Raw genomic sequence first — 55,134 nt, 5'->3', positions numbered from 1 at the left:
GGCCGAGTAGCCGGCGATGAATTCGGCGTCGCCGGGCACGCGCGGGTCGCCGTACTCGCCGATCCAGGAGGCCCCCGCCGGCAGCAGGTGGTAGCGCAGCATGTCCACCAGCGGGCTCTCGATCACGACCGCGTCGAACAGGTCCGGCCGCTGGGTCATCGACACGCTGGTCAGCACCCCGCCGTTGGAGCGGCCATAGATGCCGAGGTGATCCGGGCTGGTGATGCCCCGGGCGATCAGGTCCTCGGCCACGGCGATGAAGTCGTCGAACGAGCGCTGGCGGTTGCCGCGCAGCGCCGCCTGGTGCCAGTCCGGCCCGAACTCGCCGCCGCCGCGGATGTTGGCCTGGACGAACACCCCGCCGTTCTCCAGCCACAGCTTGCCCATCTCGGCGCGATAGGCCGGCGGGAAGCTGACCTGGAAGCCGCCATAGCCGAACAGCACGGTCGGGGCCTGGCCGTCCCGCGCCAGGTCGCGCGGCATGACCACGAAATAGGGCACCCGCGTTCCGTCGGCCGAGGTCGCCTCGTACTGCTCGACCACATGGGTCGAGGCGTCGAACTTGGCGCTCGCCGCCTTCAACGGCTGCGGCGCGGTCGCTTCGGCCTCGAGCAGGCCCAGCGACGGCGGCGTCAGGAAGCCCTGCGAGGTGACGAACACCCGCCCGCTCGACCGGGCGGTGTCGCCCAGCCCCACGGCGGCGTTGGCCGGGGCCTCCAGCATCTGGCCCGTCCAGGCCCCGCCCGCCGGCGTGAACCGCCGCAGGGTCCCGACCACATTGTCGTTGACCACCGCCAGCACATGGTCCCGCATCACCGCCACATCCTCGACCGACTGGCGCGGACCCGGATCGAACACCACTTGCGCCGTCGCCGACGCCGCGCCGGCGCGCAGACCGGCCAGATCCACGGCCATCAGCGTGCCGGCCTCGGCCGCCGCGCCGCCCACCGACCAGGCCTGCTCCGGCGTCACCACCAGCGCCCCGTCCAGCACGCCGTGAATGCCGACGCGCGCCGGCAGGTCCAGCTTCACCGCGCGCCCGTCCAGCCACTGCCAGGTCTCGGCGCGGAAGGTGTCGAGCGGCCGCCGGAACAGCACCGCCTCGACCGCACCGGCGGGGTCGCGCAGCACCACCGCACTAACGCCATAGCCGCCGTCGGCGGCGTCGCCGCGATAGACCTCGGTCGCCTCGGCCAGGGTCTGGCCGCGGCCCAGCGTCTTGACGATGTAGGGATAGCCCGACTCCGTCAGCGTGCCCGGCCCGAAGTCGGTGGCCACCAGCAGGGTGTCGGCGTCCAGCCAGCTGATCCTGTGCTTGCCTTCCGGCAGGCTGAAGCCGCCCTCGACGAAGGTCTTCGACACGGTGTCGAACTCGCGCACCACCACCGCGTCCTTGCCGCCCTCGGACAGGGAGATCAGGCAGCGCCGGTCATCGGGGGCCAGGCAGTTGGCGCCCTTGAACACCCAGTCCACGCCTTCCGCGCGGGCGAGGGCGTCGATGTCCAGCAGCACCTCCCACGCCGGCGCCTCGGTGGCGTAGCTGTCCAGCGTCGTGCGCCGCCAGACGCCCTTGGGATTGGTCGCGTCCTGCCAGAAGTTGCCGACCCCGTCGCCGAGGAAGCTCGGGTAGGGCAGCCGGTCCTGCGAGGTCAGGATGGCCTCGGCCTGGGCCCGGAAGGTCTCGTAGCGCGGGTCCGTGGTCAGGGCCGCCAGCGCCTGCTCGTTCGAGGCCCGCACGAAGGCCATGGCCTCGGCGCCCTCCACCTCCTCCAGCGCCAGATGGTCGTCGGCCGCGGCGATGCCCTCGGGCGTCAGGGCCGCCGGAAAGTGCGGCATCGCCTGCTGGGCGACGGCCGGAGCCGCAAGAGCAAGGGCGGAGGCGGTGAGCAGCAGCAGACGCATGGGAAAACTCCGAAAGCTGGAAAGTCCTCCCCCTCGCAGAGGGGGAGGGGGACCGCGAAGCGGTGGAGGGGGCGAGAGGCAGGGCGCGGCGCGAGCGGTCGCCCCCACCACCCTGCTGCGCAGGGTCCCCCTCCCCCGCGACGCGGGGGAGGAGAAGGACTATTCCGCCATCAGACGGCGCGACAGATAGGTGTACTCCAGCGCCAGCCGGCGGGCGGTCTCGCGCAGGTTGGCCCCGGCGGCGTGGCCGCCGTCGGTGTTCTCGTAGAACAGCACCGGATAGCCCAGCTCCTCCAGCCGCGCCGCGGCCTTGCGGGCGTGGCCCGGGTGCACCCGGTCATCCTTGGTCGAGGTGTGGATGAACACCTCCGGATAGGGCTGGCCGGCGCGCAGGTTCTGGTAGGGCGAATAGGCCTCGATCCAGGCGCGCTCCTCCGGGATGTCCGGGTTGCCGTACTCGGCGATCCACGAGGCCCCCGCCAGCAGGCGGTGGTAGCGCAGCATGTCGAACAGCGGCACCTGGATGACCGCGGCGTTGATCAGGTCCGGCCGCTGGGTCAGCATCGCCCCCATGAACAGGCCGCCCTGGCTGCCGCCCATGATGCCGAGGTGCGGCTGGCTGGTGATGCCGCGGGCGATCAGGTCCAGCGCCACGGCCTGGAAGTCCTCGTGCGCCCGCTGGCGGTTTTCCTGCAGCGCCGCCTGGTGCCAGCGCGGCCCGAACTCGCCGCCGCCGCGGGTGTTGGCCACCACATAGACGCCGCCGCGCTCGAGCCAGAGCTTGCCGACCGTGGCCGAATAGCCGGGCAGCATCGACACCTGGAAGCCGCCGTAGCCGTACAGCAGCGTCGGGGCCGAGCCGTCGGTCGGCAGGTCGGACCGGCCGACCACGAAATAGGGGACCATCGTTCCGTCGGCCGAGCGGGCCTCGAACTGGCGCACCTCCAGCCCGGTGGCGTCGAACTTGGCCGGCAGCGACTTGACCGCCTCGGCCTGCAGCGTGCCGGCGTCGGCCAGGTACAGCGTCGAGGGCGTCAGATAGCCGTTGACCGAGACGAACACCCGGTCATCCGCGTCGCTGGCCGAGCCCAGCCCGACCGAGACGTTCTGCGGCAGGTCCATGCGCTGGCGCGACCAGCCGTCGGGGGTCGGCGCATAGACATAGACCCCGCCGCGGACGTTCTCGTACAGCGCCACCACCAGCCGGTTGCGGGTGATCTGCACCCCCTCGATGGCCTCGCGCGGGCCGGGGCGCAGGATCAGCTGCATCGGCGTCGCCGGGTCGGCCAGCCAGGCGTCGAGGTCGACGCTGAACAGGTCGCCGGTCTGGAAACTCTGGCCCGAGCCGGCGGTGAAGTCCTCGTCCGTGGTCAGGATCAGCCGGTCGCCCAGCAGGCCGGTGATCGCGGCCTTCTCCGGCAGGTCCAGCTTGCGGGTCGAGCCGTCGGCCTGAACCAGATGATACTCGCGCGTATAGAAGGTCATGGCCCGCGAGATCAGGGTGGCGCGCAGCCGCCCGTCGGGATCGCGCAGGGTGAAGGCGTTGACGAACACATCGTCGACCTCGCCGCGGAACAGTTCCTGCGCCTGGTCCAGCGCCTGGCCGCGCGCCAGCCGCTTCAGCACCCGCGGATAGCCGCTTTCGGTCAGGCTGCCCTCGCCGAAGTCGCGCGCCACGATCAGGGTGTCGGCGTCGATCCAGGTGGCCGAGCCCTTGGACTCCGGCAGCACGAAGCCGCCGTCGACGAACGTCCGGCTGACCCGGTCGAACTCGCGCAGGGTCGAGGCGTCCTTGCCGCCGTCCGACAGCTCCACCAGGCACAGCCGCCCGGCCGGCTCGAGGCACGAGGCCCCCCGCCACACCCAGTTGGCGTCCTCGGCCCGGGCCAGGGCGTCGAGGTCCAGCACCGTCTCCCACGCCGGCGCGGCGGTGGCGTAGCTCTCCGGCGTCGTCGTGCGCCAGACGCCGCGGATGCTGTTGGCGTCCTGCCAGAAGTTGTCGATGCCCTCGACGCCCTCGACGCGGCGGAAGGCCGGGCTGGGGATGCGGTCTCGCGACTCCACCAGCGCCAGCGCCTCGGCGTGCAGCTGGTCATAGAGCGGGTCGCCCTGCAGCCGGCCCAGCGAGCGGGTGTTCTGCTCCGCCACCCAGGCCAGGGCCCGCTCGCCCTCGACCTCCTCCAGCCAGATGTAAGGGTCCTCCTCCGTCACCTGCACCGGGGCGGCGACAGGGGTGGGCAGCCGCGCCTGCGGCTCCTGGACGGTCTCGGACATGCGGATCTCGGCCAAATTCGTCTCGGCAAGGGCGGGGCTGGCCAGCAGAGCGGCGAGCACGGCGAGGGAAGCGACGCGGGTCATCAGGGGGTCCCCAGGCGACAGACAGGGCGCGCACACTACCCGGGTCAGGTCGGGGATCAATCGGACAAATGGGCGAAGGATCCTCTCCTCCCCCGCGTGCGGGGGAGGGGGACCCTGCGAAGCCGTCAGGCGAAGCAGGGTGGAGGGGGCGAGGGACAGAGCGCAGCGCCTGCGGTCGCCCCCTCCACCATGCTGCGCATGGTCCCCCTCCCCCATACGCTCCGCTATGGGGGAGGAGAGCTGCATCCATCGCCTCTCCTCCCCATGCCAATGGGGAGGTGGCGCGGCGCGCAGCGCCGTGACGGAGGGGCCGCCCCCGCCCCTACGCCACCATCTGCATGCCGAGCCATTCGGCGATCAGGGCCGGCTTGTCGCCGCCCTCGATCTCGACGGTCAGCTCGTGTTTCAGCAGCCAGCGGCCGCCGCCCTTGTCCTCGGCGGACAGCAGCCGGAACCGCCCGCGCACGCGCGACCCGGCCGGCACGGGGGCGAGGAAGCGCAGCTTGTCGAAGCCGTAGTTGACCCCCATCACCACCCGCTCCAGCGGCGGCACGGCGTCGTAGCTCATGGCCGAGGCGAGGCTGAGGGTCAGGAACCCGTGCGCGATCGTGCCGCCGAACGGCGTGGCCTTCGCCGCCTCGGGGTCGATGTGGATGAACTGCCGGTCCTCGGTGATGTCGGCGAAGGCGTCGATGCGGGCCTGGTCGACCGTGATCCAGCGCGACACGCCGACCTCCTGGCCGATCAGCTCGGGAAGGCGGGCGACAGGGGTCGGGGTCATGCGGGCGCTCCGGTGAAACGGTCCTCGATGATGGCCGAAAACAGCCCCGGATCAACATTGCCGCCGGACAGGATGACCGCCGTGGTGCGGCCGCGCGTCTCGATCTTGCCGGCCAGCACGGCGGCCAGCGCCGCCGCCCCGCCGGGCTCGACCACCAGCTTGAGGGTGCGGAAGGCGTAGCGCACCGCCTCGGCGGCCTCGAGGTCGCTGATCGCCAGCGCCCCCTTCAGCACCCTCTGATTGATGGGGAAGGTCAGCTCGCCCGGCACCGGAGTCTGCAGGGCGTCGCAGATCGACGGCGCGGCCGGCGGATGGCCGACCCGTTCGCCGGCGGCCAGCGAGCGGGCGGTGTCGTCGAAGGCCTCCGGCTCGACCGCCCAGCTGTCGGTCGCGGGGCTGCGCGCCTCCAGCACCAGGTTGATCCCGGCCATCAGCCCGCCGCCGGAGCAGCAGCAGACCAGCTGGTCGACCGGCCCGTCGGCCTGGTCCAGCAGCTCCAGCGCGGTGGTCCCCTGACCCTCGATGATGAAGGGGTCGTCGAAGGGCGGCACCAGCACCGCGTTGCGCTCCTGCGCCAGCTGCGCCCCGATGGCCTCGCGGCTCTCGGTCCAGCGGTCGTACAGCCGCACCTCGCCGCCGAAGTGACGGACCCCGGCGATCTTGATGGCCGGACTGTCGGCCGGCATGACGATGGTCGCCCGCGTGCCCACCAGCGCTGCCGCCGCGGCAACCCCCTGGGCATGATTGCCGGACGAGAAGGCCACCACCCCGCGCGCCCTCTCCTCGTCCGTCAGCCGGCTGATGCGGTTGTAGGCGCCGCGGAACTTGAAGGCTCCGGCGACCTGGAAGGTTTCGCACTTGAGCAGGACGCGGCCGCCGAGGCGATCATTGAGCGCCGGATGCTCGATCAGCGGCGTGCGGACGGCGGCGGGACGGATCTGGCGGGCGGCGTCGAGGACGCCGTCGAAGGAGGCGGTGCGCATGCGTTCACTTAACCCGATCCGTCGCCTTGTCGAGCAGATCGGCCCGGCGCAGGATCGCGAGATGAACCCCTTTGCGGCCATAGATGATCAGTTGGCGCAACGGGCAAAGGCGGAAGGCTGGGAGCTCTGCACGGAGTGGGCCGAAGCCCCTGCCCGGTACTTCCACATCCATGGCGATCGCCCCTGGGACTGCTTCCAGGTCAACATCGCTGCGCCGTCGGGCGACCAGATGAACGTGACCGCCCGGTCGATCGACACCAACGACGGAATCGAGTTCGAGGCCACCTTCTCGGGCGCTGTCGCGGATTTCGGCAATCTGCTGGCCGCCGCCGTGAAGACGATTGAAGTTTGGAGAGGGCGTTCGGCATGGACCCGCTGATCCTCAGCCTCGACCAGGGCACCACCTCGACCCGGGCGGTGGCCTTCGCCCTGTCGCCGGACGGGGCCCTGACCCCGGTGGCGACGCGCCAGCTGGAGCTGACCCAGCACTATCCGCAGCCGGGCCAGGTCGAGCACGACGCGGCCGAGATCTGGTCGGCGGCGCTGCAGACCTGCCGTGAGGTGGTCGACGCCGCCGGCGGGATCACCCGGTTCGCGGCGCTGGGGATCACCAACCAGCGCGAGACGGCGGTGATCTGGGACGCCGCCACCGGCGCGCCGCTGCACCGCGCCGTCGTCTGGCAGGACCGACGCACGGCCGAGATCACGCGGCGGCTGGCGGCCGAGGGGCACGAGCCCGCGGTGCAGGCGGCCACCGGCCTGATCCTCGATCCCTACTTCTCCGCCACCAAGTTCGCCTGGCTGCTGGACGCCGTGCCCGACGGCCGGGCCCGGGCGGCGCGCGGCGAGGTGCGGCTGGGCACCGTCGACGCCTGGCTGATCGACCGGCTGAGCGGCGGGCGCGCCCATGTCACCGACGCCACCAACGCCGCGCGCACCAGCCTGATGGACCTGCGCAGCCTGACCTGGCGGCCGGATCTGGCGCACCTGTTCAACGTCCCTGTCGCCGCCCTGCCGGCGATTCGCCCCTGCGCCGGACTGCTGGCGGAGACGGCCCCCGAGGTGTTCGGCCGGCCCCTGCCGATCACCGGGGCGGCGGGCGACCAGCAGGCGGCGTTGGTGGGCCACGGGGCGCTGGCGGCGGGCGACGCCAAGATCACCTACGGCACCGGGGCCTTCCTCGTGGCCAATGTCGGCGCGGAGCCGGTGGCCTCCAGCGCCCGCCTGCTCTCGACCCTCGGCTACGCCGTCGACGGAACGCAGGCGTTTGCGCTGGAGGGCTCCATCTTCTCGGCCGGCTCGGCCATCCAGTGGCTGCGCGACGGCCTCGGGGTGATCGACGAGAGCCGCCAGTCCGAAGCGCTGGCCCGCGGCCTGCCGGACAACGGCGGGGTCTATCTGGTCCCCGGCTTCACCGGCCTCGGCGCGCCCTGGTGGGCCCCGGAGGCCCGCGGCGCGGTGATCGGCCTGACCCGCGACTCAGGCCCGGCCCATTTCGTGCGCGCGGCGCTGGAAAGCCTCGCCTACCAGACCCGCGACCTGCTGGACGCCCTCGCCCGCGACGGGGCCCCGCCGCTGAAAGTGCTCAAGGTCGACGGCGGGGTCACCGCCAACGCCTGGGCCATGCAGTTCGTCGCCGACATCTGCGAGGTGACAGTCGAACGGCCCGCTTATCAGGAGATGACGGCGCTCGGCGCGGCGCGGCTGGCGGCCTTCGGGGCAGGCCTCGTCGACAGCCTGGCGGCGCGCGAGACCGCCGCCCCGGCCTGCTGGCGGCCGCAGATGGACACGGCGACCCGCGAACGGCTGCTGGGGGGCTGGCGCGCGGCGGTGCGCGCCGCCATGATCGCCGCCGCATGACCCAGGACGCCGCGCTCGACCCCCAGACCGCCTTTTCCGGAACGCGCGAGGTGGACCCCCGCCACGCCCTCGACGTCGGGGCGCTCGACGCCTGGCTGAAGGCGCATGTGGAGGGCTACGCCGGCCCCCTGACCCTGCGCCAGTTCAAGGGCGGCCAGTCCAACCCGACCTATGAGCTGACCACGCCGGGCGGCGCCTATGTGCTGCGCCGCAAGCCGCCGGGGACCCTGCTGGCCAGCGCCCACGCGGTCGACCGCGAGTTCCGCGTCATCTCCGCCCTGCACGCCCGGGGCTTTCCGGTCGCCCGCCCCCACGCCCTGTGCGAGGACGAGGGGGTCATCGGCTCGATGTTCTACGTCATGGACAAGGTCGAGGGCCGGGTCCTGTGGGACCTCAAGCTGCCCGGCCTCGCCCCCGCCGAGCGCGGCGCCATCTATGACGCCCAGGTGCGCACCCTGGCGGCCCTGCACCGCTTCGACCCGGAGGCCATCGGCCTGGGCGACTACGGCAAGCCGGGCAACTATTTCGCGCGGCAGGTCGGCCGCTGGTCGAAACAGTACCGGGCCTCGGAGACGCAACCGATCCCGGCCATGGACCGGCTGATCGAATGGCTGCCCGAGACCCTGCCGCCCGAGGGGCCGGCGCGGGTGGTGCACGGCGACTTCCGCCTCGACAACCTGATCCTCGCCCCGGACGCCGCCGAGGTGCGGGCGGTGCTGGACTGGGAGCTGTCGACGCTGGGCGATCCGATGGCCGACTTCTCCTATTTCCTGATCGGCTGGGCCATTCCGGCGACCCTGCGCAACGGCCTGGCGGGGGCCGATCTGGAGGCGCTGGGCATCCCCGGCGTCGAGCAGATGGTCGAGACCTATGCGGCGCTGACGGGCCTGCGCCCGGCCAACCTCGACTGGCTGTTCGCCTACAACCTGTTCCGGCTGGCGGCCATCTGCCAGGGCATCGGCGGCCGGGTGCGCGACGGCACGGCGGCCTCCGACCACGCCCGCCAGATGGCGGCCCAGGCTCCCCTGCTGGCCGAAGGCGCCCTGGCCTTCGCCCGCAAGGCCGGCGCCTGACGCCCCAATCCATAACGTCAGGCCATGACGTCAGGCGCGTGACAGCTGCTCAGCTGCCGGACAGATTGACACGCAGGCGCCACCCGCGCGTCGCTGAAACATGATTGGCCCCGCCCCCAGCGTGACCATTAGAGGCGAGTCCCGAGCGGTGGAACGTGGGCGAAACCCGCGCGCCGTGTCGGGGAACAGTCATGAAAACCAATCTGTGGATGAGCGCCGCGCTGGCGCCGCTCCTCATCGGTCTCGCCGTCCAGCCCGCCGTGGCGCAGGACGCCGATGACCAGCCGACCCGGGTGTCGGAGATCATCATCACCGGCCAGCCGGTGTTCCGGAACCGCACCGAAGAGACCGCGCCGGTCCTGTCCTACGACCTGGAATACTTCCAGCGCTTCGAGCCGCTGACCGTCGGCGACGCCCTGAAGCGTGTCCCGTCGGTGGCCTTCCTCTCGGACGTGCTGGAATCGGACGGCGTGCGCCTGCGCGGCCTGAACCCGGCCTACACCCAGATCCTGATCAACGGCGAACGCGTCCCGGGCGCCGGCGATGACCGTTCCTTCTTCGTCGACCGCATCCCCGCCGAGCTGATCGAGCGGGTCGAGGTCGTCCGCTCGGCCTCGGCCAACCGCTCCGGTGACGCCCTCGCCGGCGCCATCAACATCGTGCTGCGCGACGCCTACACCCTCGACGGCGGCTATATCCGCGCGGGCGTGCTGAGCTGGGAAGACAGCGAGTACGGTCAGTTCGGCGGCGCCTTCGGGGCCGGCTGGGGCGGCGAGGTCGGCCCGGGCCGCCTGCTCGTCGGCCTGAACGTCCAGGACCGCCGCAATCCGAAGAACAAGTTCAGCGCGCGCTTTGACGAGCCGGGCGGCACGCTCGACAATACCGAGGTGCAGACCGACGTGCGCGACGGCACCGACTACGCCTTCAACGCGGCCTATGAGGTCGAGGTCGGCGGTGGCGATCTGGAGCTGGGCGCGGCCTTCGTGCGCACCGACCGGGTCCAGGACGAGGACTCCATCGAGTACGACGGCGGCGTCGAGACCCCGGCCAACATCCTGACCGTCAACGACAATGACGTTGACATCCAGACCGACAACCTGGCCCTGCGCGCCCGCTACGAGCGCGACATGTTCGGGGGCGAGACCACCTTCAAGCTCGGCTGGGCCTATATCGACGACCAGCAATCCGAGTTCGAATCCGAGTCGGAGTACCTGCGCGACGCCATCGCCTTCCCCGACGAGGACCGCTTCACCCTCGACTCCACCGACGTGAACATCCGCGACGAGGAGCTGTCGGCGGCGATCGAGCACGAGATCGACCTGTCGGAAGACCTCGAGCTGGAGTTCGGCGTCCAGTACACCGGCAAGGATCGCGAGAGCCTGATCCAGGAAACGCCGCGCATCCGCTTTAACGTGCCGAATGCCCCGGCGGCCCGCCCGGCCGTGCCGGCCTTCGGTCCGTTCGCCCCCATCACCGGCGGCGACCTGACCATCGAGGAAACCCGGATCGACCCCTATGTCATGCTCTCGGGCGAGCGCGGCATCTTCTCGTGGGAAGCCGGCCTGCGCTACGAGACCACCGACACGACCATCACCGATCGCACCGCGCCGGCCGCGGACCAGGTCAATGACAGCGACTACGCCTTCCTGCTGCCGTCGGTCAGCCTGCGCTGGGCCGTCACCGAGACTGACCGCGTCTATGTCTCGGCCGCCCGCACCGTGCGCCGCCCGAGCTTCAACCTGCTGAGCCCGGCCCTCCTCGAGGAAGAGTTCGGCGACAGCGACTTCGTCGGCAACCCCAACCTCGACCCGGAATCGGCCATCGGCTTCGACGCCGGCTGGGAGCGTCGTCTGGGCGCCCGCGGCGTGGTCGGCCTGAACGTCTTCTACCGTGACGTCTCCGACCTGATCGAAGAGACCAACACGGGCCTCGAAGGCTCGGCCGGCGCGGGGACCTTTATCTACACCGTCGACAACGTCGGCGACGGCGAGGTGTACGGCGTCGAGTTCGACCTCTCGACCCCGCTGAGCTTCGTCGGGATGGAGAACACCGGCGTCTATCTGAACTACTCGTGGCTCGACAGCTCGATCGAGGACTTCATCGGCGAGCGCCGCTTCAACAGCCAGTCGGACTATGTGTTCAACGCCGGCTTCACCCACGACATCCCGACCTGGGGCGCGGCCTTCGGCGCCAGCTACCGCAAGCAGGGCGACGCCTGGGAGCGGGTGCTGACCGAGGAGGTCTCGACCACCTACGGCGCCGACCTCGAGGTCTTCATCGAAAAGACCTTCGGCGACAACGTCGTGGTGCGCCTCACCGGCTCGAACCTGCTCAACGCCTCCAAGGACGAGGTGTTCGACAAGTTCGAGACCGTGGCCGACCAGATCGCCCGCGACTACGACGAGTACGAGCTGGAGACCGAGGACGCGGGTCCGTGGTTCCAGCTGATCGCCCGGGTGGCGTTCTGATCGTCACCGCTGGAGCGTAAGTGACGCGGGCCGGTCCCTCCGGGGGCCGGCCCGTTTTCTTTGCGGGCGACGTCCGGTCCCGGTCGCATCGCGGCGCGGCCTCGGTTAAGCCCTCATTAGGCCTGTCCCTTGCACGGCGGAGGGGCGAGGACAGCGGGCGCGTACGAAAGCGGGACACTCCATGTTTCTGGAAGGCGAGATCGACTGGGTCGTGCTGCTGGCGGTGGTGGCGGCCGTCAGCCTGGCCGTCGCCCTGATCGCCGGCTTCTACGCCATCACCCGCGGGGCCCGGCACGAGGACGTGTCCGGCGAGCTGGCCGCCGCGCGCGAGGCCGCCGGCGCCGCCCAGCGCCGCCTGCTGGAGGTGCTCAACGCCGTGCCCGTGGCCCTGGTCGAGACCGACGCCCAGGGCAAGTTCGTCTTCGCCAACCGCGCCGCGCACCAGCTGCTGGGCCGTCGCGACGCCGAGCTGCTGGGCCTGCGCTTCCACTCGGCCACCTGGGGCATCACCTATCCCGACGGCCGGCCGATCCCGCCGGACCTGCTGCCCAACGCCCGGGCCCTGCGCGGCCAGACGGTCAAGGGCTTCCAGCACATCCTCGCCAACCCGGCCAACCGCAAGCGCATGCTCGTCTCGGTCACGGCCATGCCGATGGAAGACGCCCGCGGCCAGATCATCGGCTCCATCGCCGCCATCGTCGAGACCGAGGGCCTGACCACGCCGGAGCCGGTGATGGTCGAGGCGCCGCCGCCCGCCGCCCCCGCCCCGGCTGCGGCGGCGGAATCCGACCTGCTGCGTCAGGTGTTCGAGGCGGCCACGGCGGCGCTCGTCGTCATCGGCCCGGACGGCCGCGTGCGCGAGACCAACCGCCAGACCCGCGCCCTGATGCCCGGCCAGCCGCTGGACGGCGGCGACTTCACCGAGCTGTTCCTCAACGAGACAGACCGGGCCCCGGCGCGGCAGGCGCTGCGCGCCGCCCTGCAGGGCGAGCCCGAGGACGAGACGGCGCTGGCCGCCCTGCGCTCGCCGCACCTGGGCGAGGGCGTGGTCTGGCGCGTGCTGCCGCTGGGCGAGGCCGGCGGCCGGCCCGGGGCCCTGCTGCTGGCCGGCGAACGCGCGACCGACCCGGCGGAGGCCGCGCCCCCGACACAGGACGGCGCGGCTGACGCCCCCGCCCCGGAAACGCCCGCCGCCGACACTGCCGCGGCCGAGGCCCGCGTCGCCGAACTGTCCGCCGCCCTCGACGCCGCGCGGGCCGAGCTGGCCGCGGCCGAGCGCCTGTCCGCCGCCGAGCGCGAACAGGGCCGCCGGCTGGAAACCGTCGGCCGCCTGACCGGCGGCGTGGCCCAGGACTTCGCCGCCCTGCTCTCGGTCATGACCAGCGCGCTGGACCTGCTGGCGCAGCAGGCCGAGGACCCGGCCCGCGTACGCCGCCTCGCCCAGGCCGCCCTGACCGCGGGCCAGAAGGGCGAGGTGCTGACCCGCCGCCTGTCCGCCTTCTCGCAGGGCGAGGAGGCCCCGGCGGCGCAACGGCTCGACGCCGGGGTGCTGCTGCGCGGGCTGGAGCCGCGCCTGCGCCGCGCCGCGGGCGAGGGTGTGGACCTGCTGATCGAAGGCCCCGCCGCGCCGCTGGAGCTGGCGCTCGACCCGGTCGGCCTCGAAGCCGCCCTCGTGGCCCTGGTGCGCAACGCCGTCGAGGCGCGCGGCTCGGGCCCGGCCTCGGTCGCCGTGCGGCTGGCCGAGACTGTCGAAGCGGCCGAGTTCAGCGTCATCGACATGGGCCACGGCATGGACGCCGAGACCCGCGCCCGCGCCGTCGAGCCCTTCTTCACCACCCGGCCCGGCCAGGCCGGTCTGGGCCTGAGCGAGGCCCACGCCTTCGCCCGGCAGTCGGGCGGCCGGCTGGAGCTGGAGAGCGCGCCGGGCGAGGGGACCACGGTGCGGCTGGTGCTGCCGCGGGGCTGACCCCGCCCGTCAAGTCGTCGCCCGTGTCAGTCCGCCATTGAGTACGCGGCGGATTCGCGCCATGTGCGGAGCACACCCGACGCGCCTCCCTGCGCGGCCAGACTTCCGAGGATCCCATGGCCGAAGCCGCCGCCCCCTACGACGTCATCATCATCGGCGGAGGCCCCGGCGGCTACAACGCCGCCATCCGCGCCGGCCAGCTGGGCCTGAAGGCCGCCTGCGTCGAGATGCGCGACACCCTGGGCGGCACCTGCCTGAACGTCGGCTGCATGCCGTCCAAGGCCATGTTGCACGCCTCGGAGATGTTCGAGGCGGCCGGGAAACACTTCGCCGGTCTGGGCATCGAGGTGGGCTCGCCCAAGCTCAACCTCGGCCAGATGATGAAGCAGAAGGACGAGAGCGTCACCGCCCTGACCAAGGGCATCGAGTTCCTGTTCAAGAAGAACAAGGTCGACTGGCTGAAGGGCCGCGGCCGCCTCGACGGCCGGGCTGACGGCCTGACGAAGGTGGTGGTCGAGGGCGCCGGCGGCGCCGTGACCCATCACGCCCGCCACGTCATCATCGCCACCGGCTCCGAGCCGACCCCGCTGCCGGGCGTCGACTTCGTCCCGGGCAAGGTGGTCGACTCCACCGGCGCCCTGTCGCTGCCCGCCGTGCCGAAGCACCTGGTGGTGGTCGGGGCCGGCATCATCGGTCTCGAGCTCGGCTCAGTGTGGCGTCGCCTCGGGGCCGAGGTGACGGTGATCGAGTTCCTCGACCGCATCACCCCGGGCATGGACAGCGATCTGGCCACCGCCTTCCAGCGCGTCCTGACCAGGCAGGGCATGACGTTCCGCCTCGGCCAGAAGGTCACCGCCGCCAAGGCCGGCAAGGACGGGGTCGAGCTGACCGTCGAGCCCTCGGCCGGCGGCGCCGCCGAGACGGTCAAGGGCGATGTGGTGCTGGTGGCCATCGGCCGCCGCCCCTACACGCAAGGGCTGGGGCTGGAGACGGTCGGCATCGAGACCGACAGGCGCGGCTTCATCGCCAACGACCACTTCCGCACCGGCCAGGACGGCCTGTGGGTGATCGGCGACGTGACCCACGGCCCGATGCTGGCGCACAAGGCCGAGGAGGACGCGGTGGCGGCGGTCGAGCTGATCGCCGGCAAGGCCGGACACGTCGACTACAACCTGGTCCCCAGCGTGGTCTACACCGCCCCGGAAGTGGCCTGGGTCGGCAAGACCGAGGACGAACTGAAGGCCGCGGGCGTGGCCTACAAGACCGGCAAGTTCCCCTTCACCGCCAACAGCCGGGCCAAGATCAACCACGAGACCGACGGCTTCGCCAAGGTGCTGGCCGACGCGACGACCGACCGCATCCTCGGCGTGCACATCATGGGCCCGCAGGCCGGCGAGCTGATCGGCGAGGCCTGCATGGCCATGGCCTTCAGCGGCGCCTCGGAAGACATCGCCCGCACCTGCCACCCGCACCCGACCCGCTCCGAGGCCGTCCGTCAGGCGGCCATGGGCGTCGAGGGCTGGACCATGCAGGCCTGACGGTTCCCGCCCGGCCGCATTTGAGGTAGCATCGGCTCGCGTCCCGAGGGAGGAAGCCGATGCTGCTCGCCGCCGCCGCCCTGCTGGCCCAGGAGGCCGCGCCCCAACCGCCGGTGGTCCGTCCGCCGGACGTCGGCGCGGTGCGTACGCTTGAGCTTGCCCCCGCCGTCGCCGCCCGCCTGGGGATCAGCTGCAACGTCCTGCTGCACCGGGCCGACGGCAGCGCCGTGATCGTGACCCCGCCGGCGCAGGCCGGGGAACAGGTGCAGCTCCACCTTCTGCTCGATCGCTATGTCGACGGCTGCCCCACGCCGCTGATCGCCGCCGAGCGAATGCCCGCCGCGGACGCCGCCATCGGCCGCAACCTTCTCGCCCCCGCCGTCAACAGCCCGCGCTGAGGCTTCCGGCTACGCCCGCGGGTGCGCCGCGGCATAGGCGGCGAGCAGGCGCTCGGCGTCCACCGCCGTGTACTTCTGGGTGGTCGACAGGCTGGCGTGGCCGAGCAGCTCCTGCAGGCTGCGCAGGTCGGCCCCCGCCCCCAGCAGATGGGTGGCGAAGCTGTGCCGCAGGGCGTGCGGCGTGGCGGTGTCGGGCAGACCCAGCCGCCCGCGCAGCCGCTGCACCGTGGCCTGGACGTGGCGCGGGCTTAAGGGCCCGCCGCGCCGGGCCCGGAACAGGGCGTCGGCAGGCGCTAGAACGAACGGCAGCCGGGCGCGATAGGCCGCCACCGCCTCGCCGATCTGCGGCAGCACCGGCACGATCCGCGTCTTGGCCCCCTTGCCGGTGATGCGCAGGGTGGCGCCCAGCGGCGCGTCGGCCGCCGTCAGCGACAGGGCCTCGGACACGCGCAGCCCCGCCCCGTACATCAGCGCCAGCACGGCGGCGTCGCGCGCCGCCTCCCAGGGCTCGCCGTCCGGGTCCGCCTCCGGCTCGGCCAGCAGCCCCAGCGCCTGGTCGGGGCTGACCGGCCTTGGCAGAGACGGCTTGACCCGCGGCCCGCGCACCAGGGCGAGGCGCGGGTTGGGCAGGTCCAGCCGCCGGTCGAGAAAGCCGTGAAAGCCGCGGATCGCCGCCAGGGTCTGGGCCAGGGACCGCGCCGACAGGGCGCTGTCGCCGCCGCGCCGCTCGGCCAGATGGGCGCGCAGCTCGGCCGGGGTGACGCTCGCCAGATCGGCCGCGCGCAGGACCTCCCCGCCCCGGTGCCGCTGCAGGAAGGCCAGATACAGCCGGCCGATGTGGCCATAGGCTTCCAGCGTCCGCGGGGACAGCCGCCGCTCATGCGCCAGATGGTCCAGCCAGGCGCGCAAGGCGCCGTCGGCGTCGAGGGCCGCTGTGGTCAGTCGAGGATCGGCCATCGCTCGGCCGTGCGCTCGACCACCCGGGCCACGAAGGCGACCAGCTCGCAGCCCATGTCGCGGGTGAAGCCCTCGGCCTCGCCCGAGCCGAAGGCGGCCAGGGCGGTGCGGTGCGGGGTGAAGGGGGCCATGCGGATCAGGGCCACGCTCTGCACCTCGGCCCCGGCGGCCCCGAACAGGTTCAGCCCCTCGAAGTTCGGCCCCAGCCAGTGCAGCCCGTCCTCGCCCAGCAGCTGGTCGACGCGGCCGGGCTCCAGCGCCCGCCAGCCGAACGGCACCCCCCCGGGCTTCTCCAGCGCCACCGCCGCAGCCACCAGGCCGAAGCGCGCCTGCACCGCCGCGTCCAGCCGCCGGGCCAGGTCGGCGTGGTTGCGCGATTCCATCAGATCGAGCGCGGTGACATGGGTCTGGGTCTGGGCGGCAAAGTTGGCGCGGGCCACCGCCTCGATGCGCTGCCGGGCGCCGGTCTCGCGCTCGATCGCCGCCTCCAGCCGGGTCAGGGCGGCCTTGCCGAACTCCACGACATTGCGGCCGGTGGCCTTGAGGCCCAGCTCCTCCAGCAGGGCGCGGTCCTCGACCAGCGCCTCGGGGTGAGCCTTCAGCCAGTCGCGCACGCGCGGCCAGTGCAGGCCATCATCGGCATCCGCGTCAGCCTTCGAAAAGAGGTCAGGCGAGCCGTTGGACAAGGACCTCTCCGGCAGGGTCGTTACAGGATCGACTGGCCCGTCTTGCCCCAGTCGGCGAGGAAGGCATCAAGCCCCTTGTCGGTTAACGGGTGCTTGACCAGCGCCCTGAACACGTCCGCCGGCAGGGTCGCCGCATCGGCGCCGGCAAGGGCCGCGGCCGAAACATGCGCCGGGTTGCGCAGCGAGGCGGCCAGCACCTGGGTCTCGAAGCCGTGGATGTCGTAGAGGGTGCGGATCTCTTCCAGCAGCCCCACGCCGTCGGCCCCATGGTCCTCCAGCCGCCCGACGAAGGGCGAGATGAAGGTGGCCCCGGCCTTGGCCGCCAGCATGGCCTGGGCGGCGGAGAAGCACAGGGTGACGTTGGTGCGGATGCCCTTGTCCGTGAAGGCGCGGCAGGCGCGCAGCCCGTCCCAGGTCAGGGGCAGCTTGACCACCACGTTCGGGGCGATGGCGGCGAGCTTGTCGCCCTCCTTGACCATGGTCTCGAAATCGGTGGCCACCGCCTCGGCGGAGATCGGCCCCTCGACGAGGGCGCAAATCTCGGCGATGACCTCGGCGATGTTGCGGCCCGACTTCGCGATCAGGGACGGGTTGGTGGTCACGCCGTCCACCATGCCGGTGGGAACCATGTCCTTGATGACGGCGACGTCGGCGGTGTCGAGGAAGAGCTTCATGGCGAGGGGGTTTAGCGGGCGCGCGCCGCTTCGTCGATTCCCGCGCGTGACGCTCTCCTCCCCACGCAGTGCGGAGGGGGACCGCATTTCCTCCCCACAGAGTGGGGAGGGGGACCGCGAAGCGGTGGAGGGGCCCGGTCGCCAAGGCGACCGGAGGACGGTGGAGGGGCGACGTCGCGCCCCGCTGGACAGCCCCTCCGTCTCGACGCTCCGCGTCGATCCACCTCCCCATTTCATGGGGAGGAGAACGCCGGCGCCACGCTCCCCCATACGCTTCGCTATGGGGGAGGAGAGCCTGTCATGAGGGTCGCGTCCGTGCTGGTGCCGCTGCCGGTGCCCGAGGCGTTCGACTACGAACTGCCGGACGGCATGACGGTCGCGCGCGGGACCCAGGTGGCCGTGCCGCTCGGCCCGCGGCGGCTGCGCGGGGTGGTCACCGAGGTGCGCGAGACCACCGGCTCGAACCGGCGGCTCAAGGCGGTCGAGGCGGTGCTGGATGATCCGCCCCTGCCGGAGCGCACCGTCGACTTCATCGAATGGGCCGCACGCTGGACCCTGTCGCCGCCGGGCGAGATGGCCCAGACGGCGCTGAAAGGGCTGCGCAACCCCGCCCCCCGGCCCGAGCGGCGGGTGCAGCGCGTCCCCGGCCGCGCCCCGGCCCGGCCGACCCCCGCGCGCACGGCGGCGCTGGCGGCCCTGGGCGACCGGGCCCTGCCCCCCGCCGACCTGGCCCGCGCGGCCGGCGTCTCGTCCGGGGTGATCAAGGGGCTGGTCGACGAGGGGGTGCTGGAGGTCGTCGAGGTCGCCGCCGTGGCCGCCTTCGACCCGCCCCGGCCGGACCATGCCCCGGCGCAGCTCAGTCCCGACCAGGCCGCCGCCGCCGCCGCCATGGCCGAGGGCGTGGCCGGCCGCGCCTTCGCCCCCTTCCTGCTCGACGGCGTCACCGGCTCGGGCAAGACCGAGGCCTATCTCGAGGCGGTGGCGCGCACCCTCGCCACCGAGCCCGACGCCCAGATCCTCATCCTGCTGCCCGAGATCGCCCTGACCCAGGCGCTGATCGAGCGGCTGGCCGCCCGCTTCGGCGCGACGCCGGCGGAGTGGCACTCCGGCGTCTCGCCCCCCGCCCGCCGCAAGGTGTGGGAGGCGGTCATCGCCGGGCGCTGCAACCTCGTGGTCGGGGCCCGCTCGGCCCTGTTCCTGCCCTTCGCCAACCTGCGGCTGATCATCGTCGACGAGGAGCACGACGCCTCGTTCAAGCAGGACGAGGGGCTGGTCTATCACGGCCGCGACCTGGCCGTGGTGCGGGCCCGGATCGAGGGGGCGGCGGTGGTGCTGGCCTCGGCCACCCCGTCGCTGGAGACCCTGTGGAACGCGCGGCAGGGCCGCTATCGCTGGCTGCGGCTGGGGGCGCGGCACGGCACGGCGGTGCTGCCGGACGTGGCGCTGGTCGATCTGCGCGAGACTCCGCCCGAGCGCGACCAGTGGCTGTCGCCGCCGCTGCGCACAGCCATGGCCGAGACCCTGGCGCGCGGCGAGCAGGTGCTGCTGTTCCTCAACCGGCGCGGCTACGCCCCGGTCGTCCTGTGCCGCGCCTGCGGCCACCGGCTGACGGCGCCCGACACCGACTCCTGGCTGGTCGAGCACCGCTACACCGGCCGGCTGGTCTGCCACCTGACCGGCTTCTCCATGCCGAAGCCCCGCGGCTGTCCCGCCTGCGGGGCCGAGGACAGCCTTGTCCCGGTCGGCCCCGGCGTCGAGCGGGTCGAGGAGGAGGCGAAGAGCCTGTTCCCCGAGGCGCGCACCGCCATCTTCAGCTCCGACACGGCCCCCGACGGGCGCAGCGCCCGGGCCCTGATCGAGACCATGGCCGCCGGCGGGATCGACATCCTCGTGGCCACCCAGGCGGCGGCCAAGGGGCACAACTTTCCGGGCCTGACGCTGGTGGGGGTGGTCGACGCCGACCTCGGCCTGCGCGGCGGCGACCTGCGCGCCGCCGAGCGCACCTTCCAGCTGCTGACCCAGGCGACGGGCCGCGCCGGGCGGGCCGACCGCCCCGGCCGGGCCCTGCTGCAGACCTGGACGCCCGAGCACCCGGTGCTGCAGGCGCTGGCGGCGGGCGACCGCGACGCCTTCGTCGAGGCCGAGCTGGCCGAGCGCGAACTCGCCAGCCTGCCGCCGTTCGGCCGACTGGCGGCGCTGGTCCTGTCCAGCGAGAATGTCCCGGCGCTGGAACGGACGGCGGCGGAGCTGGCCAAGGCCATTCCCAATGCCGAACGGCTGGAGGTCTATGGCCCGGCCGACGCGCCGCTGGCCCTGGTGCGCGGCCGCCGACGGAAACGTTTGCTGGTGCGGGCCGACCGCGACGTCGACCTGCAGGGCTTCCTGCGCGCCTGGCTGGCCCGGGTGAAGGTGCCGGGGTCGGTGCGCCTGGGCGTCGACGTCGACCCCTACAGCTTCCTCTAGGGCCGGCGCGACCGGGCGCGCGCATCCGGCGCCTTGAATCCGCCCCCCGGGCGCGCCTAGCGTGGGGATGCGATGCGGGCCCCTCTGGTCCGACGCCCCCCGGGGTGTCGGGCGATGTCGGATCGCCACCCCCTGCGAGAGAGGATCCCGATGCCCCTGCTGATGTGCCCCAACGACAATGCCCCGATGACCACGGTCGACCGGTCCGGCGTGCAGTTCGACATGTGCCCGACCTGCCGCGGCGTCTGGCTGGATCGCGGCGAGCTGGAAAAGCTGATGCAGGCCGCCGTCGACGAGAGCGTCGCCGCCCGCCCGGCCCCGGCTCCCGCCGCCGCGCCGCCGCCCCAGCAACCGCAGCCCCAGCCCCAGCCCCAACCCCAGCCCTGGGGCGCCACACCCCCGCCGCCGCAGCCCCGTCCGCAGCCCTGGGGCTACGGCGAGCGCGGCGAATGGGGCGAACGCGGCGAGTATGGCGAGCGCGGCGAATACGGCGAGCGGGGCTACGGCTACCGCAAGAAGCGCCCCTCGATCTTCGACATCTTCGACTAGGTTCCCGTCCGGGAGACCTGCGCGGGTCTGTACGCTTTTCTTTCCGGCGCGCCTTGCTATGAGGCGCGCATGGCGAAGATCACCTACATCGAGCACAGCGGGACCGAGCACGTCGTCGAGGTCAAGACCGGCCTGACGGTGATGGAGGGGGCGATCCGCAACAACGTCCCCGGCATCGACGCCGACTGCGGCGGGGCCTGCGCCTGCGCCACCTGCCACGTCTATGTCGACGAGGCCTTCCAGAGCGCCACCGGCCGGCCCTCGGCGATGGAGGAGTCGATGCTCGACTTCGCCGAGAACGTCCAGCCGAACAGCCGCCTGTCCTGCCAGATCCGCGTCAGCGACGACCTCGACGGCCTCATCGTCCGCCTCCCCGAAAGCCAGCACTGACGGCCCGGCTCTCCTCCCCACACAGTGGGGAGGGGGACCCTGCGAAGCCGCAGGCGAAGCAGGGTGGAGGGGCTTTCCAGATAGCATCAACGGGCCGCTTCAGCGCCGTCATCCTCGGGCTTGACCCGAGGATCGAGCCGTCCGTCGCAGATCGCCGGCCGCCCGGGGCGCCTGACCTGACCCCCGATCCTCGGGTCAAGCCCGAGGATGACGACAGTGAAGGAGCTGGCGTCGAGTCCGCTGGCCCGCCCCTCCGTCACGGCGCTGCGCGCCGCGCCACCTCCCCATTGCATGGGGAGGAGACCGCCTTTCCTCCCCATGCAATGGGGAGGGGGACCGCGAAGCGGTGGAGGGGCCCGGTCGCCAGGGCGACCGGAGGGCGGTGGAGGGGCCGACGCCCCGCCCCCTAAACCGCCTCGCCGCGCAGCAGGCGGGGCAGCTCGCCGGAGGCGCCGCCGGCCTCCTGCATGAAGGCGCGGCGCAGGGGGGCGACGCGGTTGACCACCGCCATGCCCAGGTCGCGCGCCAGCCGCACCGGCGGCAGGTCGTTGGAGAACAGCCGCACGAAGCCGTCGAACCCGGCCGCCAGCGCCACATTGTCGAAGCGCCGCCAGCGGGCGTAGCGGTCCAGCACCGCCGAGGAGCCAAGATCCTCACCGCGCCGCGCCGCCTCGACCAGCACCTCGGTCAGGGCGGCGACGTCCTTCAGCCCCATGTTCAGCCCCTGCCCGGCCACCGGGTGCACCCCGTGGGCGGCGTCCCCGACCAGCGCCGCCCGCGGCCCGGTCAGGGTCTCGGCCAGCTCCAGCGACAACGGATAGACGAAGCGCGGCCCCTCCACCGTGACCTGCCCCAGGAACTCGCCGAAGCGCCGCCGCAGGTGGGACAGGAAGGCCGCATCCGACGCCGTCTGCAGCGCCTCGGCCCGGCGCGTGCTCTCGGTCCACACCAGGCTGGCGCGGCGGTCGGTCAGGGGCAGGATGGCGAACGGCCCGTCCGGCAGGAAGTATTCGTGGGCGACATGGCCGTGGTCGTGCTCCAGCCGCACCGTGGCCACCACCCCGCTCTGGCCATAGCCCCAGCCGACCGTATTGATCCCGGCGGCGGCCCGCACCGTCGAGCCGCGCCCGTCGGCGGCCACCACCAGCGGGGCCCGCACCGCCGTCCCGTCGTCCAGCCGCGCCGCGACCCCGTCGCGCTCCAGATTGAGCTCGACCAGCCGCGCCGGGGCGCGCACGTCGACCCCGTCGCGCGCCAGGGCCTCGGCCTGGGCCAGGCGGATGCGGCGGTTCTCGATCAGATAGCCCAGCGGCTCGCCGTCGGTACGGTCGGCGATCTCGTCGGCGTCGAAGCGCAGGAAGGCCGGCGAGGGCGGGGCCGAGGCCGCGCCGGGCCGTCGGCCGTCGGTGACGAGGATGCGGTCCATGCGGCAGGCGTGCGGCGTCAGGGCCTCGCCCATGCCCAGCGCCTTCAGCATGCGGAAGGTGGAGAAGGCCACCGCCGTCGAGCGCCCGTCATAGGTCGGGGCCAGGGTCTCGGCCGGGGGCTGCGGATCGACCACCAGCGGCGTCAGGCCATGCTGCTTCAGCGCCAGCGCCAGGGTCGCCCCGGCCAGCCCCCCGCCGGCGATCAGCACATCGGGGGCCAGAACCCTGGAATTGGGCACGGCGGGGTCAGCGGCGGGCGAGGTCATGCCGCTACATCGCGCCGGAGGCCGCCGAGGTCCAGTGTCGCGTGGTCGCTGCGGCGCCTATCCGGTCACCCGGGCGCGCAGGCCCTCGACCGCCGCCACCAGCCGGTCCAGCTCGGCCGGCGCCGACAGGCGATGGTCGCCGCCGGCGATCCGCTCGAGGGTCACATCGCCGCCCTGCAGCTGCTCCAGCAGCGCCACCTGGTGCCGCCACGGCACCACATCGTCCTCGGCCCCCTGCAGGATGTGCAGCGGCGCCGCCAGGTTCAGCGGCCGGTCCAGCAGCGCCCAGTCGCGCGCCTCCTCGAAGAAGCGGGCGGTCAGCACATAGTCGCCGAGGCCCGGGTCGGCGATCAGCGCCTCGCCGTCGCGCAGGATGGCCTGGCGCTCATGGTCCGCCAGCGACGGCCACATCAGCCGGTCGGTGAAGTCCTGGGCCGGATTGACCAGCACCACCCCCGCAACCGCCTGCGGCCGCGCCTGCGCCGCCAGCAGCGCCACCCAGCCGCCCATCGAGGAGCCCACCGGGATCACCGGCCCGCCCAGATGGTCGATCAGGGCGATCGCGTCCTCGCGCCAGCGCCCGATCGTGGCCTGCCGCCAGTCGCCGGAGCTCTGGCCGTGAGCGAAGTGGTCGTAGCGGACATAGGCCCACCCCCGCGCCCGCGCCGCCGCCTCCAGCGCCAGCGCCTTGGTCCCCTCCATGTCCGAGCGGAACCCGCCGATCCACAGCACGGTCGGGCCAGCGCCCGCGACCCGCTTGAAGGCGAGGGTCTCGCCGTCCGGTCGTTGCAGATGTTCGATCATGGCCCGCGTCATAGTCTGCTCCCGGCGCGCCGCAGAGGGGCGAGCCTCTCCTCCCCCATAGCGCAGCGTATGGGGGAGGGGGACCGTCCGGAGCCCGCAGGGCGAAGGAGGGTGGAGGGGGCGAGGGCCAAAGCGCAAGGTTTGCGGGGCGGGGGCGCGGGCGGTCGCCCCCTCCACCGCCTTCGGCGGTCCCCCTCCCCCGCACGCGGGGGAGGAGAGTCGACCCCCTCCCCACGCCGTCCGGCGCAGGCTATGAGCGCGGCATGGCGCCCCAGGTCCTGTTCGTCACCTCCAACCGCATCGGCGACTGCGTCATCTCCTCCGGGGTGATCCGCGAGATCGCGCGCCAGGTCCCGGGGGCGGAGATCACCGTCGCCTGCGGCCGGCCGCCGGCGCCCTTCTTCCGGTCCGCGCCCGGGGTCGTCCGGGTCATCCCGCTCGACAAGACAAAGCTCGCCGGCCACTGGCTCGACCTGTGGCGCGCGGCGCGCACGACGCGCTGGGAGATGGTCGTCGACATCCGCGGCTCGGCCCTGGCCTGGCTGCTGCCGGCGCGCCGCCGGGTGGTCTATTCGCGCCGCTGGGAGACCGGCCAGCGCAAGGTCGAGATGGTCTCGGCCCTGATGGGCGCGCCCGCGCCGCTCGACCCGGAGATCTTCCTCGACGACCGCGCCCGGGCCGAGGCGGCGGCGGTGATCGACCCGCAGCTGGCCGCCGGTCCGGGCCCCGGGCCGATCCTCGCCCTGGCCCCCATCGCCCACCAGCCCGGCAAGAGCTGGCCGGCGGATCGCTGGGGCCAGCTGGTGGCGCGGCTGCAGGCCGAGCCGCGCTTCGCCGGCTGGCGCTTCATGCCCGTCGGCGGCCCCGGCGACCGCCCGCCCGCCACCCCGGCGCTGGAGACGGCCGGGGCGCAGGGGATCGATTTCGTCGGCAAGGGCGACATCCTCGCCTCGGCGGCGGCGATCGACCGCGCCGCCCTGTTCGTCGGCAACGATTCCGGCCTGATGCATGTGGCCGCGGCGCTGGGCCGGCCGACGCTCGGCCTGTTCGGCCCGACCGAGTGGTGGCTCTACGGCCCGTGGGGTCCGCGCACCGCCACCGTCGCCTCCAACGAGACCCGCGGCCAGTTCGCCCCGATCGAGGACCTGAGCGTGGATCATGTCCTGGCCGCGGTGCTGCGGCTGCACGACGCGCACTTTCAGGCCTGATCGGCCCGCCGCGCCTTGAAAAGACGGCCCCCGGCGGGCATATCTGCCGCCGTGGGAGGATTGGCGCACAGGCGTGCGCTTTCGCTCGCCACAACGCCGGCCACCCGCCTTTCGACCACATAAGGAAACGACGCCCATTCGCCGTCCCATGCAAGCGCCGCCCGTCAAGGATGGTCCGCGCACCAACCAGGAAATCCGCGCCCCCCGGGTCCTTCTGATCGATCAGAACGGCGAGAAGCAGGGCGTCATGCCGCTCTCCGCCGCGCTGGAAGCCGCCGAGGAAGCCGGCATGGACCTGGTCGAGATCGTCGCCACCGCCGATCCGCCCGTCTGCAAGATCCTGGACTACGGCAAGTTCCGCTTCCAGGAGCAGAAGAAGAAGGCCGAGGCGCGCAAGCGGCAGAAGGTGGTCGAGCTCAAGGAGATCAAGCTCCGCCCGAACATCGACACCCACGACTATGAGGTGAAGGCCAAGGCCATGCACCGGTTCTTCGAGGAGGGCGACAAGGTCAAGGTGACCCTGCGCTTCCGCGGCCGGGAAATGGCCCACCCCGAGCTGGGCATGAAGCTGCTCAACAAGGTGCAGGCCGACTTCGAGGAAGTCGCCAAGGTCGAGTACGCCCCCCGCATGGAAGGGCGCCAGATGATCATGATCCTCGCGCCGAAGTAGGCCGCGGAGCCCGCAAGACCCGAACGCCCCGGTCGCCCGCGACCGGGGCGTTTTCGCGTTCGGACGTCAGGCGGCGGCGACGGCGGCCGCGGTTTCGCCCGGCCCGAGCGCGCGGCGGATGGCGTCCAGCAGGGCCTGCGGCCGGATCGGCTTCTCCACCACCCCGTCCATGCCGGCGAGGCGATAACCGACGGCGTCGTGCGGATCGGCGTTGGCGGTCAGGGCGAGGATCGGCAGGCGGCCGCACGGGGCCGGAAGCTCGCGGATGGCGCGGGTCGCCGCCACCCCGTCCATGCCGGGCATCTTGATGTCCATCAGCACCAGATCGAACGGCCGCGCGCGCACCGCCGCCACCGCCGCCGCCCCGTCCTCGACGCTCTCATGGGTGCAGCCGAAGGTCTCCAGCAGCTTGCCCGCCACGAACCGGTTGGTGGCGTTGTCGTCGGCGATCAGCACATGCAGCGTCTCGTGCGGCGTCGGCGGAACCGGCTCCGGCACGGCTGCCGCCGCCCCGGCGTCGCAGACCGGCAGGGACGTCTCTAGCCAGAAGCGGGCCCCGCCCCCGTCCGGGCGCTCCAGCCCGATACGCCCGCCCATGGCCTCGACGATCTGGCGACAAATGGCCAGGCCCAGCCCGGCCCCGGCGCCCTCGCGGCCCGCCTGACCGGTGTTGAACGGCCGGAAGATCTGCTCCACCGCCGCCTCGGGCACGCCGGGCCCCGTGTCGCTGACCTCCGCGCGCAGACGCAGCCGGCCCGGCGTGTCCTCCGGCGCACCCGACAGCCGGACGCGCACCGCGCCCGCCTCCGGGGTGAACTTCAGGGCGTTGCCGATCAGATTGTTCAGCACCTGCTTCAGCCGCGCGCCGTCCGCCTCGATCCAGACGTCGCCCAGCCCGGCCGTCTCGACCCTGAAGTCGAGGTGCTTCTCCTCGGCCCTTGGCCGCCACAGGGTCTCGACGTCGCGCGCCAGGGCGTCCGGCGACACCGGCGCCGGGTCCAGCGTCAGGGCCCCGGCCTCGGCCCGCGACATGTCCAGCGCATCGGTCAGCAGCCGCAGCAGCGACTGGCCGGAATCGAGGATGGTCGCCACATAGGGCTTGAGCTCAGGCTGGATCAGCTTGCGGTCGATCAGCTCGGCCACCCCCAGCACGCCGTTCAGCGGCGTGCGGATCTCGTGACTCATGACGGCCAGAAACTCCGACTTGGCCCGGCTGGAGGCGCGGGCCTCGGCCTCCGCCCGCGTCAGCTCCTGGGCCAGGGCGGTCATCTGGTCGGCGCGCTGGCGGTACAGGGCCGAGCCGGCCTGCATCAGGTGCAGCGCCGTGCCCACCCCGACGTAGCGTCCGTGCTCGACGACGATGAACCCGCGCAGCAGGGCGCCCAGGCTGGCCGCGTCGGCCGAATGCAGCAGAGCGTCGGCGGGCGTCGAGGCCTCGGCCCGGGGGGCCCCGGCGTCCATCAGGCTCAGCACCGGCCGGCGGGCGTACAGCGCCCGGCCGAACTCCGCCGCCATGCGCAGGAAAAAGGCGTGGCGCTCGATCAGCCCCAGCGGCGCGCCGTCCTCGTCGACCACGGCGAAGGCGAGCGCGTCCGGCTCGGCCTGGAAACGGTCGAACACCTCCGCCCCGAGCGCGCTGGGGGCGACAGGGGCCAGGCGCTCGACGAAATCTCCGATGACGGCCATGGACCACCCGCACTGAACTGACGCCAGCTTGACCGCGGGCGCTTAAGAAGGACTTGCCCCAACATTAAGTTTTTGCGACGCTTTTTGGGATTTTCGTCCGCCTGCCGAGCAGGCGCATCGGTCGCGCCGGCCGCCGCTTCCGCCCGTCGCCGCATCAGCCTACAAGGGCGCCATGACCGCGCCCCGTCCCGCCGCCGCGCCGTCGGGCGCCGGCGCGCTCGGCGTCCTGTTCACCGTCGTCTTTCTGAACCTCGTCGGCTTCGGCCTGGTCATCCCGCTGCTGCCCTTCTTCGGCGAGAGCCTCGGGGCCCCGACCTGGCAGGTGACGCTGATGTTCTCGGCCTATTCGCTGGGCCAGTTCTTCGGCGAGCCGCTGCTGGGTCGCCTGTCCGACCGCATCGGCCGCAAGCCGGTGCTGATCCTGACCCTCGCCGCCAACGCCATCGGCTACCTGGCCCTGGCCTTCGCCCCCAACATCTGGGCCGCCATCGCCATCCGCCTGTTCACCGGCTTCGGCGCCGGCAATGTCTCGACGGTCCAGGGCTATGTCGCCGACGTCACCCCGCCCGAGCGCCGCGCCGGGCGCATGGGCCTGATCGGCGCCGCCTTCGGGGCCGGCTTCATCTTCGGTCCCGGCCTTGGCAGCGTCCTGACCCGGCCCGAGCTCGGCCAGCTCGGCTACCAGATCCCCCTGTTCGCGGCGGCGGGCCTCGCCACCCTCGCCCTGATCGGCGTCGCCGTCCTGCTGCGCGAGAGCCGGGCGAAGGCCGCGCCCGGCGCGCCGCGCCCGCCCTTCCTCGCCGGCCTGCGCCGCGCCCGCGCCAACCCGGTGGTGTCGCGGGTGCTGCTGGTCACCCTGATCTACATGGCCGGCTTCTCCGGCATGGAGTCGACCTTCGCCTTCTGGACCGCCGCCCGCTACGACTGGGGCGCGCGCGAGGTCGGCCTCGCCTTCATGGTCGTGGGCGTCGTCTCGGTGGTGACGCAGGGGTTACTGGCCGGCCGTCTCGCCCGTCGCTTCGGCGAGAGCCGGGTGCTGGCCGCCGGCTGTCTGCTGTTCGGGACCGGGCTGGTGGCCCAGGTGATGTCCCCGGCGGAGTCCCTGGTGGTCGTCTTCATGGGCCTCGGCGCCTTCGGCATGGCCATGACCATGCCGAACATCTCGGCCATGATCAGCCGCGCCGTCGCCCCGGACGAGCAGGGCGCCATGCTGGGACTGAACATGGCCGCCAGCTCCTCGGCGCGCATCCTCGGGCCCGTCGCCGCCGGAGCCATCTTCTCCGCGGTCGGCCACGACTGGCCCTTCCTGATCGGGGCGCTGTTCACCGTTCCGGCGGCGATCATGGCGATCAACGCCGGTCGCGCCGCCCGCCGTCTGGCCGAGGCGGAGAGCGCCGCGGGGGCCCCCGCCGCCACGCCCGACTTGCCTTCACGGGCCTGATCGCCTAGACACCGCGCCTTCGCGTCACCGGACCGCCGGGCGAACAGGCATGCCTGGGCGGTCCTCTACCCCGGCGACGGGCTCGTCCCGTCGACTGAAAAGGAACGGAAAAATGCCGAAACTGAAGACGAAGTCGGGCGCCAAGAAGCGCTTCAAACTGACGGCGACCGGAAAGGTGAAGGCGGGCGTGGCGGGCAAGCGCCACCGTCTGATCAGCCACAATTCCAAGTACATCCGCCAGAACCGCGGCACCTCGGTGATGAGCGACGCGGACGCCAAGAAGATCAAGTCCTACATGCCCTACGCCTGATCGGCGCGAGGCAGGATCGAACTTCAACCGCTCACTCAGTTTGAATTGATCCCCTCAAGCAGCGAGGCCCCGCGGGCCGAGCGGTAGGGGACTTCCGAAGGAAAAACATCATGGCTCGCGTCAAACGGGGGGTTACCTCCCACGCCAAGCACAAGAAGGTTCTGGAGCAGGCCAAGGGCTTCCACGGCCGTCGCAAGAACACCATCCGCGCCGCCAAGGCCGCGGTCGACAAGGCCGGCCAGTACGCCTACCGCGACCGCCGCAACAAGAAGCGCTCGTTCCGCGCCCTGTGGATCCAGCGCATCAACGCCGCCGCGCGCGTCGAGGGCTTCACCTACAGCCAGTTCATCAACGGCCTGACCAAGGCCGGCGTGACCCTGGACCGCAAGGTGCTGGCCGCCCTGGCCGCCGACCCGACCGGCTTCAAGGCCATCGCCGACAAGGTCCGCGCCGCCCTCGCCTGAGGCCAGGCCCCACGGACTGAAGATTTTCCCCGCACGGGAACGCCAGAAGCCCCCCGGCCCGCGCCGGGGGGCTTTTTGCTGGGCCCCGCACGCTCTAAACGACGCCCCATGACCGATCTCGCTGCGCTTGAACTCGATCTGATGACCGCCCTCGGCGGCGCGACCACCTCGGCCGAGGTGGAGGCGATCCGCGTCGCCGCCCTGGGCAAGACCGGCACGGTGTCCGGCCTGCTCAAGGGCATGGGGGCGATGAGCCCGGACGAGCGGCGCGAGCAGGGCCCGCGCATCAACGGCCTGCGCGACCGCCTGACCGCGGCGCTCACCGCCCGCAAGGCCGAGCTGGAGGCCGCCGAGCTGGACGCGAAGCTGCTGGCCGAGCGGGTCGATCTGACCCTGCCGCCGGCCCCGCGCCGCCGCGGCGCGGTGCACCCGACCATGCAGGTGATGGACGAGATCACCGCCCTGTTCGCCGAGCTGGGCTTCGCCGTGGCGGAAGGTCCCGACATCGAGGACGACTTCCACAACTTCACCGCCCTCAACTTCCCGCCCAAGCACCCGGCGCGGGAGATGCACGACACCTTCTTCCTGACGCCCGACCCGGAGACCGGCGAGCGCAAGGTCCTGCGCACCCACACCAGCCCGGTGCAGGTTCGCACCATGCGCGTCACCCCGGACAAGCCCCCGGCCAGCTGGATCGCCGCCGGCCGCGAGCCGCCGATCCGCATCATCGCCCCGGGCCGCACCTTCCGGAAGGACAGCGACGCCACCCACACGCCGATGTTCCACCAGGTCGAGGGCCTGGTGATCGACAAGGGCGTGCACATGGGCCACCTCAAGTGGACGCTGGAGACCTTCGTCGCCCGCTTCTTCGAGATGGACGCCATCGAGGCCCGCTTCCGCCCGCACCACTTCCCCTTCACCGAGCCCTCGGCGGAGATGGACATCCGCTGCGACCGTTCCGGCGGGGAGCTGAAGTTGAACCAGGGCGACAGCTGGATGGAGATCCTCGGCTGCGGCATGGTCCATCCCAATGTCCTGCGCGCCTGCGGGCTGGCCCCGGAGGAATGGCAGGGCTTCGCCTTCGGCATGGGCGTGGATCGCCTCGCCATGCTCAAGTACGGCATCCCCGACCTGCGCCCCATGTTCGAGGCCGACACCCGCTGGCTGAGCCACTACGGCTTCTCGCCCTTCGCCGCGCCCAACCTCGCCACCGGCCTGAGCTGATCATGATCACCCCCATCACCCGGCCGGTCACCCCGGCCCAGGACCTGTCCGCGACCGTGTTCGAGGACGTCGACCTCAGCCTGCCGGAGCTGCTGCTGTTCAGCGCCGCCCGCGGCGTGGCGATGATCCACGGCCGCACCTTCCGCCGCTGCCGCCTGCAGGGGCCGGCCATCCTGCTGGTGGGCGAGGACGTGACCTTCGACGGCACCAACTTCGGCGATCCGCGCGGCGACATCCGCAACCTGCTGCTGCGCCCCGAGGGGACCAAGGCCATCGGCACGGTGCCGCTGCGCGCCTGCGTCTTCGAGGGCTGCGAGTTCCACGGCGTCGGCTTCACCGGCTCGGACGCCTTCCTCGCCGAGGTGCGGGCCCTCGGCGGCCCGGGCGAGAGTCTGCCCGGCCCGGAGGGTGTGCAATGAAGTTCACCCTCTCCTGGCTGCGCGAGCATCTCGACACGTCCGCCGACGCCCACGCCGTGGCCGAGGCCATGACCCGGGCCGGGCTCGAGGTCGAGGAGGTCCATGACCCGGTTGCGGCCCTGGCCCCCTTCACCGTCGCCCGCATCGTCTCGGCCGCGCGCCACCCCAACGCCGACCGGCTGCAGGTCTGCCAGGTCGAGACCGTCGACGGCCTCAAGGAGATCGTCTGCGGCGCGCCCAACGCCCGCGCCGGCCTCGTCACCATCTACGCCCCGATCGGGGCGTACGTGCCCGGCCTCGGCGTCACCCTGGTCGAGAAGCCGGTGCGCGGCGTCGTCTCCAACGGCATGCTGTGCTCGGCCGCCGAGCTGGAGCTGGCCGACGAGTCCGACGGCATCCTCGAACTGGCCGACGACCTGGCGGTGGGCGCGCCCGCCGCTGACGTGTTCGGCGTCGAGCCGGTGATCGACTTCGAGGTCACCCCCAACCGGCCCGACTGGCTGGGCGTCGCCGGCATCGCCCGCGACCTGGCCGCCGCCGGCCTCGGCCCGCTGACCACCCCGGCGATCGCCCCGGTCCCGGGCGCCTTCCCCTGCCCGGTGTCGATCCGGCTGGACGCGCCCGAGCTGTGCCCCGTCTTCGCCGGCCGGGTCATCCGCGGCGTGCGCAACGGCCCGTCCCCGGCCTGGCTGCAGCGCAAGCTGACCGCCATCGGCCTGCGCTCGATCAACGCCCTGGTCGATGTCACCAACCTGATCTCCTATGACCGCGCCCGGCCGCTGCACGTCTATGACCTGAACAAGCTGGCGGGGACGACCCTCGTCGCCCGCGGCGGACAGGCCAGCGAAGACGGCCCCGAGCACCTGATCGCCCTCGACGGCAAGACCTATCCGCTGCACCCGCACATGTGCGTCATCGCCGACGCCGGCGGCGAGCGCCCGGTCGGGCTGGGCGGCGTCATGGGCGGCGAGTCCACCGGCTGCGACGAGGCCACCACCGACGTCTTCCTCGAGAGCGCCTGGTTCGATCCCCTGGCCACGGCCCAGACCGGCCGCGACCTGGCCCTGCACTCGGACGCCCAGTACCGCTTCGCCCGCGGCGTGGACCCGGCCTCGGTGGTCCCGGGGCTGGAGCTGGCCACGAAGCTGATCCTCGAGCTGTGCGGCGGCGAGCCCTCGGACATCACCGTCGCCGGTCAGGCCCCGGCCGACCCGGCCGGCTTCGCCTTCGACCCGGCCGTGGTCGAGCGCCTGTCGGGCCTCGCCCTGCCGCACGACCGCATCGCCGCCATCCTCGGCGACCTCGGCTTCATGGTGCAGACCGGGACGCCCTGGCGCGTCACCCCCCCGTCGTTCCGCCGCGACGTCGAGGGCCCGGCCGATCTGGTCGAGGAAGTGGCCCGCATCGCCGGCTACGACGCCCTGCCGGCCACGCCCCTGCCCGAGGTCGCGCGCCCGCCGCGCGGCGTGCTGAGCCCCCGTCAGGGCCGCATCCGCACCGCCCGCCGCGCCCTGGCCGCCCAGGGCTTCCACGAGGCCGTCACCTGGTCCTTCACCGCCCGGGCCACCGCCGTCCTGTTCGGCGGCGGCGATCAGCGTCTGGTGCTGGAGAATCCGATCGCCGCCGAGCTGGACTGCATGCGGCCGTCGATCCTGCCGAACCTGATCCAGGCGGCGGCGCGCAACGCCGCCCGCGGCCACCCGGACGTGGCCCTGTTCGAGATCGGCCCGGTCTATGCCGGCGACCGGCCCGGCGACCAGCGCACCGCCATCACCGCCCTGATCGCCCCCCACGCGCCGCGCCACTGGGCCGGTCAGGGCGAGGCGGCCCTGTTCGCCCTCAAGGCCGAGCTCTACGCCCTGCTGGAAACCCTCGGCGCCCCGGTCGCCTCGCTGCAGCTGGTCGAGGGGCAAAACCGGGAGTGGTGGCGTCCGGGCCAGTCGGCCCGCCTGCAGCTGGGCCCCAAGACCGTCGTCGCCGAGTTCGGCGCCCTGCACCCGCGCACCCTCAAGGCGCTGGACGCCTCGGGCCCCATGCTGGCCTTCGAGATCGACCTCGACGCCATCCCCGAACCCCGCGCCGGGAAGGCCGGGGGTGGAGGCAAGGCCCGCGGCCCGGCCGACCTGCCCAACCTGATGCCCCTGACCCGCGACTTCGCCTTCCTGATCGACGCCGGCAAGCCGGCCGCCGAGCTGGTCCGCGCCGTCGCCGGCGCCGACAAGACCCTGATCGCCGCCGTCCGCGTGTTCGACGTCTACCGCGGTCCGGGCGTCCCCGACGGCCAGGTCTCCCTCGCCCTCGAGGTCGTCCTCCAGCCCCGCGAGGCCACCCTGACCGAGGCCGAGATCGAGGCCCTGACCGGAAAGATCACCGCCGCCGCGGCGAAGCTGGGCGCGACGCTGAGGGGGTAGGGGGGCAGGCCTAGCGCTCACGCCTTCAGGGGCGTCACCCCGGGTTTTTCGCGGGGGGCCATGGCTGACGTTAGCCAGCCAGCGTGAAGTTGACCCGCAGATGCGGCAGCCACACGGCTTCGACCTCGGCCTCGAAGTCAGCGGCCTCCAGCTGGCGCTCGATTTCCGCCTTATCTCCCTCTCCGCCAATGACGGCCGGCGCACCGCCACGCTTCAGCGGAACGACGCCGCACCACGCACCCGCAGCGGGGATAGGGCGGCCGAGGGGGCCGTCCCAGCGGTGCCGGACAATCCAGAGCTCCCAGCCGAGCACGCCGAGACCGTCGGACCGACACGCAGTCAGAAAGGCCGGGACGTCTCGCGGATGAACGCCCAATTCCCCGTTGCCGGCGACGAACGCCCGCGCCTTTACGTGGACGGGGAGTGAAGGCGGGGATGTCATCCGGGCAGAGTGGGCGCGAGCGTCCCTGTCCGCAATGCCCAACAGGCCCCGCCTTACCCCCTCACCCTTTCGCGCGGCCGGTCGCCCTTGCGGGCTCCCGGGCGCTCAAGCCCTCTCCCCATGGGAGAGGGGGCGCACCGTGTCGTGCGCCGCGCCCCCGCCTCTCGCCACTCGCCACTCGCCACTCGCCACCAATCACGCCCCGCCCGCCCCGCCCCCCGGCAACCCCCCGTTAACCTTGCCGCCGCAAGGCTGACTCAAAGGCCAGCGACGGTGAGCGTCTGCGCCCGCGCGAGTCGGGCGGACCGTCCCTCGCCTCCGGAGCCGTCGCCATGCACCGTCGCCAGCTGATCCTCACCGGGCTCGCCGCCGCCCCGGCCCTCGCCATGGGGGCCTGCGCCACCCGTCCGGCCGCCAACCCCAACTATCCGGTCGGGTCGGACCGCACCGCCCGCGCCTATTCGGCCGAGGAGCTGATCGCCGCCGGCTCGCGCGAGCTGGGCATCGCCGCCGAGGCCGTGGGCGGGGCCATCGAGCGCATCTTCGCCGACCAGGGCGACAGCCCGACCGCCTACATCGCCGGCGAGGAGGCCTCGGGCGCCGCCGTGATCGGGGCCCGCTACGGCCGCGGGGCCCTGCACATGAAGGACCTCAGCGCCTCGCAGGAGGTGTTCTGGCAGGGCGCCTCGGTCGGCTGGGACGTGGGCGGCAACGCCAGCCGCGTCTTCACCCTGGTCTACGGCCTCTACCACCCCGACATGCTCTACCGCCGCTATCCCGGCGTGGAGGGCTCGGCCTATCTCGTCGCCGGCCTCGGCGTGAACTACCAGCAGGCCGACGGCATCATCCTGGCCCCCATCCGCACCGGGGTGGGCCTCAGGCTCGGCGCCAACGTCGGCACCATGAGCTACAGCCGCCAGCGGAACATCCTGCCGTTCTGAGGGGGTAGTCAGTAGGGGTAGGCGTTAGGGCGCCTTCCCTACCCCTACCAACTACCGCCTACCCTCTCCCACAGGGAGAGGGCTTGAGCGCCTGAGCGCGCAGCGCTCAGCCTTGCGCGAAAGGGTGAGGGGTTACAGGGTCTGCCGGGAGGGCGTGACATGGCCCATCGCGAGGTTCGCACCGGCCGGGCGAGAGCGTTGCGCCAGAGCGCGACGTTCGCCGAGGACAGGCTGTGGCAGGCGCTGCGCGGCGGCCGCCTCGCAGGTCACAAGTTCCGCCGCCAGTTCGGCATCGGCCGCTACTTCGCCGACTTCGCCTGCGAGAAGCTCCGGCTCGTCATCGAGCTCGACGGCGGGGTGCACGATGACGAGGCGCAGGCGCTGAAGGACTACGGGCGCCAGCAGGAGATCGAGGCGCTCGGCTGGACCGTGCTGCGCTTCCGCAATGAGGAGGTGACCGGCGATCTGGCGGGGGTGCTGGCCCGAATCGCCGGTTTCGCGAACCTGGCGAGGTCGTAACCCCTCACCCTTTCGGCTTCACGCATCGCTGCGCTCTGCGAGCCTCAAGCCCTCTCCCTGTGGGAGAGGGTAGGGGTAGGCGTTAGGCGGTAGGGGAGCGCCCCTACCCCTACCGACTACCGCCTACCCCTCCGCCCGGATCACCGCCTCCACCCCCTCGCGCCAGGTCGGGTGCGCCGGGCGCCAGCCCAGTTCGGCCTTGGCGCGGGCGTTGGAGACGCGCTTGGAGTCCAGATAGAAGCGCCGCATGGCCTCGGACACCGACGGGTCGGTCCAGTCGACCTCGGGCGGCAGGGGCAGGCCCAGCCGGCGCGCGGTCCATTCCAGCACCACATCGGCCGGGGCCGGGGCGTCGTCGACCAGATTCCAGGCGCGACCGGGGTTGGGCCGGGCCATGGAGGCGAACAGGCCGTCGACGGCGTCGTCCACGTAGATGCGGTTGAAGATCTGCCCCGGCTTCCTCACCAGCCGCGCCGTCCCCTCGCGCAGCCGCTCCACCGGCGAGCGGCCGGGACCATAGATGGCCGGCAGGCGGAACAGCTGCACCGTCAGCCCCATGCCGCGGCCGGCGTCCAGCCAGCCGCGCTCGGCCTCGACCCGCCGCGCCCCCTCCAGCGCCGCGGCGTTGAGCGGATCGTCCTCGAAGGCCCAGCCGCCGTCGCGGTCGCCATAGACCCCGGTGCTGGAGATGTAGCCGATCCAGTCGGGATAGGCGCCCGCCTGCGCCAGGGCCGGGACCAGCGCCCTGAGGCCGGGACAGCCGTCAGCGTCCGGCGCCGCCGTGATCAGGATGGCCGAGGCCCCGGCGACCGCCGCCTGCAGCGCCGCCGGATCGGCCGGGTCGACCGCCGCGTGCCCGGCGGCCTCGAGGCTCGCCCGCGTCTGCGGATCGCGCGAGGTGCCGGCCGCAGCCCGGCCGCGGGCGCGCGCGGCGTCCAGCGCCCGCCGGCCCAGATAGCCGGCGCCGAAGACCAGCAGCGGCCCGGCTGAGGCCACTCAGCCCGCCTTGCGCGCCGCCGGGGTCACCGCCACCGGGTCGGTCGCCGCGGCCGCGCGGGCGGCGTTCCAGTGCGACACGCACGGCACCTTGGTCAGGTCGGCCCGGTGGGCGTAGCGGCGGGCGATCTCGGTCACATCGGCCATCAGCCCCTCGGCCAGGGTGATCGGCTTCAGGCCCAGGTCGCGGAACTGGTCGTTGGCTACCACCAGCTCGTTCTCGTCGGCTTCCTGACGCGGGTTGGGGACGTTGTGGACCTCCGCCCCGGTCATGTCGGCGACCATCTGCGCCAGGTCGCGCACGCGCCGGCTCTCGGTCATCTGGTTGAGGATCTTGACCCGTTCGCCGCGCCTCGGCGGGTTCTTCAGCGCCAGCTCGACGCAGCGCACCGTGTCCTGGATGTGGATGAAGGCCCGCGTCTGGCCGCCCGAGCCGTGCACGGTCAGCGGATAGCCGACCGCCGCCTGCATCAGGAAGCGGTTCAGCACCGTGCCGTAGTCGCCGTCATAGTCGAAGCGGTTGATCAGCCGCTCGTCCTTGCGGGTCTCCTCGGTCTGCGCCCCCCAGACGATGCCCTGGTGCAGGTCGGTGATCCGGAGGCCGTCGTTCTTGGCGTAGAACTGGAACAGCAGGGCGTCCTGGGTCTTGGTCATGTGGTAGATCGAGCCCGGGTTCGGCGGGAACAGGATCTCCTGCTCGGCCGGGCCGAAGTCGGTGTCGACCGTGACCTTCAGATAGCCCTCGGGAATGCGCAGGCCGGCGGTGGTGTAGCCGTAGACGCCCATGGTCCCGAGGTGGGCCAGGTGCACGTCCAGCCCGCTCTCGACGATCGCCGCCAGCAGGTGGTTGGTGGCGTTCAGATTGTTGTCGACGGTGTAGAGCTTGTGCCGGGCCGACTTCATCGAATAGGGCGCGGCGCGCTGCTCGGCGAAGTGGACCACGCTGTCGGGGCGCTCGGTGCGGATCAGCTCGACCAAGCGGTCGAACTCCTTGCCCACCGTCATGTTGACGAAGCCGATGTCCCGGCCGGACACCTCTTTCCAGGCGGCGATGCGCTCGCCCATCGGCCGGATCGGCGTCAGGGACTGAACCTCCAGCTCGTTGTCGATGTTCCGGCGGCTGAGGTTGTCGACGATCGTCACGTCCCAGCCGCGGGCCGACAGGTGCAGGGCCGTGGGCCAGCCGCAGAAGCCGTCGCCGCCCAGGATCAACACGCGCATGTCTTCAGTTTCCTCGCCTTGTCGTTCCCCTGTGCCTAGCCGAAGGCGGAGACCGGCGAAACCCGGTCTCCTCCGGTCATGGCCGCGTCACAGCAGCGCCGCCACCGCCTCGCGCGCCGCCGCGCCGAGGTCCGGGCGCTTCAGGGCCAGAGCCACATTGGCCCGCAGCAGGCCGATCTTGTCGCCGCAGTCGTGGGTCACGCCGGCGTATTCCACCGCGGTGAAGGGCTGGGTCGCCATCAGCCGGGCCATGGCGTCGGTCAGCTGGATCTCCCCGCCGGCGCCCGGGTCCTGGTCGGCCAGCAGGTCGAAGATCTCCGGCTGCAGCACATAGCGGCCGGCGATCGACAGGTTCGACGGGGCCGTGCCCGGCGCCGGCTTCTCGACCATGCCCTTCATGCGGATGCGGGCGCCGTCGCGGCTCTCCGGGTCGACGATGCCGTACTTGTGGGTCTGGTCCTGCGGCACCGCCTCGACGCCGATGACATTGCCGCCGGTCTCGCCATAGGCGTCCAGCAGCTGCTTCAGCGCGCCCGGCTCACCGTCGACGATCACGTCCGGCAGCAGCACGGCGAAGGGCTCGCGCCCGACGATGTCGCGGGCGCACCACACGGCGTGGCCCAGCCCCTGCGGCGACATCTGGCGGGTGAAGCTCATCTCGCCCGGGACCGGCAGCTCGCCGGTCAGCTGGTCGAGGATGTCGGTCTTGCCCTTGGCCTTGAGCTGGGCCTCCAGCTCGACCTGGTGGTCGAAATAGTCCTCGATCGCCTGTTTGAAGCGGCCCGTGACGAAGACGATGTGCTCGATGCCCGCCTCGCGCGCCTCGGCCACGATGTAGCTGAGGATCGGCCGGTCGACGACGTTGAGCAGTTCCTTCGGCGTGGTCTTGGTGCCGGGCAGCACGCGGGTGCCGAGGCCGGCGACCGGCAGCACGGCCTTGCGGACGCGGGGGGGCGACTGGGTCATGACAATCCTGAACAGCGGGGAGACGCGTAACCTAACGCAAGCGCTGCGGTTCCGTCGCCCCCCGCCTTCAGGAAATCAGCGACCCGGGATCAGCCGTGCGGCCAGACGCCGAACGGGTCGCTCCAGTCCAGCCCCAGCGCCTGGGCCACCGCCGGATAGGTGATCTGGCCCTTCAGGACGTTCAGGCCGCGCGCCAGGTGCGGGTCGCGCTTCAGGGCGTCCAGCCCGTGATCCGCCAGCGCCAGGCCGAACGGCAGGGTCGCGTTGTTCAGCGCCTCCGAGCTGGTGCGCGGCGCGGCGCCGGGCATGTTGGCGACGCAGTAGTGCACCACCCCGTCGACCACATAGGTCGGGTCCTCGTGGGTCGTGGCCCGGCTGGTCTCGAAACAGCCGCCCTGGTCGATGGCCACATCGACCAGCACCGAGCCGGGCTTCATCGCCTTCAGGTGCTCGCGCTTGACCAGCTTGGGCGCCTCGGCCCCCGGCACCAGCACCGCGCCGATCACCACATCGGCCTTGAGCAGCTCCTCCTCGATCGCGCCGATCGAGGAATAGCGGGTGATGACCCGGCCGCCGGTCAGCTCGTCAATCTCGCGCATGCGCGGGATCGAGCGCTCCAGCACCACCACCTCGGCGCCCAGCCCCATGGCCATGCGCGCCGAGTTCATGCCGACCACGCCGCCGCCCAGCACCAGCACCCGGGCCGGCGCCACGCCCGGCACGCCGCAGAACAGCAGGCCCATGCCGCCGTTGTGCTTCAGCAGCGTCTCGGCCGCCGAGAACACGGCGATGCGCCCGGCCACCTCGGACATGGGCGCCAGCAGCGGCAGGCCGCCGCGCGCATCGGTCACCGTCTCATAGGCCACGGCGGCGCAGCCCGAGGCCATCAGCCCCTTCGTCTGCTCCGGATCGGGCGCGAGATGCAGATAGGTGAACAGGATCTGGTCCTCGCGCAGCCGCACCCACTCGCTCGGCTGCGGCTCCTTCACCTTGACGATCATCTGGGCCCCGGCGAACACCGTGGCGGCGTCGGGGGCGAGGCTCGCGCCCGCCTTGACGAAGGCCTCGTCGGTGAAGCCGGCGCCGAGGCCGGCCCCGGTCTCGACCGTCACCTCGTGGCCGCGCGCCACATATTCGCGCACGGCCGTCGGGGTCAGGCCGACGCGGTGCTCGTTGGTCTTGATTTCCTTCGGTACGCCGACGCGCATGGCGTCCTCCCTGGCTGTTCTGTTTGGGCGCAGGATACGCCCGCAGCGAACGCAGGTTCGTGCTTCTTTCAGCGGCCGCTCGCCGCTATCTTCGCAGAATCTGCGAACGGAGCGCCCGATGAAGACCGTTTCCGCCGTCGAGCTGGACGCCGTCGACCGCCGCATCCTGCGCCTGCTGCAGGCCGACGGGCGCATGACCAACGCCGACCTGGCCCGTCAGGTCGCCCTGTCCGAGAGCGCCTGCCTGCGCCGGCTCAAGGCGCTGGAGGCCTCCGGCGTCATCGCCCGCTACGCCGCGGTGATCGCCGAGCGCGCGGTCGGCCTGCCGATCAGCGTCTTCGTCACCGTCACCCTCGCCTCCCAGGCCGAGGCCGCCCTGACCGCCTTCGAACAGGCCGTCGCCGCCGTGCCGGAAGTCATGGAGTGCTATCTGATGACCGGCGGCTCGGACTATCTGCTGCGGCTGGTGGTGCGCGACGTCGACGACCTCGAGCGCCTGCACGCCAAGGCCCTGACCCGCCTGCCCGGCGTCAACCGCGTCTCCTCCTCCGTGGCCATGCGCACCGTGGTCAAGCGCGCGGCGCTGCCGGTGTAGGGGCGTCCTGATTTCAGATGATCGTCACCCCCGGGCTTGTCCCGGGGGCCCACCGTTCCGCCGGGCGCGATCCGGGGCTGTCTGTGGTAGAATGGCGGGCCATGAGCGTTCACGAGACCGCCGTCCGGACCGACCGCGCGCCCACGCTCGACGAGGAGCTGCGCGCGCTGGGGGAGGAGGACGTCTTCGAGATGGCCAACCTCGACGAGGCCATGACCGGCGTTCCCGGGGTCATCACCATCACCACCGCCATGGGCGATCGGGGACCACGGGTGAAGGTCTATCTGAAGAAGGGCCGTGATCAGCCCGGCGCCTCCCTCTCCATCGGACCGAACCCGAGCGTTCTGGCCAGCAGCCTCGACGAGCGCGATCTGGCCCGGATCGCCCCGCAGGCCCTCGCCTGGGTGGCGCTCAACCACGAGGCCCTGACGACGTTCTGGTTCGAGGGCGAGAGCCTCTGCGTCGATGAGCTCCTCGCATTCTGCCGCAGCCTGAAGAAGGCCTGAGGCCAGGCGGGCCCTACCCCAGCGCCAGCGTCAGCGTCCGGATCTCCACATACTCGTCGATGCCGTGGATCGAGCCCTCGCGGCCGTAGCCGGACGACTTGACCCCGCCGAAGGGAGCGACCGGCGTCGACATCAGGCCGGTGTTGATCCCGCACATGCCCGCCTCGATGGCCCGGCCGACGCGCAGGGCGCGGTCGAGGTCGCGGGTGAACAGGTAGGACGCCAGCCCGAACTCCGAGCCGTTGGCCAGCCGGATCGCCTCGGCCTCGTCGGCGAAGGCGAAGACCGGGATCAGCGGGCCGAAGGTCTCCTCCTCGCGGAACAGGGCCTCGTCCCCGCCGAAGGTCACCGTCGGCTGGAAGAAGCGCTCGCCGGCGGCGTGCCGGGCCCCGCCGGTCAGCACGCGCCCGCCGGTGGCCTGGACGTGCGCCAGATGCCGCTCGACCTTGTCCAGCCCCTTCGCCTCGATCAGCGGCCCGACCCTGACCCCGTCGTCGAAGGCCGGCCCGACCTTCAGCTGCGCCACCTTGCCGGCGAGGATGCGGGCGAAGTCGTCGGCGACCGACGCCTCGACATAGACCCGGTTGGGGCAGACGCAGGTCTGGCCGGCGTTCCTGAACTTGCCCTTCAGCGTCTCCTCCGCCGCGTGATCGAGGTCCGCATCGGCGAAGACGATCAGCGGCGCGGCGCCGCCCAGCTCCATCGACAGCCGCTTCAGGGTCGGGGCGCACTGTTCCATCAGCTTGCGGCCGACCGGGGTCGAGCCGGTGAAGCTGAGCTTGCGGATCTCCGGCGCGTCGGTCAGCACGCCGCCGATGGTGGCCGCATCGCCGGTGACGACGCTCAGGGCCCCGGACGGCACGCCGGCCCTGTACGCCAGCTCGGCCAGGGCGAGGGCGGTGAAGGGCGTCTGGCTCGCCGGTTTGACCACCGCCGTGCAGCCCGCCGCGAAGGCCGGCCCCAGCTTGCGCGTCAGCATGGCCGCCGGGAAGTTCCAGGGGGTGATCAGGGCGCAGGGCCCGACCGCCTGACGGAAGGTCAGCAGGGTGTGGCCCAGCGGGCTGGCCTGGGTCTCGCCGATCAGCCGCTCGGCCTCGCCGGCGAACCACTTGAGGAAGCCGTTGGCGTAGGCCACCTCGCCCTTGGCCTCCTCGAACGGCTTGCCGTTCTCGATGGCCATCAGGGCGCCCAGCGCCTCGGTCTGCTCGTCCACCAGCCGGGCCCAGTCGCGCAGGATGGCGGCGCGGCGGTGCGGGCTCTCCGCCGCCCAGGCCGGGAAGTCGCGCACGGCGGCGTCAATGGCCCGCCGGGTCTCGGCCTCGCCCAGATCCGGCACGCGCCCGACGATCTCGCCGGTCGCCGGATCATCGACGTCGATCCAGCGGTCGCCGGTCACCGCCGCCCCGTCGATCAGGGCGTGCTCGCGGATCAGCTTCAGGCCGGCGTCGCGGGGCGAGGTCATGGGCGCTCCTTGGGAAGGGGGGACGTCGAGACCAACGCCTCAGGTCTGGATGTTGTTCAGATCCCGGCCGCGCGTCTCCGGCAGCCAGATCAGACTGACGATCAGGGCCACGGCGGTGAAGCCGACCGCGTACCACAGGCCGAAGTAGATGTTCCCCGACGCCGCCACGAGGGCGAAACTGGCGGCGGGCAGCAGCCCCCCGACCCAGCCGGTACCGACGTTGTACGGCAGGCTCATCGCCGTGTAGCGGATGCGCGTCGGGAACAGCTCCACCAGCGCCGCCGCCTGCGGGCCATACAGCGCCGTGGCGGCGACGATGAACACCATCAGGATCAGGAACACCTGCACCAGATCGACCTCGGCCGGGTCGGCCCGGTCCGGATAGCCGGCCGCCGCCAGCGCCGTCTGGATGCGCCCCTGCACCTGGGCCCGCGCCGCCGCCAGCGCTTCCCGGTCCAGCCCCTCGCCCTCGATCGAGGCCACCTCGACCAGACCGACGCGCACCCGCGCCACCGTCCCGGCCGCGGCGGTTTCGTTGCTGTAGGACACCCCGGCGTTGGACAGGACGCTCTTGGCGATGTCGCAGGAACTGGCGAAGGCGGTCTTGCCGACCGGGTCGAACTGCACGGCGCAGGTGGCCGGGTCGGCCACCACCACCACCGGGGCCCGCGCCTGGGCCTCGGCCAGATCGGGGTTGGCGGCCCGGGTCAGGGCGTTGAAGCCGGGGAAGAAGGCCACCAGCGCCAGCAGCATGCCGCCCAGCATGACCGGCTTGCGCCCCACCTTGTCCGACAGCCAGCCGAAGAAGACGTAGAGCCCCGCCGAGGCCACCGTCACCGCCAGCACCAGCTTGTCGACCGTGGCCACCTCGACCTTCAGCACCCGCTCCATGAAGAAGCGCGTGTAGAAGTAGCCGCAGTACCAGACCGCGCCCTGGGCGATCATGATGCCGAACAGGGCCAGCAGCACGAAGCGGCCGTTGCGCCAGGTCAGGAACGACTCCCTGTAGGGCGCGCGCCGCTCGCCGCCCTCGGCCTCCATCCGCTTGTAGGCCGGGCTCTCGTTGAGCTTCAGCCGGATCCACAGGGAGATGGCCAGCAGGAAGGCCGACAGCAGGAAGGGGATGCGCCAGCCCCATTCGTCGAAGGCCTCGACCCCGACGATCCAGCGGGTGATCAGGATCACGCTCAGCGCCCCGATCAGGCCCAGCGCCGCCGTGGTCTGGATCCAGCCGGTCAGATAGCCGCGCTTGCGATCGGGGGCATGCTCGGCGACGTAGATGACCGCCCCGCCGTACTCGCCGCCGAGGGCGAAGCCCTGAAGGATTCTCAGGAAGATCAGCAGGATCGGCGCGAGGATGCCGATCTGGTCATAGTCGGGCAGGAAGCCGATGGCGACGGTCGCCACCCCCATCAGGGTGATGGTCACCAGGAAGGTGGTCTTGCGCCCGGTGCGGTCGCCGAACCAGCCGAACACCAGCGCCCCCAGCGGCCGCACGACGAAGCCCACGCCGAAGGTCAGCAGCGCCAGGATGTAGCTCGTGGCCTCGCCCACATCGGCGTAGAAATGCCGGGCGATGATGGTCGTCAGCGACCCGAAGATGAAGAAGTCGTACCACTCGAAGGCGGTGCCGGCGGCCGAGGCCCCCACGACCGTCCGCTGCCCCGGCCCCTCGGCCCGGTCCGTCTTGCCCATGCGCCATTCCCCCCGGCTTTGCGGGGACCCTAGACGGCGGCGGCGGCACGGAAAAGCCCCGCCGGCGAACCGGCGGGGCCTGTCTTCCTCCCGGGGACGCGCGCCCCCGAAAGGCCCTTAGTTCTGGGCTTCGCGGGCCGCCTCGGTGGTCGCCTGGCCGGCGGCCTCCACATCCTCGCCGACCCCGGCGACGGTGTTGCAGGCGGCCACGGCGAGGGCGGCGGCGGCGGCGGCGAAAACAAAGATCCTGCGCATGGTCTGCTCCTGTGACAGGCGACCGGAGGCGGCCGCCGGAAATCCCGACCCGGCCAGAACGTCAGGCTTCGGCGGGGGTTCCCCCGGCTGAGCCTGATCGGTTGAGATGGAATCGCCTCGCGAGTCCATCGATGCCGTGAATCAGGCTCCCGGTTTAAGCTGGACCGAAATCTGAGCCGGGTTTGACGGCGTCCAGCTCCGGCTCGGATTTCGGTCCGGGGCCGGCGAGGTCGCGCGGATCGATCGGCCGCAGCGCCTCGGGCGTCGGAAACACCAGCCGCGCCAGCACCCCGCCGCCCTCGGGCGCCTCGAGGGTCATCTCGCCCCGCAGCTGTCGGGCGAAGGCCTGCATCAGGGTGGAGCCCACCCCCGGCGTCAGCCGGTCCACCGGCGCGCCCGGCCCGTCGTCGCGCACTTCCAGCACGCTGGTCGGCCCCAGCACCCGGAAACGCACCTCCAGACGGCCGCCGCGGCCGGCGAAGGCGTGCTTCTGGGCGTTGCTCACCGCCTCCACCAGCCACAGGGCCAGGGGGGCCAGCTTGTCCGGATCGGCGACGAGGGAGTCCGCCTCGACGAGGCTCGTCACCACCGGCCCGCGGCCGCTCTCCGAGGCGATCAGCTGGCCGACCAGATCGGTCAGGAACTCGCGCAGGTCCGCCTGGCGGATGTCGTTGCTCTGGTAGAGGGTGCGATAGATCAGGGCGAGGGCCGAGATGCGCTGGCGCGTATCCGCCAGGGCCGCCTTGGCCGCCGGATCCTCCAGGGCCCGCTGCTGCATCGACAGCAGCGAGGAGATGATCTGCAGGTTGTTCTTGACCCGGTGGTGCACCTCGCGGAGCAGGGCGTCCTTCTCGGCCAGCGAGTCCGTCAGCGAGCGGTCGCGCCGGTCGATGCCGTCGGCCATGTCGCTCAGGGCCTCGCCCAGCGCGCGGATCTCCAGCGGCGCCTCGCCGATCTGCACCGGCCGCACCTTGAACCGGCCGCGCGCATAGATGGCCGCCACCCGCTCCAGATAGGCCAGCCAGCGCACCACCAGCCGCTCGCTGACCCACATGGTCGCCCCGAAGGCCGCCAGCCACGCCAGCAACGGCAGCACCACCGCGCTCATCGGATTGAGCCGGGCCCAGGACAGCGGCCCCGGATTGGAGGCCGACAGGACGATGAAGACGTCGCCGCCGATCACCGGCGCGGCGGCGTAGATGCGTTGATCGCCGGAGACGTCGCGGGCGGCGAACACCTCGCGGCCGTGCAGCTGGCCGAGCCGCGGTCCCAGCGCCTCGCCGCGCAGGCGGAAGGGCTCCGGGCGGGTGGCCACCAGCACCTGACCCGCGGCGTCGGTCAGGGCCGCCTCGGCCCCCGCGGGCAGGGCCGGATCGGACACGTCGGGGCGCAGGGCGTCCAGCGCGATGACCGCCGCCAGCGCGCCGTCGAAGCCGCCCAGAGGCCGCGTCGCGCGCACCCCGACCACCATGGCCGGATCCGCGTTCAGGGTCGCCGGCGCGCGCAGGGTCACCACCTCGGCCCCGTCGCGGAGCCGCGCGAACCAGGCCTGATCGACTACGGTCGGCGCTGTCGTCCCATCGTCGAGGCCGCAGCCGATCGCGCCGTCAGCGCGCACCCGCAGCACCTGCTCATAGCCGGTCAGGCGATCGGCCAGGGCCGCCAGCCGCGGGGTGCAATAATCGCCGAGCGCGTCCGGCCGCAGCGTCTCCAGCAGCACCACCGCACCGTCCAGCCGGGCCCGGCTGGTCGCCGCCGACCGCTCGACGGCGAGGCGCAGGGCGTCGCGCCGCTGCTCGGCCTGCAGCTCGAAGTCGGAGGCCGCCTGGAAGGCGCCCAGCAGCAGGATCGGCGCCAGGGCCGCGGCCAGGGCGACGCCCAGCCGGAAGCGGATGCCGGCGAAGCGGCGTCCGCTGTGTCGCGGAGCGGCCCTGCCGGGGCCAGCGCGCCGTCCGGGGCGCGCCATCTCAGCCCTGCCGGGCTCCGCTGAGCCGGTCGGCGTCGGCGAGGATACTGCCCATCGCCTCCCCGGCGGCGCGCCCGTCGCGGGCGTAGGCGCCCTGCTCCAGCACCGCGGCCAGGGCCCGGCGGGCCCGGCTGACGCGGCTCTTCACCGTGCCGACGGCGCAGTTGCAGATGGCCGCCGCCTCCTCATAGGCGAAGCCGCCGGCGCCCACGAGCACCAGCGCCTCGCGCTGCTCCTCGGGCAGGGTGGCCAGCGCCAGCCGCAGTTCGTCCAGGGCGACCGGCGCCTCCGGGTCGTCGACCGCCACCAGGGTCCGCTCGGCGGCCTCCTGGTCGAGCTGGGTCTGGCGCCACGAGCGGCGCTTGTCCGAGTAGAACTGGTTACGCAGGATCATGAAGGTCCAGGCCTTCATGTTGGTGCCCATCTGGTAGCTTGCGCGCGCATCCCAGGCCTTCATCATCGCGTCCTGGGCCAGGTCGTCCGCCGCGGTGGCGTCGCCGGTCAGGGTGCGGGCGAAGGCGCGGAGGTGCGGGATCAGCGTGACGAGCTGGTCGCGGAAAGCCGCATCATCCGCCGACGGCGGTTTCGGCGCGCTCACGCGCCCGTCCCCGACCCGCCGCCCGGTCCGGCCTTGTCGCCGCGCCGCAGGATCTCGAGGAATTCGTCAGGCACCGGCTCGTTGACCACTTCCTCGAACATGTGCCGGAGGCGCACGCCGATGGCCTGCTGCCGCAGGCGCGCCTCGTCCGCACTGGACGACGCCGATTTGGCCGAGGCCGATTGGGCCGAAGCCGACTGGGCCGCCGACCGGGGTCGCGGCGTCTTGGGAGAGTCATTCATTCAGGGCGGCCCGCCACCAGTGTCCGACGTATGGGCTCCAGAACGCAGGTCGAACCGCCCGGTTCCGTGCACAGTCCAAAAATAGGCTTTCTGATACGACGGCGACAACTCTTGACGGAACCCGCCGGCTCGGGCGGCGTTCAGGCCAACACGGCGCGTCGTCCTTGGCGCGCCGCGAACGATCATGTCGGGGACCACAGATCCATGAGCCTTCTGGCCAGACTCGCGCCGCATCTGCCCTATGTGCGCCGCTACGCCCGCGCCCTGACCGGCGACCAGGCCACCGGCGACAACTATGTCCGCGTCGCCCTCGAGGCCCTCGCCGCCGGCGAGCGCCAGCTGCCGCCGGCGATGACGCCGCGGGTGGCGCTCTACCACGTGTTCCACGCCATCTGGTCCTCCACCGGGGCGCAGCTCGAGAGCGAGCCCGCGGCCGACGCCGGCGGCGACCCGACGGCCCGGCTGATGCGCATGGCCCCGCGCTCGCGTCAGGCCTTCCTGCTGACGGCGCTGGAAGGGTTCACCCCCTCCGAGGCCGCCCAGATCCTCGACGCCGGCCCGGCCGATGTGGAGACCCTGATCGCCCAGGCCCAGGCCGACATCGACGCCGAACTGGCCACCGACGTCCTGATCATCGAGGACGAGCCGATCATCGCCGCCGACATCGAGCATCTCGTGCGCGAGCTGGGTCACACCGTGACCGCCAACGCCACCACCCGTGACGAGGCCGTCGCCGAGGTCGCCCGCCACCGGCCCGGCCTGGTCCTGGCGGATATCCAGCTGGCCGATGGCTCCTCGGGCATCGACGCGGTCAAGGACATCCTCGGCAGCATCGACGTGCCGGTCATCTTCATCACCGCCTTCCCCGAGCGCCTGCTGACCGGGGAGCGGCCCGAGCCGACCTTCCTGATCACCAAGCCGTTCCAGCCCGAGACGGTGAAGGCGGCGATCAGCCAGGCCCTGTTCTTCCACCCGGCCCGGACGCGCGAGGCGGCCTGAGAGGCGGCCTGAGTCCCCGTGGCGGCGCCTCCCCCGCCTCAGGGCGCGGGGGGCGCACCCGTGTTGACCGTCGGGGCGTTGACGTTCGGGGCCTGGCCGGTCGGCGGCGACGTCGGCTCCCCCTCCGGCGTGGTCGGCGCGTCGGCGGCGGGAACGGCGATGCGGTTCTCCGGACCCTGGAATTCCGCCGCGGCCGCCGCCTCGACCGCCGGGCGCTCCGCCGTGGCGTCTTCCAGCACCGGACTGGTGGTCAGCCACAGGACGGCGAAGGCGAGGCTGACCAGCGCCAGGCCGCCCAGCAGCACCCACAGGATCCGCCGGCCGTTGCGCCCCTGACGCACGTACTGCGCCTCGACCGGCCGGCCTTCATGAACGGCGTCGGCGACGCGATGGTGCGGATCCTGATGGGTCACGGGGCGGTCCTTTATGTGGAAGTCCCCGGGTCAACGTCCGGCGAAGGGCCCCCGTTCCGGACGGCGGCGCTTCGTCCCGACCGGGAACCTGCCGGGCGCTGGCGCGTACTGCAGGGGCGGAGGCGGCACGCCCCCCCCGACGAGGACCGGTTCCGCCGGTCCGTCGCCTCCGCGCCTCATTCTCGATGATGCGACTTCGGGCGGGTCCTTCGCGGGCCCGCCCGTCTTTCTGTCGACCGGTCCCGCTCGACAGCCGCCGCGCGGCGCGGCATTGGTAAGTTCACAATAAGGACTTGAGGAGGACCATCCCATGGCTCGCATGAACCGCCAGTGGGTGCTGCGCCAGCGGCCCCGCGGCCTCGTCACCGACGCCGACCTCGAGCTGGTCGAGGCCCCGATCCCCGACCTGGCCGAGGGCGAGGCGCTGGTCCGCACCATCTATCTGTCGCTCGACCCGACCAACCGCACCTGGATGAACGACGCCGAGGGCTACCTGCCGCCGGTGCCGCTGGGCGGCGTCATGCGCGGCCTGACCCTGGGCGTGGTCGAGGAGAGCCGCGGGTCGCGCTTCAAGCCGGGCGACGTGGTCACCCCCCTGTCCGGCGGCTGGGCCGAATACGCGGTCGTGCCCGAGGACGGGCTGCGGCCGGTGCACCGCTTCCCGGGCCTGCCCCTGACCGCCAACCTCAGCGTGCTGGGCATGACCGGCCTGACCGCCTGGGCCGGGGTCACCGACGTGCTCGACCCGAAGCCCGGCCAGACCATGGTCGTGTCCGCCGCCGCCGGGGCGGTCGGCTCGATCGCCGGCCAGATCGCCAAACAGAAGGGCGCGCGCGTCATCGGCATCGCCGGGGGCGAGAAGAAGTGTCGCTGGCTGACCGACGAGCTCGGCTTCGACGCGGCCGTCGACTACAAGGCCGAAGACGTCGGCGCGGCGCTCGACCGGCTGGCCCCGGACGGCATCGACCTCAACTTCGAGAACGTCGGCGGCGACATCATGATTGCGGTCTGGAACCGCATGAACGTGTTCGGCAAGATCGCCGTCTGCGGCCTGATCTCGGCCTACAACGCCACCAAGGCGCCGCCGTCGCCCAACTTCGCCCGCATCATCACCCACCGGCTCAACGTACGCGGCTTCCTCGTCATGGACTACGCCGCCCGGGCCCGCGAGATGGTGCAGGAGATGGGCCCCTGGCTGGCCGACGGCCGGGTCAAGTGGAAGGTCCACGTCGACGACGGCCTCGAAGGCGCGGTCGGCTCGCTGAATCGCTTGTTCACCGGCGACCATGACGGCAAGCTGCTGGTGAAGGTGTCCGAGGAGCCCGCCGCCTGATGATCGACCCGCCCCCCGGCGCCCCGGAGCCCTGGACCCCGTCCGAGCCCCTGCTGGTGCACTTCGAGGACTGGGAGGTGGGTCAGGTCTCCGCCCTCGGCGTCGTCGCCGTCGACGCCGCCGCCCTGGCCCTGTTCGTCGAGCGCTTCGCCCCCGGCCACGAGATCGAGACCGGCGCGCCGGAGGCCATGGTCTACGCCCTGTGGGCCGGGCTCGCCGCCGAGCGGGCCCGCGGCTGGGCCCGCACCAAGACCCTCGCCGTCGACGCCGTCCGCTTCTCGCGCAACCCGCCGCCCGGCGAGCTGCTGCGCGGCCGCATGACGGTGATGGGCAAGGACCCGGTCGGCGACGAGAAGGGCATCATCATCGCCCAGCACGACCTGCTCGACGAGGCCGGCCGCCTCGTCTTCTCCTGCCTCACCCGCACCCTCTTCGCCCGGCGCTGAGGGCGTCGGCCGGCCAGACCTACCGGCAAATGTCAGGCCTGAAGCGGCGCAATACGGCGAACTGATGCAGCCGGTTCAACGTCCCGAAAACCATGCAGGCAACCAGAAGGCCCGACCCGGCGAATCTGGTCGTAGTTCGAGCCATGCTATGCTGTTCAAATACATAGCCGAGCATAGCCAAGGGCACGCTAACCAAAGTCAAGATGAGAAATAATACGAAGTATCTGTTGATACGTCGCACTTCCGGAAGAGGAGGCAGAGCAGCCCACGCCTTGTCCACCTCCTGCAACAGCCTGAAGTGGCTTGTCGAACCGACGAGTGCAGCCCCGAGAGTTGCGAGCGCAGCGAACACGGCCACGTTCACCGGCGAGAAGGCGGCAAGATAGTAGAAGGCGCCGCTCAGGGCCGCCGATCCCATCGATCCGACAAGCAACGATGACCTTGTGACGTGCAAAGACATGTCTGGGACACCTATAGGCTTGCGTCGATGACCCCGCTAGCGGGACTGACCAGGCGAACCGAACCGGCCCCCTACTCTCCCGGCGCTGAACGCAGAACGGCCGCCCCGAGGGCGCAAGTCTCCACTTGCAACGCTAAGAGGATGAAGCGGGCCACCTAGTATGCGCGCACGAGGTCCGGCTCTCAGAATTCACGAGTGGGGAATAACATCACTCAGCACCGCTCTAAACACCACGTAGGCGAACACAATCAGGCCCACGACAAACGAGATTCTCATCGAGTCCGCCATGCGTCCTGGATATCGCTTCCGCAAAAAGAGAAACGGAATGAACTCAATGCCCATCATCCTCACCAGCTGCGCTGGCATGGACTCCGCTTTGGCGCGGCGTTCAAGAATGACGATGTGACCGGCCATCGCGTAAACGCACAAAGCAATTGCCGTGATTGGCAAGATTACAGCCGCCATGCTCGCCTGGCTCCCGATCCGGACGTGGTTCTCCCACCCCATTTTGCGCCACGCTCCCAGCCAAGGGGAGAGCCAAAACGGCTCCGGGGCGAAGTGCCAGACGTCACGCAGCCGTCCAGCCCCCGTGGACTCCTGGATGGACGCATCGCGATGAAGGCAAGCCCCCGATGCCGGCCCCCTCTTCGCCCGGCGCTGAACGCAGAACGGCCGCGCAGGACGGGGTCCGGCGCGGCCGTTTCAATCGTGGAGTGACCGGTCCGGGGCGGCGCGCCGCCCCCGGCCTCACCCTCAGGCGTTGCCGGCCTGCGGGGCCTGTTGCGCGGCGCGCTGGAAGGTCATGGCGATCAGGCGATCCCAGCCGAGCAGCGACACCAGGTGGGCGTAGATCTGGCCCAGGGCGCCATTGTCGCGCAGCTCGGCCAGCTTTTCCGGCGACAGGGCGCGCAGCTTGTCCTCGGACACAGCCAGGTATTCGGCGATGCGCTGCGGCTCGCCGGCGGTGCCGTCCGGGTTGCGCGGGATGAAGCGGGCTTCCTTGGTCTCGAACAGGTCGAGGTCGGTCAGCAGCTTGACGAAGCCCTCGGTGCGCGCGCGCTCCTGCTCGAAGCTGTTGCAGAACTCCAGCGCCTGCTGGGTGTAGGCGCTCGGCTGGCCGTTCTCGAAGAACGGCATGGCGCCGCCCTCGGCCACGAACGGCGCGGCGCGATCGACGCACAGGATCAGGCGGTTCTGCGCCTCGTCATTGGCGTAGACGAACGGATAGCGGCGGGCGAAGGCCGGGATGTAGGCGTCGGGACGCAGGTCGCCCTGGGCGTCGACGAACAGGTTGTCGCCCTGGCGCAGGCCCATGACCACCGCCGGCTGCTTCTGGTCGCCGACGAAGATGACCGGGTAGTTCAGCGCCGCAGCGGCGAACTCGGTGACGGTCAGCGGCACCACGTGGGTGCCCGACAGGAAGGCCCAGGGCTTGTCGGCCGGGTTGACGCCGAGGTTGCCGTGCATCTCCGGGCTGAGCGGCTCCGGCTGCCGGTAGAACAGGACGTTGCCGGTCAGCTGGGCGTTCGGCGAGATGGTCGTGTCGGTCATCGGGACTTCGCTGGATGGAAGGAGAGGGCGGCGTCTTAGCGGAACCGCCGCCCCCCCGCAAACGTCGCTCGCGCGGGGCCCGAGGTTTCAGGGCGAAACGCCGCCCGGAAGATGAGTCGGGACCCCGCCTGGTTCAGCCGGTCGCCTCAGAAGATGAAGGACATGCCGACCCGCACATTGCGGCCCGGGGCCGGGGCCAGGTCCTTCAGGAACGAGGCGTGCTCGCGGATCTCGGCGTCGCCGAGGTTCTGGCCCTCGACATAGACCGTCACGCCCGGCAGGGCCGCAGGACGCCAGCCGAGGAAGGCGTCGTAGCGGGTGTAGGCGGCGGTCGGCAGCTCGAACTCGGCCACCCGCGACTGCGAGCCCACGCGGCGCGCCTTCACCCGGCCCAGAAACGCCCCGACGGTAGCCTCGACCCCGGCGCTCAGGGCGAAGGGCGGGATACGCGAGGCGGCGCCCAGGTCGGTCGAGCCGCGCACAATGTCGTAGCCGCCGCTCAGCACCACCCGGTCCGCGCCGCGCGACCAGGCCGTGACCCGCGCCTCGGCCTCGAGGCCGTAGAACTCGGCGTCGGTCTGCACATAGGCGAACACCGGCAGCTCATCCTCCTCGTCGCCGGTCGGGCGCAGGTCGATGAAGCCGTCGTAGCTGGCGTGGAACAGGTGCAGGTCGGCCTCCAGCAGGCCGCCGTCGTCATAGTGCAGCGCCGCCTCCAGCGAGGTCACCTCCTCGCTGTCGAGGCCGGCGTCGCCGATCTCGTAGGCGCGGGTGGCGATGTGCGGCCCCTCGGCGAACAGCTCCGCCTCGGTCGGGGCGCGGCCGTTGCGCGAGATCGAGGCGCCGACGAACAGGGACTCGGTCGGCTTGGCGAACACGCCCAGCGAGCCCGAGACGTTGGTGAAGGATTCCGACCCGGCGACGCTGTCGAGGTCGCGGGTGTCGATCCGCAGCCCGCCTTCCAGACCCCAGCCGCCGCGGTCCAGCCGCTGCAGCACGAAGGCGCCGTACTCGGTGACGTCGGTGCGCGGCACATAGGCCTCGTCGCCGACGGCGTCGAGCTCGCGGCTCAGGGCCTGGACGCCGAACGCGCCGTCCCAGCCGTCGCGGCGACGCTGCACGAACTCGACCCGGCCCTCATAGCCTTGAGAGGAAAAGACCGTCCCGACCTCGTCGCCCTCGAACTCGGTGTGGGTGTAGTCGGCGTAGCCGGCCGAGAAGCGCACCTGGGCCAGCGGGCCGCCGGCGAAGTCATAGGCGCCGCGCAGGTCGTAGCGGGTCTGCTCGAGGCCGATGGTGACGACCTCTTCCTCCTCGTGGTCGTGATCCTCGTCGCCATGATCCTCGTCATGGTCCTCGTCGTGATCCTCGTCCTCGTGATGGTGCGCATGGCCCGGGACGCCGTAGTCCGTCTCGGTGCGCTTGACCGACAGGCCGACGAAGCCCCAGCCGCCGATGTAGGACACGCCCGCGCCCCAGGCGTCGAGGTTGACGAAGCTGTTCTCCAACGTGGTCTCGCCGGTGTCCTCGAATTCCTCGCCCTCGGCCTCCAGCTGGCGGCGCGACTCGGCCGGCGCGGGGATGTCATAGTCCTCGGCCTCGCGGCGCAGCCCATCGAGGGTGAAGACCAGAGGGCCGGCGGCGAAGCTGACCGCCCCGCCGACGCTGAAGCCGTCATCGACGCTCGAGGACTGGGCGGCGAAACGGCCGTCGATGCCGCCCTCCGGCGCCGTCTCGGCGATGCGGCCGTCGATGACATTGACCACCCCGCCGATGGCCGAACCGCCGAAGGCCAGGGTCTGCGGCCCGCGCAGCACCTCGATGCGGGTCGCCTCGCCCGGATCGGCCGCCACCTGGTGGTCCGGCGACAGGGCCGAGGCGTCGACCAGGCCGAGTCCGTTGGCCAGCACCTGCACCCGCGGGCCGGCGAGGCCGCGGATCACCGGCCGGCTGGCGCCCGCGGCGAAGCTGGTCGAGCGCACGCCCGGCAGGCCGTTGAGCACATCGCCCAGACCCCCGGCCGGCGCGCTCAGCAGCGCCTCCTGGTCCAGCACGTCGACGGCGATGGTGGTGGCGTCGGCGCTGACGCCATAGGGCGCCGCGGTGACCACGATCTCCTCCACCGTCGTGACCCGGCCCGGGTCCTGGGCGGCGGCGGTCCCGGCGAGGCCGGCGGCGAGCATCAGGGTGGCGGTCGACACGAGAGAGCGCATGGGGAGGTCTCCGGAAACTGGGGCGTGTGTCGTTATGAGATAACGTCGCGCCCGGTCAAGCGCCGTTGCGACACAGGCCGAAGACGATTAGCTGAAGGGCATGGCGGACAGCTGCGGACACCCCCATGCCCACGCCGGCCTGTCGGCCGGGGCCCTGGCCGAGGCGCTGGAGGCGGCCGAGCGCGCCTGCCGCGCCGACGGCGAGCGCATGACCGAGCCGCGCCGGCGGGTGCTGGAGCTGCTGCTGCGCGCCGGCGAGCCGGTGAAGGCCTATGACCTGATCGGCCGCTATGGCCCCGACGGCCAGGCCGCCAAGCCGCCGACGGTCTACCGCGCCCTCGACTTTCTGGAGCGGCGCGGCCTCGCCCACCGCATCGCCTCCCTGTCGGCCTATGTCGCCTGCGACCACGCGTCCCGCGCCCACGCCGCCGCCTTCCTGATCTGCGACTGCTGCGGCGAGGCGCGCGAGCTGGAGGCCCCCGCGGGCGCCGGCCTGTCCGACGCCGCCGCCGCCCTGGGCTATGTCGTCGACCGCGTCACCGTCGAGGCCCACGGCCGCTGCGCCGCCTGCCGCGAGGGGTGAGGCGGGGCGCGACCCCGCGACGACTGGCGCCCCGCCGCCCGAGCGCCTAGGTGTCCCTCATGGACGCCGCCCGGCTGACCCCGCCCCGCCGCCTCGAGATCCCGCTGCCGGAGCGTGAGCCCGACGGCGTGATGACGGCGCTCGAGCT

General features: G+C 72.1%; 52 protein-coding genes (1 of these 52 only partly in view). 26 read left to right on the top strand and 26 right to left on the bottom strand.

Annotated features, from left to right (window positions below; genetic code table 11):
- The 4 genes from VGN74_RS10295 to VGN74_RS10280 form a co-directional block, all read right to left on the bottom strand.
- Nucleotides 1-1,902, bottom strand: partial view of a prolyl oligopeptidase family serine peptidase gene (locus tag VGN74_RS10295; RefSeq protein ID WP_327447840.1) — the 5' portion only. It extends 240 nt beyond the left edge of the window; only the first 1,902 of its 2,142 coding nucleotides appear in the window; it begins with the start codon at nt 1,900-1,902; the stop codon falls past the left edge of the window.
- Between the two features lie 159 nt (nt 1,903-2,061).
- The gene (locus VGN74_RS10290; protein WP_327447838.1) at nt 2,062-4,260 is read right to left on the bottom strand and encodes a prolyl oligopeptidase family serine peptidase; all 2,199 of its coding nucleotides are present in this window, start codon (nt 4,258-4,260) and stop codon (nt 2,062-2,064) included.
- A 322-nt stretch (nt 4,261-4,582) separates the two neighbouring features.
- Nucleotides 4,583-5,041, bottom strand: coding sequence for a MaoC family dehydratase (locus tag VGN74_RS10285; protein ID WP_327447836.1), 459 nt, complete (start codon nt 5,039-5,041; stop codon nt 4,583-4,585).
- Nucleotides 5,038-6,024 carry a threonine/serine dehydratase gene (locus VGN74_RS10280; RefSeq protein ID WP_327447834.1) on the bottom strand — a complete coding sequence of 329 codons (987 nt, stop codon included), beginning with the start codon at nt 6,022-6,024 and terminating at the stop codon, nt 5,038-5,040. Before VGN74_RS10280 ends, VGN74_RS10285 begins: the two co-directional genes overlap by 4 nt.
- Here VGN74_RS10280 and VGN74_RS10275 point away from each other — a divergent pair.
- From VGN74_RS10275 to VGN74_RS10245, 7 genes are all read left to right on the top strand, one after another.
- Nucleotides 6,023-6,403, top strand: coding sequence for a hypothetical protein (locus VGN74_RS10275; RefSeq protein WP_327447832.1), 381 nt, complete (start codon nt 6,023-6,025; stop codon nt 6,401-6,403). The two genes, VGN74_RS10280 and VGN74_RS10275, sit on opposite strands and share 2 nt — an antisense overlap.
- Entirely contained in the window at nt 6,391-7,884 is a 1,494-nt protein-coding gene (gene glpK / locus VGN74_RS10270; protein WP_327447830.1) for a glycerol kinase GlpK, read from the top strand. Before VGN74_RS10275 ends, glpK begins: the two co-directional genes overlap by 13 nt.
- On the top strand, nt 7,881-8,957 hold the full coding sequence (locus VGN74_RS10265; protein ID WP_327447828.1) for a phosphotransferase family protein: 1,077 nt from the start codon (nt 7,881-7,883) through the stop codon (nt 8,955-8,957). Before glpK ends, VGN74_RS10265 begins: the two co-directional genes overlap by 4 nt.
- 191 nt (nt 8,958-9,148) lie before the next feature.
- On the top strand, nt 9,149-11,425 hold the full coding sequence (locus VGN74_RS10260) for a TonB-dependent receptor (RefSeq protein WP_327447826.1): 2,277 nt from the start codon (nt 9,149-9,151) through the stop codon (nt 11,423-11,425).
- A 181-nt stretch (nt 11,426-11,606) separates the two neighbouring features.
- The gene (locus tag VGN74_RS10255; RefSeq protein WP_327447825.1) at nt 11,607-13,391 is read left to right on the top strand and encodes a PAS domain-containing sensor histidine kinase; all 1,785 of its coding nucleotides are present in this window, start codon (nt 11,607-11,609) and stop codon (nt 13,389-13,391) included.
- A gap of 116 nt (nt 13,392-13,507) precedes the next feature.
- Nucleotides 13,508-14,929 (top strand): dihydrolipoyl dehydrogenase, encoded by a 1,422-nt coding sequence (lpdA, locus tag VGN74_RS10250; protein ID WP_327447824.1) that lies wholly within the window; start codon nt 13,508-13,510, stop codon nt 14,927-14,929.
- Between the two features lie 59 nt (nt 14,930-14,988).
- Nucleotides 14,989-15,327 (top strand): hypothetical protein, encoded by a 339-nt coding sequence (locus tag VGN74_RS10245; protein WP_327447822.1) that lies wholly within the window; start codon nt 14,989-14,991, stop codon nt 15,325-15,327.
- A gap of 9 nt (nt 15,328-15,336) precedes the next feature.
- Here the strand turns inward: VGN74_RS10245 and VGN74_RS10240 are convergent, their stop codons facing one another.
- From VGN74_RS10240 to fsa, 3 genes are all read right to left on the bottom strand, one after another.
- Nucleotides 15,337-16,284, bottom strand: coding sequence for a tyrosine recombinase XerC (locus tag VGN74_RS10240; protein WP_327447820.1), 948 nt, complete (start codon nt 16,282-16,284; stop codon nt 15,337-15,339).
- Nucleotides 16,266-16,898, bottom strand: coding sequence for a DUF484 family protein (locus VGN74_RS10235; RefSeq protein WP_327449461.1), 633 nt, complete (start codon nt 16,896-16,898; stop codon nt 16,266-16,268). The genes VGN74_RS10240 and VGN74_RS10235 overlap by 19 nt, the downstream gene beginning before the upstream one ends.
- A gap of 92 nt (nt 16,899-16,990) precedes the next feature.
- Nucleotides 16,991-17,644 carry a fructose-6-phosphate aldolase gene (gene fsa, locus VGN74_RS10230; RefSeq protein WP_327447818.1) on the bottom strand — a complete coding sequence of 218 codons (654 nt, stop codon included), beginning with the start codon at nt 17,642-17,644 and terminating at the stop codon, nt 16,991-16,993.
- Nucleotides 17,645-17,944: 300 nt separating this feature from the next.
- Here fsa and VGN74_RS10225 point away from each other — a divergent pair, with 300 nt between their 5' ends.
- The 3 genes from VGN74_RS10225 to VGN74_RS10215 all read left to right on the top strand — a co-directional run bounded on the left by VGN74_RS10225 (nt 17,945) and on the right by VGN74_RS10215 (nt 21,046).
- Entirely contained in the window at nt 17,945-20,107 is a 2,163-nt protein-coding gene (locus VGN74_RS10225; RefSeq protein ID WP_327447816.1) for a primosomal protein N', read from the top strand.
- Between the two features lie 150 nt (nt 20,108-20,257).
- On the top strand, nt 20,258-20,656 hold the full coding sequence (locus VGN74_RS10220; protein ID WP_327447814.1) for a zf-TFIIB domain-containing protein: 399 nt from the start codon (nt 20,258-20,260) through the stop codon (nt 20,654-20,656).
- A gap of 69 nt (nt 20,657-20,725) precedes the next feature.
- On the top strand, nt 20,726-21,046 hold the full coding sequence (locus VGN74_RS10215; protein WP_327447812.1) for a 2Fe-2S iron-sulfur cluster-binding protein: 321 nt from the start codon (nt 20,726-20,728) through the stop codon (nt 21,044-21,046).
- 406 nt (nt 21,047-21,452) lie between these two features.
- Here the strand turns inward: VGN74_RS10215 and VGN74_RS10210 are convergent, their stop codons facing one another.
- Both VGN74_RS10210 and VGN74_RS10205 read right to left on the bottom strand, forming a co-directional pair.
- Nucleotides 21,453-22,739 carry a UbiH/UbiF/VisC/COQ6 family ubiquinone biosynthesis hydroxylase gene (locus tag VGN74_RS10210; RefSeq protein ID WP_327447810.1) on the bottom strand — a complete coding sequence of 429 codons (1,287 nt, stop codon included), beginning with the start codon at nt 22,737-22,739 and terminating at the stop codon, nt 21,453-21,455.
- 57 nt (nt 22,740-22,796) lie between these two features.
- The gene (locus tag VGN74_RS10205) at nt 22,797-23,543 is read right to left on the bottom strand and encodes an alpha/beta fold hydrolase (RefSeq protein ID WP_327447808.1); all 747 of its coding nucleotides are present in this window, start codon (nt 23,541-23,543) and stop codon (nt 22,797-22,799) included.
- A gap of 263 nt (nt 23,544-23,806) precedes the next feature.
- Here VGN74_RS10205 and VGN74_RS10200 point away from each other — a divergent pair, with 263 nt between their 5' ends.
- Entirely contained in the window at nt 23,807-24,751 is a 945-nt protein-coding gene (locus tag VGN74_RS10200) for a glycosyltransferase family 9 protein (RefSeq protein ID WP_327447806.1), read from the top strand.
- Nucleotides 24,752-24,899: 148 nt separating this feature from the next.
- A complete protein-coding gene (gene infC, locus VGN74_RS10195; protein WP_327447804.1) occupies nt 24,900-25,421 on the top strand; it encodes a translation initiation factor IF-3 in 522 nt (173 codons plus the stop codon).
- 66 nt (nt 25,422-25,487) lie between these two features.
- Here the strand turns inward: infC and VGN74_RS10190 are convergent, their stop codons facing one another.
- On the bottom strand, nt 25,488-27,107 hold the full coding sequence (locus tag VGN74_RS10190) for an ATP-binding protein (protein WP_327447802.1): 1,620 nt from the start codon (nt 27,105-27,107) through the stop codon (nt 25,488-25,490).
- A 172-nt stretch (nt 27,108-27,279) separates the two neighbouring features.
- On the opposite strand from VGN74_RS10190, the gene VGN74_RS10185 reads away from it, so the two are divergent.
- The 6 genes from VGN74_RS10185 to pheT all read left to right on the top strand — a co-directional run bounded on the left by VGN74_RS10185 (nt 27,280) and on the right by pheT (nt 33,376).
- Nucleotides 27,280-28,548: an MFS transporter gene (locus VGN74_RS10185; RefSeq protein WP_327447800.1), complete on the top strand. Its 1,269-nt coding sequence runs from the start codon at nt 27,280-27,282 to the stop codon at nt 28,546-28,548.
- 112 nt (nt 28,549-28,660) lie between these two features.
- The gene (gene rpmI, locus VGN74_RS10180) at nt 28,661-28,858 is read left to right on the top strand and encodes a 50S ribosomal protein L35 (RefSeq protein ID WP_327447798.1); all 198 of its coding nucleotides are present in this window, start codon (nt 28,661-28,663) and stop codon (nt 28,856-28,858) included.
- Nucleotides 28,859-28,968: 110 nt separating this feature from the next.
- On the top strand, nt 28,969-29,322 hold the full coding sequence (gene rplT / locus VGN74_RS10175; protein WP_327447796.1) for a 50S ribosomal protein L20: 354 nt from the start codon (nt 28,969-28,971) through the stop codon (nt 29,320-29,322).
- Between the two features lie 108 nt (nt 29,323-29,430).
- The gene (pheS, locus tag VGN74_RS10170) at nt 29,431-30,546 is read left to right on the top strand and encodes a phenylalanine--tRNA ligase subunit alpha (protein ID WP_327447794.1); all 1,116 of its coding nucleotides are present in this window, start codon (nt 29,431-29,433) and stop codon (nt 30,544-30,546) included.
- Between the two features lie 2 nt (nt 30,547-30,548).
- Nucleotides 30,549-30,965: a hypothetical protein gene (locus VGN74_RS10165; protein WP_327447792.1), complete on the top strand. Its 417-nt coding sequence runs from the start codon at nt 30,549-30,551 to the stop codon at nt 30,963-30,965.
- Nucleotides 30,962-33,376 carry a phenylalanine--tRNA ligase subunit beta gene (gene pheT / locus VGN74_RS10160; RefSeq protein ID WP_327447790.1) on the top strand — a complete coding sequence of 805 codons (2,415 nt, stop codon included), beginning with the start codon at nt 30,962-30,964 and terminating at the stop codon, nt 33,374-33,376. Before VGN74_RS10165 ends, pheT begins: the two co-directional genes overlap by 4 nt.
- 70 nt (nt 33,377-33,446) lie before the next feature.
- On the opposite strand, the gene VGN74_RS10155 is transcribed toward pheT, so the two are convergent.
- Entirely contained in the window at nt 33,447-33,689 is a 243-nt protein-coding gene (locus VGN74_RS10155) for a hypothetical protein (protein WP_327447788.1), read from the bottom strand.
- Nucleotides 33,690-34,150: 461 nt separating this feature from the next.
- Between VGN74_RS10155 and VGN74_RS10150 the strand changes: the two genes are divergently transcribed.
- On the top strand, nt 34,151-34,759 hold the full coding sequence (locus VGN74_RS10150) for a DUF1134 domain-containing protein (protein WP_327447786.1): 609 nt from the start codon (nt 34,151-34,153) through the stop codon (nt 34,757-34,759).
- A gap of 159 nt (nt 34,760-34,918) precedes the next feature.
- Nucleotides 34,919-35,278, top strand: a complete 360-nt coding sequence (locus VGN74_RS10145; protein WP_327447784.1) for an endonuclease domain-containing protein — start codon at nt 34,919-34,921, stop codon at nt 35,276-35,278.
- Between the two features lie 123 nt (nt 35,279-35,401).
- Here the strand turns inward: VGN74_RS10145 and VGN74_RS10140 are convergent, their stop codons facing one another.
- From VGN74_RS10140 to ald, 4 genes are all read right to left on the bottom strand, one after another.
- Nucleotides 35,402-36,274: an SDR family NAD(P)-dependent oxidoreductase gene (locus VGN74_RS10140; RefSeq protein WP_327447782.1), complete on the bottom strand. Its 873-nt coding sequence runs from the start codon at nt 36,272-36,274 to the stop codon at nt 35,402-35,404.
- Complete coding sequence (locus VGN74_RS10135; protein ID WP_327447780.1) at nt 36,275-37,495, bottom strand: NAD-dependent epimerase/dehydratase family protein; 1,221 nt, start codon at nt 37,493-37,495, stop codon at nt 36,275-36,277.
- An 87-nt stretch (nt 37,496-37,582) separates the two neighbouring features.
- A complete protein-coding gene (locus VGN74_RS10130) occupies nt 37,583-38,461 on the bottom strand; it encodes a UTP--glucose-1-phosphate uridylyltransferase (protein WP_327447778.1) in 879 nt (292 codons plus the stop codon).
- A gap of 89 nt (nt 38,462-38,550) precedes the next feature.
- Nucleotides 38,551-39,669, bottom strand: coding sequence for an alanine dehydrogenase (ald, locus tag VGN74_RS10125; protein WP_327447776.1), 1,119 nt, complete (start codon nt 39,667-39,669; stop codon nt 38,551-38,553).
- Between the two features lie 118 nt (nt 39,670-39,787).
- Between ald and VGN74_RS10120 the strand changes: the two genes are divergently transcribed.
- Together VGN74_RS10120 and VGN74_RS10115 are read left to right on the top strand one after the other, a co-directional pair.
- Nucleotides 39,788-40,264, top strand: a complete 477-nt coding sequence (locus VGN74_RS10120; protein ID WP_327447774.1) for an Lrp/AsnC family transcriptional regulator — start codon at nt 39,788-39,790, stop codon at nt 40,262-40,264.
- Between the two features lie 101 nt (nt 40,265-40,365).
- Nucleotides 40,366-40,770: a hypothetical protein gene (locus tag VGN74_RS10115; protein ID WP_327447772.1), complete on the top strand. Its 405-nt coding sequence runs from the start codon at nt 40,366-40,368 to the stop codon at nt 40,768-40,770.
- A 13-nt stretch (nt 40,771-40,783) separates the two neighbouring features.
- Here VGN74_RS10115 and VGN74_RS10110 read toward each other — a convergent pair whose 3' ends face one another.
- From VGN74_RS10110 to VGN74_RS10085, 6 genes are all read right to left on the bottom strand, one after another.
- Nucleotides 40,784-42,232, bottom strand: coding sequence for an NAD-dependent succinate-semialdehyde dehydrogenase (locus VGN74_RS10110; RefSeq protein ID WP_327447770.1), 1,449 nt, complete (start codon nt 42,230-42,232; stop codon nt 40,784-40,786).
- A gap of 39 nt (nt 42,233-42,271) precedes the next feature.
- Nucleotides 42,272-43,927: an MFS transporter gene (locus VGN74_RS10105; RefSeq protein ID WP_327447768.1), complete on the bottom strand. Its 1,656-nt coding sequence runs from the start codon at nt 43,925-43,927 to the stop codon at nt 42,272-42,274.
- Nucleotides 43,928-44,044: 117 nt separating this feature from the next.
- A complete protein-coding gene (locus VGN74_RS10100) occupies nt 44,045-44,182 on the bottom strand; it encodes an entericidin A/B family lipoprotein (RefSeq protein WP_327447766.1) in 138 nt (45 codons plus the stop codon).
- 154 nt (nt 44,183-44,336) lie between these two features.
- The gene (locus tag VGN74_RS10095) at nt 44,337-46,148 is read right to left on the bottom strand and encodes a sensor histidine kinase (RefSeq protein ID WP_327447764.1); all 1,812 of its coding nucleotides are present in this window, start codon (nt 46,146-46,148) and stop codon (nt 44,337-44,339) included.
- Between the two features lies 1 nt (nt 46,149).
- Complete coding sequence (locus VGN74_RS10090) at nt 46,150-46,746, bottom strand: sigma-70 family RNA polymerase sigma factor (RefSeq protein ID WP_327447761.1); 597 nt, start codon at nt 46,744-46,746, stop codon at nt 46,150-46,152.
- Nucleotides 46,743-46,988 carry a NepR family anti-sigma factor gene (locus VGN74_RS10085; protein WP_327447759.1) on the bottom strand — a complete coding sequence of 82 codons (246 nt, stop codon included), beginning with the start codon at nt 46,986-46,988 and terminating at the stop codon, nt 46,743-46,745. Before VGN74_RS10085 ends, VGN74_RS10090 begins: the two co-directional genes overlap by 4 nt.
- Nucleotides 46,989-47,192: 204 nt before the next feature.
- Here VGN74_RS10085 and VGN74_RS10080 point away from each other — a divergent pair, with 204 nt between their 5' ends.
- Nucleotides 47,193-47,987, top strand: coding sequence for a response regulator (locus tag VGN74_RS10080; protein ID WP_327447757.1), 795 nt, complete (start codon nt 47,193-47,195; stop codon nt 47,985-47,987).
- Between the two features lie 38 nt (nt 47,988-48,025).
- Here the strand turns inward: VGN74_RS10080 and VGN74_RS10075 are convergent, their stop codons facing one another.
- Entirely contained in the window at nt 48,026-48,400 is a 375-nt protein-coding gene (locus VGN74_RS10075) for a hypothetical protein (protein ID WP_327447755.1), read from the bottom strand.
- A gap of 310 nt (nt 48,401-48,710) precedes the next feature.
- Here VGN74_RS10075 and VGN74_RS10070 point away from each other — a divergent pair, with 310 nt between their 5' ends.
- Together VGN74_RS10070 and VGN74_RS10065 are read left to right on the top strand one after the other, a co-directional pair.
- A complete protein-coding gene (locus VGN74_RS10070) occupies nt 48,711-49,733 on the top strand; it encodes an NADP-dependent oxidoreductase (protein ID WP_327447753.1) in 1,023 nt (340 codons plus the stop codon).
- Complete coding sequence (locus VGN74_RS10065; protein WP_327447751.1) at nt 49,733-50,179, top strand: acyl dehydratase; 447 nt, start codon at nt 49,733-49,735, stop codon at nt 50,177-50,179. Before VGN74_RS10070 ends, VGN74_RS10065 begins: the two co-directional genes overlap by 1 nt.
- A 19-nt stretch (nt 50,180-50,198) precedes the next feature.
- Here the strand turns inward: VGN74_RS10065 and VGN74_RS10060 are convergent, their stop codons facing one another.
- The 4 genes from VGN74_RS10060 to VGN74_RS10045 form a co-directional block, all read right to left on the bottom strand.
- The gene (locus tag VGN74_RS10060) at nt 50,199-50,639 is read right to left on the bottom strand and encodes a hypothetical protein (RefSeq protein ID WP_327447749.1); all 441 of its coding nucleotides are present in this window, start codon (nt 50,637-50,639) and stop codon (nt 50,199-50,201) included.
- Between the two features lie 189 nt (nt 50,640-50,828).
- The gene (locus VGN74_RS10055) at nt 50,829-51,104 is read right to left on the bottom strand and encodes a hypothetical protein (protein ID WP_327447747.1); all 276 of its coding nucleotides are present in this window, start codon (nt 51,102-51,104) and stop codon (nt 50,829-50,831) included.
- Between the two features lie 288 nt (nt 51,105-51,392).
- Nucleotides 51,393-52,190: a SapC family protein gene (locus tag VGN74_RS10050; protein WP_327447745.1), complete on the bottom strand. Its 798-nt coding sequence runs from the start codon at nt 52,188-52,190 to the stop codon at nt 51,393-51,395.
- Nucleotides 52,191-52,336: 146 nt separating this feature from the next.
- The gene (locus VGN74_RS10045; RefSeq protein WP_327447743.1) at nt 52,337-54,403 is read right to left on the bottom strand and encodes a TonB-dependent receptor; all 2,067 of its coding nucleotides are present in this window, start codon (nt 54,401-54,403) and stop codon (nt 52,337-52,339) included.
- A gap of 100 nt (nt 54,404-54,503) precedes the next feature.
- Here VGN74_RS10045 and VGN74_RS10040 point away from each other — a divergent pair, with 100 nt between their 5' ends.
- Nucleotides 54,504-54,986 (top strand): Fur family transcriptional regulator, encoded by a 483-nt coding sequence (locus VGN74_RS10040; protein WP_327447741.1) that lies wholly within the window; start codon nt 54,504-54,506, stop codon nt 54,984-54,986.
- Nucleotides 54,987-55,134 lie beyond the last annotated feature (148 nt).

It is taken from the genome of Brevundimonas sp., assembly GCF_035998205.1.
GTDB lineage: Bacteria > Pseudomonadota > Alphaproteobacteria > Caulobacterales > Caulobacteraceae > Brevundimonas.
This window is presented reverse-complemented; position numbering and strand designations above follow the sequence as displayed.

Excerpts from the sequence above, each read along its gene's own strand:
- lpdA (WP_327447824.1), top strand. The coding sequence starts at position 13,508 with ATGGCCGAAGCCGCCGCCCCCTACGACGTCATCATCATCGGCGGAGGC.
- VGN74_RS10165 (WP_327447792.1), top strand. The coding sequence starts at position 30,549 with ATGATCACCCCCATCACCCGGCCGGTCACCCCGGCCCAGGACCTGTCC.
- VGN74_RS10070 (WP_327447753.1), top strand. The coding sequence starts at position 48,711 with ATGGCTCGCATGAACCGCCAGTGGGTGCTGCGCCAGCGGCCCCGCGGC.
- VGN74_RS10260 (WP_327447826.1), top strand. The coding sequence starts at position 9,149 with ATGAAAACCAATCTGTGGATGAGCGCCGCGCTGGCGCCGCTCCTCATC.
- VGN74_RS10100 (WP_327447766.1), bottom strand. The coding sequence starts at position 44,182 with ATGCGCAGGATCTTTGTTTTCGCCGCCGCCGCCGCCGCCCTCGCCGTG.
- VGN74_RS10185 (WP_327447800.1), top strand. The coding sequence starts at position 27,280 with ATGACCGCGCCCCGTCCCGCCGCCGCGCCGTCGGGCGCCGGCGCGCTC.
- VGN74_RS10225 (WP_327447816.1), top strand. The coding sequence starts at position 17,945 with ATGAGGGTCGCGTCCGTGCTGGTGCCGCTGCCGGTGCCCGAGGCGTTC.
- VGN74_RS10285 (WP_327447836.1), bottom strand. The coding sequence starts at position 5,041 with ATGACCCCGACCCCTGTCGCCCGCCTTCCCGAGCTGATCGGCCAGGAG.
- VGN74_RS10190 (WP_327447802.1), bottom strand. The coding sequence starts at position 27,107 with ATGGCCGTCATCGGAGATTTCGTCGAGCGCCTGGCCCCTGTCGCCCCC.
- VGN74_RS10065 (WP_327447751.1), top strand. The coding sequence starts at position 49,733 with ATGATCGACCCGCCCCCCGGCGCCCCGGAGCCCTGGACCCCGTCCGAG.
- VGN74_RS10095 (WP_327447764.1), bottom strand. The coding sequence starts at position 46,148 with ATGGCGCGCCCCGGACGGCGCGCTGGCCCCGGCAGGGCCGCTCCGCGA.
- VGN74_RS10210 (WP_327447810.1), bottom strand. The coding sequence starts at position 22,739 with ATGACCTCGCCCGCCGCTGACCCCGCCGTGCCCAATTCCAGGGTTCTG.
- VGN74_RS10085 (WP_327447759.1), bottom strand. The coding sequence starts at position 46,988 with ATGAATGACTCTCCCAAGACGCCGCGACCCCGGTCGGCGGCCCAGTCG.
- VGN74_RS10080 (WP_327447757.1), top strand. The coding sequence starts at position 47,193 with ATGAGCCTTCTGGCCAGACTCGCGCCGCATCTGCCCTATGTGCGCCGC.
- VGN74_RS10055 (WP_327447747.1), bottom strand. The coding sequence starts at position 51,104 with ATGGCGGCTGTAATCTTGCCAATCACGGCAATTGCTTTGTGCGTTTAC.
- VGN74_RS10145 (WP_327447784.1), top strand. The coding sequence starts at position 34,919 with ATGGCCCATCGCGAGGTTCGCACCGGCCGGGCGAGAGCGTTGCGCCAG.
- ald (WP_327447776.1), bottom strand. The coding sequence starts at position 39,669 with ATGCGCGTCGGCGTACCGAAGGAAATCAAGACCAACGAGCACCGCGTC.
- infC (WP_327447804.1), top strand. The coding sequence starts at position 24,900 with ATGCAAGCGCCGCCCGTCAAGGATGGTCCGCGCACCAACCAGGAAATC.
- VGN74_RS10050 (WP_327447745.1), bottom strand. The coding sequence starts at position 52,190 with ATGACCGACACGACCATCTCGCCGAACGCCCAGCTGACCGGCAACGTC.
- fsa (WP_327447818.1), bottom strand. The coding sequence starts at position 17,644 with ATGAAGCTCTTCCTCGACACCGCCGACGTCGCCGTCATCAAGGACATG.
- VGN74_RS10045 (WP_327447743.1), bottom strand. The coding sequence starts at position 54,403 with ATGCGCTCTCTCGTGTCGACCGCCACCCTGATGCTCGCCGCCGGCCTC.
- VGN74_RS10290 (WP_327447838.1), bottom strand. The coding sequence starts at position 4,260 with ATGACCCGCGTCGCTTCCCTCGCCGTGCTCGCCGCTCTGCTGGCCAGC.
- VGN74_RS10255 (WP_327447825.1), top strand. The coding sequence starts at position 11,607 with ATGTTTCTGGAAGGCGAGATCGACTGGGTCGTGCTGCTGGCGGTGGTG.
- VGN74_RS10060 (WP_327447749.1), bottom strand. The coding sequence starts at position 50,639 with ATGTCTTTGCACGTCACAAGGTCATCGTTGCTTGTCGGATCGATGGGA.
- VGN74_RS10200 (WP_327447806.1), top strand. The coding sequence starts at position 23,807 with ATGGCGCCCCAGGTCCTGTTCGTCACCTCCAACCGCATCGGCGACTGC.
- VGN74_RS10040 (WP_327447741.1), top strand. The coding sequence starts at position 54,504 with ATGGCGGACAGCTGCGGACACCCCCATGCCCACGCCGGCCTGTCGGCC.
- glpK (WP_327447830.1), top strand. The coding sequence starts at position 6,391 with ATGGACCCGCTGATCCTCAGCCTCGACCAGGGCACCACCTCGACCCGG.
- rplT (WP_327447796.1), top strand. The coding sequence starts at position 28,969 with ATGGCTCGCGTCAAACGGGGGGTTACCTCCCACGCCAAGCACAAGAAG.
- VGN74_RS10265 (WP_327447828.1), top strand. The coding sequence starts at position 7,881 with ATGACCCAGGACGCCGCGCTCGACCCCCAGACCGCCTTTTCCGGAACG.
- VGN74_RS10215 (WP_327447812.1), top strand. The coding sequence starts at position 20,726 with ATGGCGAAGATCACCTACATCGAGCACAGCGGGACCGAGCACGTCGTC.
- VGN74_RS10110 (WP_327447770.1), bottom strand. The coding sequence starts at position 42,232 with ATGACCTCGCCCCGCGACGCCGGCCTGAAGCTGATCCGCGAGCACGCC.
- VGN74_RS10280 (WP_327447834.1), bottom strand. The coding sequence starts at position 6,024 with ATGCGCACCGCCTCCTTCGACGGCGTCCTCGACGCCGCCCGCCAGATC.
- pheS (WP_327447794.1), top strand. The coding sequence starts at position 29,431 with ATGACCGATCTCGCTGCGCTTGAACTCGATCTGATGACCGCCCTCGGC.
- pheT (WP_327447790.1), top strand. The coding sequence starts at position 30,962 with ATGAAGTTCACCCTCTCCTGGCTGCGCGAGCATCTCGACACGTCCGCC.
- VGN74_RS10130 (WP_327447778.1), bottom strand. The coding sequence starts at position 38,461 with ATGACCCAGTCGCCCCCCCGCGTCCGCAAGGCCGTGCTGCCGGTCGCC.
- VGN74_RS10275 (WP_327447832.1), top strand. The coding sequence starts at position 6,023 with ATGCGTTCACTTAACCCGATCCGTCGCCTTGTCGAGCAGATCGGCCCG.
- VGN74_RS10105 (WP_327447768.1), bottom strand. The coding sequence starts at position 43,927 with ATGGGCAAGACGGACCGGGCCGAGGGGCCGGGGCAGCGGACGGTCGTG.
- VGN74_RS10115 (WP_327447772.1), top strand. The coding sequence starts at position 40,366 with ATGAGCGTTCACGAGACCGCCGTCCGGACCGACCGCGCGCCCACGCTC.
- VGN74_RS10150 (WP_327447786.1), top strand. The coding sequence starts at position 34,151 with ATGCACCGTCGCCAGCTGATCCTCACCGGGCTCGCCGCCGCCCCGGCC.
- VGN74_RS10245 (WP_327447822.1), top strand. The coding sequence starts at position 14,989 with ATGCTGCTCGCCGCCGCCGCCCTGCTGGCCCAGGAGGCCGCGCCCCAA.
- VGN74_RS10120 (WP_327447774.1), top strand. The coding sequence starts at position 39,788 with ATGAAGACCGTTTCCGCCGTCGAGCTGGACGCCGTCGACCGCCGCATC.
- VGN74_RS10240 (WP_327447820.1), bottom strand. The coding sequence starts at position 16,284 with ATGGCCGATCCTCGACTGACCACAGCGGCCCTCGACGCCGACGGCGCC.
- rpmI (WP_327447798.1), top strand. The coding sequence starts at position 28,661 with ATGCCGAAACTGAAGACGAAGTCGGGCGCCAAGAAGCGCTTCAAACTG.
- VGN74_RS10135 (WP_327447780.1), bottom strand. The coding sequence starts at position 37,495 with ATGCGCGTGTTGATCCTGGGCGGCGACGGCTTCTGCGGCTGGCCCACG.
- VGN74_RS10205 (WP_327447808.1), bottom strand. The coding sequence starts at position 23,543 with ATGATCGAACATCTGCAACGACCGGACGGCGAGACCCTCGCCTTCAAG.
- VGN74_RS10220 (WP_327447814.1), top strand. The coding sequence starts at position 20,258 with ATGCCCCTGCTGATGTGCCCCAACGACAATGCCCCGATGACCACGGTC.